At 66.2% G+C, this 57671-nt stretch carries 46 protein-coding genes; 31 read left to right on the top strand and 15 right to left on the bottom strand.

Features of this window, described 5'->3' with window-relative positions; all coding sequences use genetic code 11:
- Nucleotides 1-92: 92 nt before the first annotated feature.
- A complete protein-coding gene (locus tag CKO23_RS09500; RefSeq protein ID WP_200330399.1) occupies nucleotides 93-296 on the bottom strand; it encodes a cold-shock protein in 204 nt (67 codons plus the stop codon).
- Between the two features lie 342 nt (nucleotides 297-638).
- Nucleotides 639-3464 (bottom strand): excinuclease ABC subunit UvrA, encoded by a 2826-nt coding sequence (gene uvrA, locus CKO23_RS09495; protein ID WP_200330397.1) that lies wholly within the window; start codon nucleotides 3462-3464, stop codon nucleotides 639-641.
- Between the two features lie 115 nt (nucleotides 3465-3579).
- Between uvrA and CKO23_RS09490 the strand changes: the two genes are divergently transcribed.
- From CKO23_RS09490 to CKO23_RS09460, 7 genes are all read left to right on the top strand, one after another.
- Nucleotides 3580-5019, top strand: coding sequence for an MFS transporter (locus CKO23_RS09490; RefSeq protein WP_200330395.1), 1440 nt, complete (start codon nucleotides 3580-3582; stop codon nucleotides 5017-5019).
- Between the two features lie 76 nt (nucleotides 5020-5095).
- Nucleotides 5096-5605, top strand: a complete 510-nt coding sequence (gene ssb / locus CKO23_RS09485; RefSeq protein WP_200330393.1) for a single-stranded DNA-binding protein — start codon at nucleotides 5096-5098, stop codon at nucleotides 5603-5605.
- Nucleotides 5606-5627: 22 nt separating this feature from the next.
- Nucleotides 5628-6689 (top strand): dTDP-glucose 4,6-dehydratase, encoded by a 1062-nt coding sequence (rfbB, locus tag CKO23_RS09480; RefSeq protein ID WP_200330391.1) that lies wholly within the window; start codon nucleotides 5628-5630, stop codon nucleotides 6687-6689.
- 15 nt (nucleotides 6690-6704) lie between these two features.
- Nucleotides 6705-7586: a glucose-1-phosphate thymidylyltransferase RfbA gene (gene rfbA, locus CKO23_RS09475; protein ID WP_200330389.1), complete on the top strand. Its 882-nt coding sequence runs from the start codon at nucleotides 6705-6707 to the stop codon at nucleotides 7584-7586.
- On the top strand, nucleotides 7583-8149 hold the full coding sequence (rfbC, locus tag CKO23_RS09470) for a dTDP-4-dehydrorhamnose 3,5-epimerase (RefSeq protein ID WP_200330387.1): 567 nt from the start codon (nucleotides 7583-7585) through the stop codon (nucleotides 8147-8149). Before rfbA ends, rfbC begins: the two co-directional genes overlap by 4 nt.
- Nucleotides 8146-9060, top strand: a complete 915-nt coding sequence (gene rfbD, locus CKO23_RS09465) for a dTDP-4-dehydrorhamnose reductase (protein ID WP_200330385.1) — start codon at nucleotides 8146-8148, stop codon at nucleotides 9058-9060. The genes rfbC and rfbD overlap by 4 nt, the downstream gene beginning before the upstream one ends.
- A gap of 661 nt (nucleotides 9061-9721) precedes the next feature.
- The gene (locus tag CKO23_RS09460) at nucleotides 9722-10354 is read left to right on the top strand and encodes a VPLPA-CTERM sorting domain-containing protein (RefSeq protein ID WP_207168490.1); all 633 of its coding nucleotides are present in this window, start codon (nucleotides 9722-9724) and stop codon (nucleotides 10352-10354) included.
- Between the two features lie 63 nt (nucleotides 10355-10417).
- Here the strand turns inward: CKO23_RS09460 and lon are convergent, their stop codons facing one another.
- Both lon and rsmA read right to left on the bottom strand, forming a co-directional pair.
- Nucleotides 10418-12829, bottom strand: a complete 2412-nt coding sequence (gene lon, locus CKO23_RS09455) for an endopeptidase La (RefSeq protein WP_200330381.1) — start codon at nucleotides 12827-12829, stop codon at nucleotides 10418-10420.
- 138 nt (nucleotides 12830-12967) lie between these two features.
- Nucleotides 12968-13762, bottom strand: a complete 795-nt coding sequence (gene rsmA, locus CKO23_RS09450; protein WP_200330379.1) for a 16S rRNA (adenine(1518)-N(6)/adenine(1519)-N(6))-dimethyltransferase RsmA — start codon at nucleotides 13760-13762, stop codon at nucleotides 12968-12970.
- 269 nt (nucleotides 13763-14031) lie between these two features.
- Here rsmA and CKO23_RS09445 point away from each other — a divergent pair, with 269 nt between their 5' ends.
- The 7 genes from CKO23_RS09445 to CKO23_RS09415 all read left to right on the top strand — a co-directional run bounded on the left by CKO23_RS09445 (nucleotide 14032) and on the right by CKO23_RS09415 (nucleotide 21037).
- The gene (locus CKO23_RS09445; RefSeq protein WP_200330377.1) at nucleotides 14032-14610 is read left to right on the top strand and encodes a TerD family protein; all 579 of its coding nucleotides are present in this window, start codon (nucleotides 14032-14034) and stop codon (nucleotides 14608-14610) included.
- Between the two features lie 72 nt (nucleotides 14611-14682).
- Nucleotides 14683-15321 carry a vWA domain-containing protein gene (locus CKO23_RS09440; protein ID WP_200330375.1) on the top strand — a complete coding sequence of 213 codons (639 nt, stop codon included), beginning with the start codon at nucleotides 14683-14685 and terminating at the stop codon, nucleotides 15319-15321.
- Nucleotides 15322-15331: 10 nt separating this feature from the next.
- Nucleotides 15332-15973, top strand: a complete 642-nt coding sequence (locus tag CKO23_RS09435; protein WP_200330373.1) for a TerD family protein — start codon at nucleotides 15332-15334, stop codon at nucleotides 15971-15973.
- Nucleotides 15974-16040: 67 nt separating this feature from the next.
- A complete protein-coding gene (locus CKO23_RS09430) occupies nucleotides 16041-16682 on the top strand; it encodes a vWA domain-containing protein (RefSeq protein ID WP_200330371.1) in 642 nt (213 codons plus the stop codon).
- 82 nt (nucleotides 16683-16764) lie between these two features.
- Nucleotides 16765-17817, top strand: a complete 1053-nt coding sequence (locus tag CKO23_RS09425) for a TerY-C metal binding domain-containing protein (protein ID WP_200330369.1) — start codon at nucleotides 16765-16767, stop codon at nucleotides 17815-17817.
- Nucleotides 17818-17822: 5 nt separating this feature from the next.
- The gene (locus CKO23_RS09420) at nucleotides 17823-19469 is read left to right on the top strand and encodes a PP2C family serine/threonine-protein phosphatase (RefSeq protein ID WP_200330367.1); all 1647 of its coding nucleotides are present in this window, start codon (nucleotides 17823-17825) and stop codon (nucleotides 19467-19469) included.
- A 68-nt stretch (nucleotides 19470-19537) separates the two neighbouring features.
- A complete protein-coding gene (locus CKO23_RS09415) occupies nucleotides 19538-21037 on the top strand; it encodes a helix-hairpin-helix domain-containing protein (protein ID WP_200330365.1) in 1500 nt (499 codons plus the stop codon).
- Nucleotides 21038-21074: 37 nt separating this feature from the next.
- Here the strand turns inward: CKO23_RS09415 and CKO23_RS09410 are convergent, their stop codons facing one another.
- Both CKO23_RS09410 and argH read right to left on the bottom strand, forming a co-directional pair.
- On the bottom strand, nucleotides 21075-21431 hold the full coding sequence (locus CKO23_RS09410) for a nucleotide pyrophosphohydrolase (protein ID WP_200330363.1): 357 nt from the start codon (nucleotides 21429-21431) through the stop codon (nucleotides 21075-21077).
- Nucleotides 21421-22836: an argininosuccinate lyase gene (gene argH, locus CKO23_RS09405; protein ID WP_200330361.1), complete on the bottom strand. Its 1416-nt coding sequence runs from the start codon at nucleotides 22834-22836 to the stop codon at nucleotides 21421-21423. Before argH ends, CKO23_RS09410 begins: the two co-directional genes overlap by 11 nt.
- Before the next feature lie 532 nt (nucleotides 22837-23368).
- Between argH and CKO23_RS09400 the strand changes: the two genes are divergently transcribed.
- Nucleotides 23369-24136, top strand: a complete 768-nt coding sequence (locus CKO23_RS09400) for a LytR/AlgR family response regulator transcription factor (protein WP_200330359.1) — start codon at nucleotides 23369-23371, stop codon at nucleotides 24134-24136.
- Nucleotides 24137-24390: 254 nt separating this feature from the next.
- A complete protein-coding gene (locus CKO23_RS09395) occupies nucleotides 24391-26244 on the top strand; it encodes a cation:proton antiporter (RefSeq protein ID WP_200330357.1) in 1854 nt (617 codons plus the stop codon).
- On the opposite strand, the gene CKO23_RS09390 is transcribed toward CKO23_RS09395, so the two are convergent.
- Nucleotides 26211-27077, bottom strand: coding sequence for a CPBP family intramembrane glutamic endopeptidase (locus CKO23_RS09390; RefSeq protein ID WP_200330355.1), 867 nt, complete (start codon nucleotides 27075-27077; stop codon nucleotides 26211-26213). The genes CKO23_RS09395 and CKO23_RS09390 overlap by 34 nt on opposite strands.
- 199 nt (nucleotides 27078-27276) lie before the next feature.
- Here CKO23_RS09390 and CKO23_RS09385 point away from each other — a divergent pair, with 199 nt between their 5' ends.
- Nucleotides 27277-28071: a Cof-type HAD-IIB family hydrolase gene (locus CKO23_RS09385; RefSeq protein ID WP_200330353.1), complete on the top strand. Its 795-nt coding sequence runs from the start codon at nucleotides 27277-27279 to the stop codon at nucleotides 28069-28071.
- A gap of 139 nt (nucleotides 28072-28210) precedes the next feature.
- On the opposite strand, the gene CKO23_RS09380 is transcribed toward CKO23_RS09385, so the two are convergent.
- On the bottom strand, nucleotides 28211-28870 hold the full coding sequence (locus tag CKO23_RS09380; protein ID WP_346014593.1) for a GNAT family N-acetyltransferase: 660 nt from the start codon (nucleotides 28868-28870) through the stop codon (nucleotides 28211-28213).
- Between the two features lie 70 nt (nucleotides 28871-28940).
- Here CKO23_RS09380 and CKO23_RS09375 point away from each other — a divergent pair, with 70 nt between their 5' ends.
- Complete coding sequence (locus CKO23_RS09375) at nucleotides 28941-29660, top strand: DUF3592 domain-containing protein (protein WP_200330351.1); 720 nt, start codon at nucleotides 28941-28943, stop codon at nucleotides 29658-29660.
- Nucleotides 29661-29817: 157 nt separating this feature from the next.
- Here CKO23_RS09375 and CKO23_RS09370 read toward each other — a convergent pair whose 3' ends face one another.
- Nucleotides 29818-31047, bottom strand: coding sequence for an MFS transporter (locus CKO23_RS09370; protein WP_200330349.1), 1230 nt, complete (start codon nucleotides 31045-31047; stop codon nucleotides 29818-29820).
- A gap of 143 nt (nucleotides 31048-31190) precedes the next feature.
- On the opposite strand from CKO23_RS09370, the gene recD2 reads away from it, so the two are divergent.
- The 3 genes from recD2 to CKO23_RS09355 all read left to right on the top strand — a co-directional run bounded on the left by recD2 (nucleotide 31191) and on the right by CKO23_RS09355 (nucleotide 35134).
- Nucleotides 31191-33392: an SF1B family DNA helicase RecD2 gene (gene recD2 / locus CKO23_RS09365; RefSeq protein WP_200330347.1), complete on the top strand. Its 2202-nt coding sequence runs from the start codon at nucleotides 31191-31193 to the stop codon at nucleotides 33390-33392.
- Between the two features lie 107 nt (nucleotides 33393-33499).
- Nucleotides 33500-34264, top strand: a complete 765-nt coding sequence (locus CKO23_RS09360; protein ID WP_200330345.1) for a PEP-CTERM/exosortase system-associated acyltransferase — start codon at nucleotides 33500-33502, stop codon at nucleotides 34262-34264.
- Between the two features lie 78 nt (nucleotides 34265-34342).
- Nucleotides 34343-35134, top strand: a complete 792-nt coding sequence (locus CKO23_RS09355; protein WP_200330343.1) for a methyltransferase domain-containing protein — start codon at nucleotides 34343-34345, stop codon at nucleotides 35132-35134.
- 56 nt (nucleotides 35135-35190) lie between these two features.
- On the opposite strand, the gene CKO23_RS09350 is transcribed toward CKO23_RS09355, so the two are convergent.
- Nucleotides 35191-36378 (bottom strand): hypothetical protein, encoded by a 1188-nt coding sequence (locus CKO23_RS09350; RefSeq protein ID WP_200330341.1) that lies wholly within the window; start codon nucleotides 36376-36378, stop codon nucleotides 35191-35193.
- Nucleotides 36379-36889: 511 nt separating this feature from the next.
- Here CKO23_RS09350 and CKO23_RS09345 point away from each other — a divergent pair.
- Complete coding sequence (locus CKO23_RS09345) at nucleotides 36890-37687, top strand: hypothetical protein (protein WP_200330339.1); 798 nt, start codon at nucleotides 36890-36892, stop codon at nucleotides 37685-37687.
- A 230-nt stretch (nucleotides 37688-37917) separates the two neighbouring features.
- Here CKO23_RS09345 and CKO23_RS09340 read toward each other — a convergent pair whose 3' ends face one another.
- Nucleotides 37918-38859, bottom strand: a complete 942-nt coding sequence (locus tag CKO23_RS09340; protein ID WP_200330337.1) for an ADP-ribosylglycohydrolase family protein — start codon at nucleotides 38857-38859, stop codon at nucleotides 37918-37920.
- Nucleotides 38860-39473: 614 nt separating this feature from the next.
- Between CKO23_RS09340 and CKO23_RS09335 the strand changes: the two genes are divergently transcribed.
- The 5 genes from CKO23_RS09335 (at nucleotide 39474) to CKO23_RS09315 (ending at nucleotide 44971) form a co-directional block, all read left to right on the top strand.
- A complete protein-coding gene (locus CKO23_RS09335; protein ID WP_200330335.1) occupies nucleotides 39474-39734 on the top strand; it encodes an OadG family protein in 261 nt (86 codons plus the stop codon).
- 96 nt (nucleotides 39735-39830) lie between these two features.
- A complete protein-coding gene (gene oadA / locus CKO23_RS09330) occupies nucleotides 39831-41606 on the top strand; it encodes a sodium-extruding oxaloacetate decarboxylase subunit alpha (protein ID WP_200330333.1) in 1776 nt (591 codons plus the stop codon).
- 4 nt (nucleotides 41607-41610) lie between these two features.
- The gene (locus tag CKO23_RS09325) at nucleotides 41611-42744 is read left to right on the top strand and encodes a sodium ion-translocating decarboxylase subunit beta (RefSeq protein ID WP_200330331.1); all 1134 of its coding nucleotides are present in this window, start codon (nucleotides 41611-41613) and stop codon (nucleotides 42742-42744) included.
- 352 nt (nucleotides 42745-43096) lie between these two features.
- Nucleotides 43097-44032: a protein translocase subunit SecF gene (gene secF, locus CKO23_RS09320; protein ID WP_200330329.1), complete on the top strand. Its 936-nt coding sequence runs from the start codon at nucleotides 43097-43099 to the stop codon at nucleotides 44030-44032.
- A gap of 141 nt (nucleotides 44033-44173) precedes the next feature.
- On the top strand, nucleotides 44174-44971 hold the full coding sequence (locus CKO23_RS09315; protein WP_200330327.1) for a CAP domain-containing protein: 798 nt from the start codon (nucleotides 44174-44176) through the stop codon (nucleotides 44969-44971).
- Between the two features lie 59 nt (nucleotides 44972-45030).
- Here the strand turns inward: CKO23_RS09315 and CKO23_RS09310 are convergent, their stop codons facing one another.
- A complete protein-coding gene (locus CKO23_RS09310; protein ID WP_200330325.1) occupies nucleotides 45031-45678 on the bottom strand; it encodes a DUF4126 domain-containing protein in 648 nt (215 codons plus the stop codon).
- A 96-nt stretch (nucleotides 45679-45774) separates the two neighbouring features.
- On the opposite strand from CKO23_RS09310, the gene CKO23_RS09305 reads away from it, so the two are divergent.
- Nucleotides 45775-46311, top strand: a complete 537-nt coding sequence (locus tag CKO23_RS09305; RefSeq protein ID WP_200330323.1) for a DUF2939 domain-containing protein — start codon at nucleotides 45775-45777, stop codon at nucleotides 46309-46311.
- A gap of 165 nt (nucleotides 46312-46476) precedes the next feature.
- On the opposite strand, the gene CKO23_RS09300 is transcribed toward CKO23_RS09305, so the two are convergent.
- Nucleotides 46477-46983: a hypothetical protein gene (locus CKO23_RS09300; RefSeq protein WP_200330321.1), complete on the bottom strand. Its 507-nt coding sequence runs from the start codon at nucleotides 46981-46983 to the stop codon at nucleotides 46477-46479.
- Nucleotides 46984-47232: 249 nt separating this feature from the next.
- Between CKO23_RS09300 and CKO23_RS09295 the strand changes: the two genes are divergently transcribed.
- From CKO23_RS09295 to CKO23_RS09285, 3 genes are read left to right on the top strand one after another with little or no spacing between them, the layout of a single operon-like run.
- Nucleotides 47233-48324: a hypothetical protein gene (locus tag CKO23_RS09295; protein ID WP_200330319.1), complete on the top strand. Its 1092-nt coding sequence runs from the start codon at nucleotides 47233-47235 to the stop codon at nucleotides 48322-48324.
- A gap of 38 nt (nucleotides 48325-48362) precedes the next feature.
- Nucleotides 48363-49475, top strand: coding sequence for an AAA family ATPase (locus CKO23_RS09290; protein WP_346014592.1), 1113 nt, complete (start codon nucleotides 48363-48365; stop codon nucleotides 49473-49475).
- On the top strand, nucleotides 49456-50841 hold the full coding sequence (locus tag CKO23_RS09285) for a vWA domain-containing protein (protein WP_200330317.1): 1386 nt from the start codon (nucleotides 49456-49458) through the stop codon (nucleotides 50839-50841). The genes CKO23_RS09290 and CKO23_RS09285 overlap by 20 nt, the downstream gene beginning before the upstream one ends.
- A gap of 287 nt (nucleotides 50842-51128) precedes the next feature.
- On the opposite strand, the gene CKO23_RS26550 is transcribed toward CKO23_RS09285, so the two are convergent.
- A complete protein-coding gene (locus tag CKO23_RS26550) occupies nucleotides 51129-52889 on the bottom strand; it encodes a two-component system response regulator (protein WP_346014591.1) in 1761 nt (586 codons plus the stop codon).
- 87 nt (nucleotides 52890-52976) lie between these two features.
- Nucleotides 52977-56747, bottom strand: coding sequence for a PAS domain S-box protein (locus CKO23_RS26545; protein WP_200330313.1), 3771 nt, complete (start codon nucleotides 56745-56747; stop codon nucleotides 52977-52979).
- Nucleotides 56748-57671: the final 924 nt, after the last annotated feature.

Below are 57671 nucleotides of genomic sequence, written 5' to 3'. Positions count from 1 at the left end.
GCGGACCGCTCGAATTCGGCGGGCCAGAAACGCGAAAGCCCCGCCATGGGGCGGGGCTTTCTGGCCAGGTGACGAGCACCTGGCGACTTGCTTTACTGAGGTACGACGTTCGTCGCACTCGGGCCTTTCGGGCCTTGCTCAACGTCAAAAGTGACGGTTTGCCCCTCGGCCAGCGACTTGAAGCCGCTGCCTTGGACGGCGCTGTGATGGACGAAAACGTCCTTGGAGCCGTCGGACGGAGCGATAAAGCCGAAGCCTTTTTCGTCACTGAACCACTTAACTGTACCTGTCGCCATACCGGTTACCTCGGAATTGAATTGGGATGTATATTGATGCAGATAACTCGATAGATTACGGAAGGATCTGCCACGCACTGCTGAGAGGGAGGAACGACCGGAACACGACAAGTAAACACTGCAGCGCCGGTAGTGTGCCTAATAATGGAGGATTAGACAAGGTCTGTTGTCAGTAAGGCCCGCGAAAAACCTTGAACCGAGGATTGGGGACCAACCTCGGCCCTGGGTTACCTCGCCACTTGGCGCGTCCCCCCTCTCGGTGACAGGGTATCATGATGCGCTCATGTGTCGCCCTCAATGAAGCCCCGACCGACGCTCAGGCGGGCGCTGATACCAAGGTTCTCAGCGACGCCGCGCGAGCAAGGGGGCGAGAAAGGCCCCCGTCTGCGACCGCTGATGCGCGGCGACCGTCTCAGGGGTGCCCGTCACGAGGATCTCGCCGCCCTTGTCGCCGCCCTCCGGCCCCAAGTCGATGACCCAGTCGGCGGTCTTGATCACATCGAGATTGTGCTCGATGACGACGACGGTGTTGCCCTGATCGCGCAGCCGGTGCAGCACCTCGAGCAAGTGCTTGACGTCGTGAAAATGCAGCCCGGTCGTCGGCTCGTCCAGGATGTAGAGGGTGCGGCCGGTGTCGCGCTTGCTCAGCTCGCGGCTGAGCTTGACCCGCTGGGCCTCGCCGCCGGAGAGGGTGGTGGCGCTCTGGCCGAGCCTGACGTAGGCGAGCCCAACATCGGCCAGTGTTTGCAGCTTGCGCTTGATCGCGGGGACGGCCGCCAGGACGTCGAGGGCGTCCTCCACGGTCAGGTTGAGGACCTCATCGATGGTCTTGCCCTTGTAGCGGATCTCCAGCGTCTCCCGGTTGTAGCGCCGGCCCTTGCAGGTGTCGCACTGAACGTAGATGTCCGGCAGGAAGTGCATCTCGACCCGGATGAGTCCATCCCCCTTGCAGGCCTCGCAGCGCCCACCCTTGACGTTGAAGCTGAAACGCCCGGAGGTGTAGCCGCGCGAGCGCGCCTCGGGCACGGCCGCAAAGAGGTCGCGCACCAGGTTGAAGAGCCCGGTATAGGTCGCCGGGTTGGAGCGGGGCGTGCGGCCGATGGGGCTCTGGTCGATGTCGACGACCTTGTCGAAGTGCTCCAGTCCCTCGACGCTTCCATGCGGAGCCGGGCGCAAACTGGCCCCATTGAGGTGACGTGCGGCGACCGGATAGAGGGTGTCATTGATGAGCGTCGACTTGCCGGAGCCCGAGACCCCGGTGACGCAGCAGAAGGTCCCGACCGGGATGCTGACATCGACCCCGCGCAGGTTGTTGCCGCGGGCGCCTAGCACGCGGAGCTGGCGCTCGGCATCCACGGGCGTGCGCTCCAGCGGGATCTCGATGCGCAGATCCCCCGAGAGGTAGCGTCCGGTGAGCGACGCGGCGTTGCCGGCGATCTCCTCGGCGCTGCCCCGCGCGACGATCTCGCCGCCATGGACCCCGGCCCCGGGGCCGACATCCACCACCAGATCGGCGGCGCGGATGGCCTCCTCGTCGTGCTCGACCACGATCACGGTGTTGCCGATGTCGCGCAGGTGGGTGAGCGTCTTGAGCAGGCGGGCGTTGTCGCGCTGATGCAGGCCGATCGATGGCTCGTCCAGGATGTACATGACGCCGACCAGGCCGGCGCCGATCTGGCTCGCGAGCCGAATGCGCTGGGCCTCGCCGCCGGAAAGGGTCTCGGCGCTGCGCTCCAGCGTCAGGTAGTCCAGCCCGACGTCGACCAGGAAGCGCAGCCGGGCCGCGATCTCCTTGGTGACCTTGGCGGCGATCTCGCCGCGCGTGCCCGGCAGCTCCAGCCGCTCGAAATAGCGCAGCGATTCGCCGACCGGCATGCGCGAGACCGCGGGCAGATCGATCTCCCCGACGAAGACATGGCGCGCGGCCTCGTTCAGGCGCGAACCCAGACAGCCGGGACAGGGCTGATGGGAGAGGTAGCGCGCCAGCTCTTCGCGCACCGTGCCGGACTCGGTCTCGCGGTAGCGCCGCTCCATGTTGCGGATGATGCCCTCGAAGGGACGGACCTTGGCGCTGCCCTTCTCGTGGGGCAGCTTCAGCTTGAGCTTCTCCTTGCCGCTGCCGTACAGGATGACCGACTGGATGTCCTCGGGCAGCGCGACCCAGGCGGTCTCGACGTCGAAGCCATAGTGCTCGCCGAGGGCGCGGATCACCTGGAAATAGTAGGCGTTGCGCCGGTCCCAGCCGCGCACGGCGCCAGCGGCCAGGCTCAGCGCCGGATGCACGACCACCTTGGCCGGGTCGAAGAACGGCTCGACGCCCAGACCGTCGCAGCTTGGGCAGGCACCGGCCGGGTTGTTGAAGGAAAAGAGGCGCGGCTCCAGCTCGGGGATGCTGTAGCCGCAGACCGGACAGGCAAACCGCGCGGAAAAGGTCAGCTCGGGCCGCTCCGGGGCGTCGATCCAGCCCACCCGGGCGATGCCGTCGGAGAGGTTGAGGGCCGTCTCGAAGGACTCCGCCAGGCGCAGGCTCAGGTCCGGGCGGACGCGAAAGCGGTCGATGATGACCTCGATGTCGTGCTTCTTCTTGAGGTCCAGCTCGGGCGGGGCGTCCAGCTCGCACAGCTGCCCGTCGATGCGGGCGCGGATGAATCCCTGGGCGTGCAGTTCGCCGAGCAGACGCTGATACTCGCCCTTGCGCGCCGAAACCACGGGCGCGAGCAGCATCAGCTTCTCGCCCTCCGGCTGACTCAGCACCTGATCGACCATCTGGCTGATGGTCTGGGCCTCCAGAGGCTCCCCGTGGGTCGGGCAGCGGGGTTGACCGGCGCGCGCGAAGAGCAGGCGCAGGTGGTCGTAGATCTCCGTGATGGTCCCGACCGTCGAGCGCGGGTTGTGCGAGGTGGTCTTCTGCTCGATGGAGATGGCCGGCGAGAGTCCCTCGATGTGATCGACGTCCGGCTTCTCCATGATCGCGAGGAACTGCCGCGCATAGGCGGAGAGCGACTCGACGTAGCGGCGCTGCCCCTCGGCATAGATGGTGTCGAAGGCGAGCGAGGATTTGCCGGAGCCGGACAGGCCGGTGAAGACGATGAGCCGGTTGCGCGGCAGATCGAGATCGACGCCCTTGAGGTTGTGCGTGCGTGCGCCGCGGATGCGGATGGTGTCCATGATGCTGCCGGGGTCTGCGGGGCTGGAGGCGACGGCCTGAGAATGGATGCGGAACAGCCTTGGCGAAGGTCGCGAGAAGAGTGGGCGCTGCTGCCGCTCGGGCCAAGCTGCTATTATGCGAAGCTTCGCCTTCAAGACGCAAAGGCCGTTGGCCGTGACACAGACAGACAGACCCCAGCCAGAGATTCCCCGCATTCCGCTGCTGCCGAGCGAGCGCCGTGCCGCGGCCGGGCTCGCGGTCATCTTCTCCACGCGCATGCTCGGGCTCTTCATGGTGCTTCCGGTGCTTGCGATCTATGCGCACAATTTGCCCGGATCGACCCCCATTCTGGTCGGTCTGGCCATCGGTGCTTACGGACTCACGCAGGCCTTGTTCCAGATTCCGCTTGGACTCCTGTCCGATCGCATTGGACGCAAGCCGGTCATCTACGGCGGGCTGGTGCTCTTCATGCTCGGGAGCTGCGTCGCAGCCATGGCGGACAGCATCCAGGGGGTCATTCTCGGTCGCGTGCTGCAGGGCAGCGGGGCGATCGCGGCCGCCATCATCGCCTTGACAGCCGATCTAACGCGCGACGAGGTGCGCACCAAAGGGATGGCCGCGATCGGCATCAGCGTCGCGCTCTCCTTCGCCGCGGCACTGGTGCTCGGGCCGGCCCTGTCCCGCTGGATCGGCATCTCGGGCATCTTCTGGCTGACCGGGCTGCTGGCGGTCATCGGCATGCTGGTGCTGGCCTATGTGGTGCCGGACCCCGAGCGCTCGCGGATCCACCGCGATGCCCAGCCGGTGATGAGTCAGCTATCCGGCGTGGTGCGGAATCCGACCCTGCTGCGGCTCGATCTGGCGATCTTCATGCTGCATCTGACCATGGTCAGCCTCTTCGTGGTGCTGCCGCTGTCCATCCAGGATGCCGGGCTGCCGCTGGCCGATCACTGGATCATCTATCTACCGGCCGTGCTGCTGGCCATCGTCGCCATGGTGCCTTTCATCATCATGGCGGAGCGCCTTGGCAAGGTGCGGGAAGTCCTCACCGGGTCGGTGCTCGTGCTGGGTCTGTCCATGCTGGGCTTCTTCGCGCTGAACAGTTCGCTGTGGGGCGTCGGGATCCTGCTCATCGTCGTCTTCACGATCTTCAATCTGCTTGAGGCCGTGCTGCCTTCGCTGGTCTCCAAGGCCGCGAAGGCCGGCGCCAAGGGAACCGCGATGGGCGTGTTCTCAAGCTCGCAGTTCGTCGGGGCCTTTCTGGGCGGACTCCTGGGCGGCGTGGCGCATGAGAGTTTCGGCGCCGATGCGGTCTATCTGGTCGGGGCCTTGACTTGCGCGGTCTGGGTTGGGCTCGTGATGACGATGACCATCCCCGAGAACCTGACGCGGCATGTGCTCTCCCTGGGGGACGCGCCGGAGGGCGACGTCTACGGGCTGGAGCAGCGTCTGCTTGCGGTGCCCGGCGTCAAGGAGGCGGTGATCGCGATCGATGAAGGCGTGGCCTACCTCAAAGTGGACAGTCGTCAGCTCGATTGGGCAAGATTGCAGACCTTTTCTTCGGCCAATGCCTGACAGGAAGTGCGGCGCGGCTAGCGTTTTTTCAGTGAGCGATTGATCGTCCCAGCATGGCGTGGGGCGGGAGGAAGATATGGCGGGAGTGAACAAGGTGATTCTGATCGGCAATCTCGGGGCCGATCCCGAAGTGCGTTACATGCCGAGCGGCGATGCGGTGGCCAATATCCGAATCGCGACCAGTGAGACCTGGAAGGATCGCAACACCGGCGAGAAGCAGGAGCGCACGGAGTGGCACAACGTCGTCTTCTTCGGGAAGATCGCGGAGATCGTCAAGCAGTACCTGCGTAAGGGCTCCAAGATCTACGTCGAGGGCAAGCTGCGCACGCGCAAGTGGCAGACCCAGGACGGCCAGGACCGCTACAGCACGGAAGTGGTCGTCGACATCAATGGCACCATGCAGATGCTCGACAGCCGCCAGGGCGGCGGCATGGGGTCTTCAGTGCCCTTCGATGACGCACCTGCTCCGCAGTCCCGCGGCGGCGGTCAGCGTCCGGCGCCCAGCGGCGGCGTCAATGAGGCTCCACCGGCGCAGTCGGGCGGCTTCGGCGGGTCTGCCGATTTCGACGACGATATTCCCTTCTGAGACAAGGATCCTCGAGGACGCGATGCGCACCTTACTCGTCACTGGCGGCGCCGGCTTCATCGGCGGCAACTTCGTCCATTACGTCCTGGACGCCGCCGATGTCCGCGTGGTCAACCTGGATCTCCTGACCTACGCCGGCAACCTGGACACCCTGGCCGATCTGCGGGACAACCCGCGTCATGTCTTCGTCCAGGGAGACATCGCCGACCGCGCGCTGGTGAGCCAGTTGCTCGCCGAGCATGAGGTCGATGCCGTCGTCAACTTCGCCGCCGAGAGTCATGTCGACCGCTCGATCGACGGGCCAGGTGAGTTCATTCAGACCAATGTGGTCGGGACCTTCAACCTGCTCGACTGCGCCCGTGAGCATTGGGCAAAGCGCTCGGGCGGCGCGCGGGATCGCTTTCGCTTCCTGCATGTCTCGACCGATGAGGTGTACGGCTCGCTCGGTCCGACCGGACTCTTCACAGAGACCACGGCCTACGCCCCCAACTCCCCGTACTCCGCCTCGAAGGCGGCATCGGATCACCTGGTGCGTGCCTGGTTTCATACCTACGGTCTGCCGGTGGTCACCACGAACTGCTCGAACAACTACGGCCCTTACCAGTTCCCCGAGAAGCTGATCCCGCTGATGATCCTCAAGGCGCAGCGCGGCGAGCCGCTGCCGATTTACGGTGACGGCGGCAACATTCGCGACTGGCTCTACGTCATGGATCACTGCCGGGCCATCTGGCGGGTGCTGGAAGCCGGCGCGCCGGGCGAGGTCTACAACGTCGGCGGCAACAGCGAGCGGACCAACCTTGAGGTCGTGGATACGCTCTGCGCCCTGCTTGACGAGCTGCTGCCCGACGCCTTGCATCGCCCCCACACCGAACTCAAGAGCTTCGTGCCCGATCGACCGGGGCATGATCGACGCTATGCCATCGACGCAACCAAGCTCAAGCGCGAGCTGGGTTGGGAGCCTCGGGAGACCTTCGAGTCGGGGATGCGTCGCACGGTGACTTGGTATCTTGAGAATCCAGCCTGGTGCCAGCGCGTCATGGACGGCAGCTATCTGGGCGAGCGACTGGGCGCGGCAGCGTCCTGAGGGAAGGAGACCGGAATGAATCGAAAAGGCATCATCCTGGCGGGCGGCTCCGGCACGCGGCTCTACCCGCTGACCCGGTCGATCAGCAAGCAGCTGCTCCCGGTCTACGACAAGCCGATGATCTACTATCCGCTGTCCACGCTCATGCTGGCGGGGATTCGCGAGATCCTGATCATCTCGACACCGCAGGATCTGCCGATGTTTCAGTCCTTGCTGGGGGACGGCGCTCAATGGGGCCTGTCCCTGAGCTACGCCGAGCAGCCGCATCCGGGCGGGCTGGCGCAGGCCTTCCTCATCGGCGCGGACTTTGTCGGCGACTCACCCTCCTGTCTCGTCCTGGGCGACAACATCTTCTACGGTCATGGCCTGGTGACGCAGCTCAAGGCCGCGAGTGCGCGCGCGCACGGCGCGACCGTGTTCGGCTATTACGTGTCCGATCCGCAGCGTTACGGCGTCGCGGAATTCGATGCCGCCGGCAAGGTGGTCAGCATTGAGGAGAAGCCCACCGCGCCGAAATCGAACTGGGCAGTGACCGGCATCTATTTTTACGACGGCAAGGCCTGTGAGCTCGCCGAGACGCTCACGCCCTCCCCGCGCGGCGAGCTGGAGATCACCGACCTGAACAATTGCTATCTCCATCGAGGCGAGCTGGTGCTGGAGCGCATCGGTCGCGGCACGGCCTGGCTGGACACCGGGACTCACGAGTCCCTGATGCAGGCCGGCCAGTTCATCGAGACCATCGAGAAACGCCAGGGCCTGAAGATCTGCTGCCCGGAGGAGGTCGCCTTCTTCAATGGCTGGATCGACGAGGCGCAGCTGCGGGCCATGGCGACAGAGCTGCGGAAGAGCGGCTATGGCGACTATCTGCTCGGCCTGCTGCGGCGGGGATCGCTATGAGGGTGATCGAGACCGCGATCCCTGGCGTGCTCATCATCGAGCCCAAGGTCTGGGGCGACGAGCGCGGCTACTTCCTGGAAAGCTTCCGCTCCAGCAGCTACGCCGAGCTGGGCATTCCCCAGCCCATGGTGCAGGACAATCAATCCTTCTCGCGCAAGGGCGTCCTGCGTGGGCTGCACATCCAACATCCGCGCGCGCAGGGTAAGCTGGTGCAGGTTCTGACCGGCGAGGTCTTCGACGTCGCCGTCGACATCCGACGCGGCTCGCCCCACTTCGGACGCTGGGTCGGCGTGACCCTGTCCGGCGAGAATAAGCGCCAGCTCTGGGTCCCGCCAGGCTTCGCGCACGGCTTTCTGGTCACGGCCGAGACCGCCCTCTTCGTCTACAAGAACACCGACTACTACAGCCCGGAGAACGAATTCAGCGTGCGCTGGGACGACCCCGACATCGGCATCGACTGGCCGCTCGACGGCACGCCGGAGCTCTCCCAGAAAGACAGCGGCGCACGCTGCCTCAAAGACATCCCGGTGGAGCGACTCCCCGGCCTCGAGGATTACTCATGAGTCAACGAATGGCGGCCGGCGCCCGGCCACGTCTCTTGCTGATCGGCTCCAACGGCCAGGTGGGCTGGGAGCTGCGCCGCACGCTTGCCTGCCTGGGCGACGTGGTCGCCGCCTCACTGGAGGGCGAATGCGGTCCGGTCATCGACCTCATGAATGCCGATTCGCTCGCCCGTCTGGTCAAGGACACGGAGCCGGACGCCATCATCAACGCGGCCGCCTACACCGCGGTCGACAAGGCGGAAAAGGACCTGGAGACGGCGCGCCGCATCAACGCCGATGCGCTCGGCGAGCTCGGCGCGCTGGCGGCCCAGTCCGGCGTGCCGGTGATCCACTACTCCACGGACTTCGTCTTCTCCGGCACGCTCGGTCGCGCCTACACGGAAAACGACACCCCGGACCCCTTGAACGTCTACGGCGAGACCAAGCTCGGCGGCGAGCGCGCGCTGCTGGAATCCGGCGCCAAGGCGCTCATCTTCCGCACCAGCTGGGTCTATGGCGCGCGCGGCGCCAACTTCCTGCTGACCATGCGGCGGCTCTTTCAGGAGCGCGAAGAGCTGCGGGTGGTCGACGACCAGATCGGCTCGCCGACCTGGAGCCGGATGCTCGCGGAGGTCACCGCGCAGGTGCTCTATCGCGTCATGCGCGGCGATCTCGATCTCGACCAGGTCGGTGGCCTCTATCATCTGACCGGATCGGGTGAAGTCAGCTGGTATGGTTTTGCCCGCGCCATCCTGGAGGCGAGCGGGAGCCCCGCGAAGCTGATCCCGATCCCCTCGTCGGAGTATCAGGCGCCGGCCAAGCGGCCGATGTTCTCGGTGCTCAACAATCGGCGTTTCCAAGAGACCTTCGGCCTGAGCATGCCGGACTGGAGAGTGTCGCTCGCGGACTGTCTTGAAGAGCTCAAGTGCTGATCAGGATCTGAAACCACTGGGGTCTCGCATCCGCGAGCCCCAGAGCTGACCGCTGCCGCTCCGCCGAGCTGGCGGACAGCCAAGCCATCCCCCCAGACCGGGGAAGCCGCCACTCTGGCATATCCGGCGACCCTGACAGCCTGTTGCGGTCGGGTCGCTGAACTCTCGAACAGGATCTACCGACCTTCCGGCGCAATCGGCCACGCGATCGCGCCCACCCGCCGAGATCACTGACCGCCGAGTCCTGGGTCAGGCGCCGCTCGCCTGAGAAGCACTGATCGCCTGAGAAGCACTGAGGCTCTGGCGTGAACGGGTGATCGGCTCCAGGCTGTGACTCTGTCTCTAAAGTGCGACGCCCCCAAGCCAGCTGGAGCCAAGGATTCTTGCTGACCCAGCGCGGCGACCCGCATGCAGAAAGATTGCAATTCGCTGATAAAAATCATTTTTCAGCCGCACGGAGCGTACCCGAGCCGAAAACCCCATCTCCGGCATCAACTTTGCATTAAACTGGCAAACCACCTGCTCATCACCGTCACGCCAAGGCAGGGTCAACCGACCCGGCGGAAGCGGACAACTCCTGGAGAAGCCCATGGCAACGATACGCAACCAATTCCTCAAGAGCGGCCTGGCAGGGCTGCTGTTGCTCGGGATGGGCAACGCCTTGGCGGCGACCATCGATTTCGCGGGGCTCCCGACGAAAACGAGCATCACCAGCATCACCACTGCGGTGACCAACGTCTCGATTTCCGCAACTGGCGGGAAGGGCGAAGCCTGGGTGTTCAACACGAATTCGCCGACCGGCAACGACACCGATTTGGGGGCGCCATTCGACAGAATCGGCACCACTGCAATCGAGTCCTATCGCCCTGGCAATGTGCTCATCATTCAGGACTCGAGAGCGACCGTACCCAACGACTTTGCGGGAGGTGGCATCTTAAGCATCGTCTTCGGCGAAAAGGTGACTCTCGAAAGCCTGAATGTCTTCGACATGAACGCCGGCAGTATCATCAAGCTCTTCGATGAGACTGGCTTGCTCAGGACCGTCTCCTTAGGTAATTCGGAAGATGTCAGTTGCGGCTCGGGTTGCAGGCGGAATCGGTATGAGCATTTGGTGTTCACGGATGCTCGCGTCACTTCCTTCGAGCTCCATCTGGCCGGCTCCGGCGCCATCGGTGACATCCAGTTCTCGGCCGTGCCCATCCCGGCCGCCGTCTGGCTGTTCGGCTCAGCACTCCTCGGACTGGCAGGCGTCGGCTACCGCCGACAAGGGGCTCGCGTCGAGGGATTGGCCTGAGGCTTGCGCGCCCGCCGAGCCTGGCGGTGCGCGGCACGTGACAGAATCTCCCGCGGAGGCCGCTCAGCGCTGAAAGAGCAGCGGCAGCACATCCTCGTAACGCGACGCGAAGTGCACCTTCAGACCCTTGCGGACATGCTCGGGTACTTCGTCGAAATCGCCCCGATTGTCCTCCGGCAGGATGATCTCCTTGATACCGGCGCGCCGCGCGGCGATGAGCTTCTCGCGGATGCCGCCGACCGGGAAGACCTCCCCTGTCAGCGTGATCTCGCCTGTCATGGCGATGCGCCGCACCGGCTCGTTGCGGGCAAGCGAAAGCAGCGCCGAGGTGATGGTGACACCCGCGGACGGGCCATCCTTGGGTGTCGCCCCGGCCGGAACATGGACGTGGATGAATGACTTCTCGAAGAAGGCCGGATCCGCGCCGAACTCGGTCGCGTGACTGACCAGATAACCGTAGGCGATCTCGGCCGATTCCTTCATGACGTCGCCGAGCTGCCCGGTCAGCTTGAAGCCGCGGTTAAAGCTGTGGGTGCGGGCCGCCTCGATCGAGAGCGTGGCGCCGCCCATGGCGGTCCAGGCGAGGCCCGTGACAACGCCAGGGCCCGAGAGCTTGCGCTCGTCGCGGAACACCGGGCTGCCGAGGTAGTCCTTGAGATCGGCGCCGGTCACGGTGATGGGCGTCTCTTCGCCCTCCAGCATGCGCACCGCGATCTTGCGGACGATCTTGCCGAGCTGCTTCTCCAGTCGGCGCACACCGGCATCCCGCGCGTAGCCTTCGATGAGGGCGCGCAGCGTCTTGGTGTCCAGCTTGACCGCCTTCTTGCCGAGCCCCGCCCTGTCGATCTGGCGGGGCAGCAGGTATTTCTTAGCGATCTGCAGCTTCTCTTCGGCGATGTATCCCGACAGCTTGATGACCTCCATGCGGTCGAGCAGCGGTCCGGGAATGCTGTCGAGCTGGTTTGCCGTGCAGACGAAGAGCACCTTCGAGAGGTCGAAGCGCAGATCCAGGTAGTGATCGAGGAAGTCGGCGTTCTGCTCCGGGTCAAGCACTTCGAGCAGGGCCGAGGCCGGATCGCCGTGGTAGGAGGCGCCGATCTTGTCGATCTCGTCGAGCATGAGGACCGGATTGGCGGTGCCGGCATCCTTCATGGACTGCAGGAACTTGCCGGGCATGGCGCCGATATAGGTGCGGCGGTGGCCCTTGATCTCCGCCTCGTCGCGGATGCCGCCCACCGAGAAGCGGTAGAAGCGGCGACCCAGGGCGTCGGCGATCGAGTGACCGATGGAGGTCTTGCCGACACCGGGAGGGCCGACGAGCAGGATGATGGAGCCGGCGATCTCGCCCTTGTGAATGCCGACGGCGAGGAACTCCAGGATGCGCTTCTTGACGTCCTCCAGGCCGTAGTGGTCGCGATCCAGGACGCGGCGGGCGCGCTTGAGATCGAGCTTGTCCTCGGAGTGCTTGCCCCAGGGCAAGAGGGTGATCCAGTCGAGATAGTTGCGCGTCACCGAGTATTCCGGAGACCCCGTCTCCAGGATCCCCATCTTCTCCAGCTCTTCCTCCACCCGCTTGAGCGCCTGCTCGCTCAGGGTCAGCGTCTCGATTCGCGCGCGGAACTTGTCGATCTCGGCGGTGCGGTCGTCCTTGGCGATCCCGAGCTCTTTCTGGATGGCCTTCAGCTGCTCGCGCAAGAAGAACTCGCGCTGCTGCTTGTGCATCTTCTCCTCGACGGTGCGACGGATCTTCTGCTGGGCGCGGGCGAGCTCCAGCTCATTGTTCAGCAGCACCAGCACCTTTTCCATGCGCTGCAGCAGCGGCAGAATCTCCAGGACCTCTTGCAGCTGTTCCTTGGAGGAGGTCGTGAGGCTGGCCGCGAAATCGGCCAGATGCGAGGGATCATCGGGACCGAAGCGATCCAGGAAGACGCGTAGCTCCTCGACATAGAGGGGATTGAGCGGCAGCAGCTCCTTGATGGTATTGATGACCGCCATGGCATAGGCCTTGACGCCGCTGTCGGGCGAGGCGTCGGGCTCCGGCAGGTAGGAGACGCACGCGCGGAAAGGCACCGCCTTGCTGACCCAGCTGCTGAGGCGGAAACGCTGCAGACATTCCACCAGAACTTGGAGGTGGCCGTCCTGCTGGTGGATGCGATGCACGCGACAGGCGGTGCCGATCGGATAGAAGTTCTCGGTCGTCGCCTCTTCGGAGGTCTCGCTATCGACCAGGATGACACCCAGGATCTTGTGATCGGTCTCCGCGACCGCTTTCATCGTTGACGCCCAGTGCTCGGCGTCCATCATGAGGGGCACGGCCTGGCCTGGAAAGAACGGGCGGGACGCGACGGGCAGGATGTGGATATCCGTGGGCAGTACGTCGTTCGCCCGGGCGAGCTGGATCAGTTCGCCCTCCTCGCGCGCGTTCTCTTCGCCCGCATTCTCGCTTTCGTTCTCCACTCGATCCTCATCCGTCATGCTAAGCCTCGCTCTAACAACCTCAGAGTCAATGTTGAATGAGTGCGGCGATGGAACCAATCGCCGCCGGGTCGAGTCCGCGGGTCGCGTCCCCCTGGCGATGGGCGCGGCATGCGACTCGGGGTCAAGGCCGCCGATTCAGATCGCGACCGTGTTTCTGCACGCCAGATTCGCCAGGCGGGCGAAGGCGGAGACATCGAGAGTTTCCGCGCGCAGCGAAGGATCGATGCCGGCCTCCTCGAACAACGGCAAGTCGATGAGCCCGGACAGACTGTTGCGCAGCGTCTTGCGGCGCTGCCCGAATGCCGCCGCAACGATGCGGGCGTGCATGCCAGGGCTCAGGATCTCATGGGGAAGCGGTCGCAGGGGCCTCAGCCGCATGAAGGCGGATTCGACCTTGGGGGCTGGCGTGAAGGCGCCGGGGCCGATCCGAAACAGACGTTGGGCATCGCAAAAGGTTTGGATCATGACCGAGAGTCGGCCATAGATCTTGTCTCCAGGGTCGGCGACGATGCGGTCGACCACCTCTCGCTGCAGCATCAGGTGCAGGTCGAGGAGACAGTCGGCCTGATCGATGAAGTGAAACAGCAGCGGGGTGGAGATATTGTAAGGCAGGTTGCCGACCAGCCTGAGTCCGCCCCCATCGCTCGCAAGCGCCTTGAAATCGAAGCGCAAGGCGTCGGCGTTGTGGATGCGCAGATCGCCGAGCGCGCCGAGACGCGCTTGCAGCGGACCGACGAGGTCGCGATCGAGCTCGATGACATCCAGCGTCCCCAATGCGCGCAGCAGGCCTTCGGTGATCGCGCCCTGCCCAGGACCGATCTCGACCAGGCGTTGGCCGGGTTGCGGGGCGATCGCCGAGTGGATGCGCTCGATGACCGCGGGGTCGCGCAGGAAGTTCTGGCCGAAACGTTTGCGGGGTTGATGCTCCATCCCGCTAGGGTACTCGAAAGCCTGATATCGGCCACCTGTTTTGGGCTGGAGCGGCACCAGACTGGCAGCGCTGGTTGGCGGCGATTGACGATCCCGTCACAGTTGCGAGCGTCGGGATCGGCGAGCATGTGACCATTTTTCGGGTCGTGTCACCATCGGGAGCTGATGCTGGGCGGTTGATGCCGGGCGTCTGAAGGCCGCGGCGGAACTGCGCACCTGGGGCACGCGTGACTGCCGGCCACCGGCAGGCATCCATCAGGAGACTGAACATGGCTGTGAACCTCATCAAAGGGGGCAATCTCTCCCTCTCCAAGACCGCGCCGAGCCTCACGCGCATCCTCGTCGGGCTCGGCTGGGAGGCCAGGGCGACCGAGGGCAGTGATTTCGATCTGGACGCCAGCGCCTTTCTGCTCGGAGAGAACGCCAAGGTGCGCCGCGACGAGGATTTCATCTTCTACAATCAGCTCACGTCCTTGTGCGGCTCCGTCGAGCACACCGGGGACAATCTCACCGGCGCGGGCGAGGGTGACGACGAGGCGCTGAAGATCGACCTTGAGAAGGTCCCGGAGTCCATCAAGCGCATCGTCGTGTGCGTCACCATTCACGATGCGGAGATTCGCAGGCAGAATTTCGGGCAGGTATCGGGCGCCTTCATGCGCATCGCCAATCTCGACGACGATCACGAGATCGCCCGCTTCGACCTGACGGAGGACTACAGCACGGAGACTGCCATGATCTTCGGCGAGGTGTATCGGCACCGCGACGAATGGAAGTTCAAGGCCGTCGGCCAAGGCTTCGCCGGCGGGCTTGAAGCGCTCTGCCACCAGTTCGGCGTCGTCGTCGCCTGAGACGCCGGCCAAGACACTCCGAGAGACAAGACACTCCGAGAGCCAACACACTCCGAGAGAAGGGAGACACCCATGAGAAGGTTGCCCGTCTATCTGCTGCTCGATACCTCCGGCTCCATGACCGGCGAGCCCATCGAGGCGGTGAAGAACGGCGTTCAGATCCTCGTCTCGACCCTGCGCCAGGATCCCTATGCGCTCGAGACCGCGTTCCTGTCCGTCATCACCTTCGATAGCACCGCGCGGCAGGTCGTGCCGCTGACCGAGCTTGCCAGCTTTCAGGCGCCGTCGCTCAACGCCACCGGCGTCACGGCCCTGGGAGAGGCGCTGGGACTGCTCGCCGAGCGCATCGACGCCGAGGTCGCGCGGACCACCGCCGACGCCAAGGGCGACTGGAAGCCGCTCGTCTTCATCATGACCGACGGCGCGCCGACGGATGACTGGCGCCAGGGGCTCGACAGGCTCAAGCAGGCGCGCACCGGCATCATCGTCGCCTGCGCCGCCGGCCAAGGCGTCGACACGGCCGTGCTGAAGCAGATCACCGAGGTCGTCGTCGCCCTCGACACGGCGGACGCCAGCACCATCAAGGCCTTCTTCAAGTGGGTCTCGGCCTCCGTCTCCACCGGGAGTCAGAAGGTCGATCAGGGGCAGAAGGAGGTGACGGGTCTGAGCGACCTGCCGCCGCCACCGCCCGAAGTCAACGTGGTTCTCTGAGGGCAGACGCATGGGTATCTCACTGAAGAAGGGACAGGGCGTCAGCCTCAAGAAGAGCGAGCACGATCTCTCCATGGTGACCATCGGCCTCGGCTGGGACATCAACGACGCCAAGAAGGGCCTGCTCGGCGGGCTCATGGGCAAGAAGGAGGCGGACTACGACCTCGACGTCGTCGCCTTCCTCTGCGGCGCCAACGGCAAGGTGCGGGACCTGGGGCGGGACGAGAAAGGCCAGGCGACGCTGGTGAACAGCGACGTCATCTTCTTCAACAACCAGCGCCATCGCTCCGGCTGCATCTGGCTGACGGGCGACAACCGCACCGGCTCGGGCAACGGCGACGACGAACAGATCATCGTCAAGCTCAACGACCTGCCGGAGGCCTATGCCAAGGTCGTCTTCGTGGTGCAGATCTACCAGGGCGCGCAGAACGGACAGAGCTTCGGCCAGGTCCGCAATGCCTTCATCCGCGCGGAAGATGCCAAGGGGCGCGAAATGGCCCGTTTCGACCTGTCCGGCGGGGCGCAGTACGAGGATTGCCGCTCGCTGCTCTTCGCCGAACTCGAGCGCGAGGCCGGCGGCTGGGCGCTCAAGGCCATCGGCGCGCCCTCGCCATCGGACTCCTTCGTGGAATGGCTCAAGCGCTACGCTTGAGGCTAGTGCGTCCCTCCTCGGCTACCTGGAGGCGACGGTCGACCACTCCCCAACGACGAGGAGCAGCATGAGCGCCCGCAGACTTCCCGTTTACATCCTGCTCGACACGTCCGGCTCCATGCGTGGCGAGCCCATCCACTCGGTCAACGTCGGCATGCAGGCGATGCTCAGTGCCCTGCGCCAGGATCCCTATGCGCTTGAGAGCGTCCACCTCTGCATCATCACCTTCGACATCCAGGCGCGCGAATACCTTCCGCTGACGCCCCTGGACGCGGTGAAGCTCGCTGAGATCCAGGTGCCCGAGGCGGGCGCGACCTTCCTCGGCGCCGCCCTGGAACTGCTCATCCAGTGCGTCGACCGGGACCTGCGCAAGAGCACGCCGGACGCCAAGGGCGACTGGCGCCCGCTGCTCTTCGTCATGACGGACGGCAGCCCCTCGGACCTGCACGCCTATCGTCAGGCCATCCCGGAGATCGGCAAGCGCGGCTTCGGCGCCATCGTCGCCTGTGCCGCCGGCCCCAAGGCCAAGCAGGAGATGCTGCGCGAACTCACCGACCGCGTCGTCACCCTGGACACCATGGATTCGGCGGCCTTCTCGGGCTTCTTCAAATGGGTCTCGGCGAGCGTCGCCGTCGGATCGAGCAGCGCTGGCGTGGCCGGCTCGGTCTCCCTGCCGCCGCCGCCCCCGGAGGTCCAGCTCGTCCTCTGATCACGCGGATCCGACACCGAGGATCGGCCGACGGCATCGCCGCCATTCGCCCGAGTCCCGCCACCAGAAAAGGAGTGAGCGCATGCGCAGGCTACCCGTGTTCTTCGTCCTCGACTGCTCCGAGTCGATGGTCGGCGAGAACCTTCAGAAGATGGAGGATGGACTCCAGGCCGTGATTCGCGCCCTGCGCACCGACCCCCATGCGCTCGAGACCGTCTACGTCTCCGTCATTGCCTTCGCCGGGCTGGCCCAGACCATCGTCCCGCTCGTCGAGGTGGTCTCCTTCTACCCCCCGCGCCTGCCGCTCGGTGGCGGGACGCGGCTCGGGGCGGCCCTGGACACGCTCATGGCGACCATCGACAGCGCCGTGATCCGCTCGACGCCGGACCGCAAGGGCGACTGGAAGCCCATCGTCTATCTCTTCACCGACGGCCGACCGACCGATGATCCCGGCCCCGCCATCGAGCGCTGGAACGCCCAGTACGCGAAGCGCGCGACCCTCATCGCCGTGGGTCTCGGCCGGGAGACGGATTTCAGCGTACTCAAACGCCTGACCGAGCAGGTGATCCTCTTCGAGGAGTCGCAGCCACGGGACTTCCAGACCTTCGTCAACTGGATCAGCGCCTCGGTGGTTGCCCAGAGCCGCAGTCTCGGGGAAACGGGAGAGGCGCCCGCGCTGCCAACCCTGGACGAACGTGTCATGCGAATCGTCAAGGAGCCGCCCTCGAATCAGGTGGACGCATCCTGCGTCACCCTCACGGGCCGCTGCCAAAAGACGCGTAAGCCCTACATCATGAAGTACGAGCACGAGCTGCAGGACCTCGGCACCCAGGAATTCAGCCTGCAGGTGCCGCTCTTCCGACTCAGCGGCTGCTACCCGCTCGACGAGTCCTATTTCGATTGGTCCGACGGTGTCGCGCTGGAGGCCAAGGTCAGCACCTCGGAGCTGCTCGGCTCGCCCGGCTGCCCGCACTGCGGAGCCGCCACGGCCTTCGCGATGTGCCGCTGCGGAAAGCTCATGTGTGTCAATGGTCCAGGAGAGGTGATCTGCCCATGGTGCGAAGAACGGGTGGCCTTCGCCCCGGGTCCCTCGCCGGACGAGGGCGGGTTCGACGTCGGACGCGGTCGAGGCTGATCGGGATGGCCAGGTTGCGCCGCAGGCCGACACCGGAAGAGCGCGCCAAGCTCGCGCCGTACCTGGAGGCTTTGGTGCGGCGTCTGTTCGAGCCCGGCGATCAGTGCTTCTTCGAGCGTCCCCAGGTGTCCCCCGAGCGGCTGGAGGCATTCCTGACATCCGATGAGGTGTTGGAGGCCACCTTCGACTATGTCGAAGAGCTCGTCGCCTTATGGCAGACGCGGCGATACGGCAAGCCGATCAGGGTCATGGCGCGCAAGCCGGGCGCCGGCCCGATCGTCGAGAAGGCCGTGATGCCGGACTTCTCGGACGAGGCGGGTGCCCAACCGAAGACCCCGGAATCGCCCCGAGCCGAGGCGGCCCCGCCGCCTTTCACCAACAGCGAGGCGTCAGCGATGCCCAAGACCGATCCAGCCGAGCATCCGGCCGCCTTGCGGCCAGGACAGATCCCTCCCGCGGCGGCTGACCGCACGCCGCCCGAGGTGACGGCATCCTTCGCGCTTGCGAACGCCAAGGCGGGCGTCGCCTACGACCAGAAGATCCAGGGCCACGACGCCCAGGGGAGACCCGTCCGGGTGCTGGAGATGCGCATCCCGAACGCGCTCGGGCTGACCTTCGATGCCGAGAGCGGCGAGCTGCGGGGCACCCCGGCCGTGGATGGGGATCACCGGATCCCGCTGCGCTGGACGCTGGACGGCGCCAGCGTCTATTCGGGCGACTGCCTGCTCATCGTCAACCCGGACCCCAAGAGCCTCTGGAAGGTCATCGAGCCGCCGGATGACGCGCCCTACCCCAAGTCGCATGTGGATGCGACGCTGCTCTCAGGCGAGGGTCTCAAGATCGCCGCCGCCAGCCGGCGCGGGCGCTCTCACGAGCATGCCGGCAGTTTCCGCGACGACGACTTCTACGTCCGTCACGACCCTGAGACCGGCTGGAGCCTGATGCTGGTCGCGGACGGCGCCGGCAGCGCGCGCTTCTCGCGCCAAGGTTCCAGGATCGCCGTCGCGGCGGCTGGCGAACATCTGCTCGCGAGCCTGACGGGCGATTTCGGCGAGCGGATGACGGCGGCCCTCAATGGCTGGGACGCCGATCCCGCCAACACCGGCCAGGCCATGGGCGGGGAGTTCCACTACCTCTTCCACAAGGCGGGCCAGCTCGCGGTCCAGGCGATCGAGCAGGAGGCCCAAGCCCAGGGCGCGGCGGCGCGGGACTATGCGACCACCCTGCTGGCCGCGGCGGTCAAGCGGCAGGCGGGGGCGACCTTTCTCGCGACCTTCTGGATGGGTGACGGCGCCATCGCCGCCTATGGGCCGCGCGGCAAGGTGCGCCTCATGGGGACACCGGACGGCGGCGAGTTCGCCGGTCAGACGCGCTTTCTGGACCGCGCCGCGCTCTCCGATCAGGGCTTCGCCAAACGCATCGGGATTGGCCGCTACCTGGATCTCAGCGCAGTCCTGCTGATGACGGACGGCGTCTCCGATCCGCGCTTCGAGACCGACAACGGGCTGAACGATCCGACCAAGTGGGACAGCCTCTGGGACGAGATCGCACCGCGGCTCGAAACGCCGGATCCGGCGCAGCGACTGGCGGATTGGCTGGATTTCTTCTCGCCGGGACACCATGACGACCGCACCATCGCACTGTTATGGTGAAGGGCCGATGCTGAGATGGCCTTCCCTTCCCATGTCCCGGACGCCGGATTGATGCGCAGGAGTCGCCGATGACGCGAGTCGTCACTTGCAGGACCCTGGATGGCCAGGTGGTCGAGTTCGTCGATGAGGTCATCGGCTCGGGCGCGATGAAGGAGGTGCACTTCTCGCCCGACCGTTCCTACGTCGTGGCCTTCTACAAGACCGCGCAGGACTTCCAGGCCAAGGAGCGCCTGCAGATGATCGCCGGCAAGTACCGCGAGAGCATCTTCGATCAGGTCGGTGGGGACTACTGGCAGAACCTCTTCTGCTGGCCGACGGCGGTGCTGGAGCACGAAGGCCGGCTCGGGCTGGTGGCGCCGACCTATCCGCGTCACTTCTTCTTCGAGCACGGCTCGAAGAACGGCGACATGCTCGGCATCAAGGGCAAGGAGAAGGAGGGCAAGTGGTTCGCCGCCGCCAATCTGCGCAACCGCTTCGTCGATCCGCGCGAGCTGGGCACCTGGCTCAATCACCTCAAGGTCTGTCTGCTCCTCGCCCGCGCCGTGCGCCGCATGCACATGGCCGGCCTGGCGCATTCCGACCTCTCGTACAAGAACGTGCTGGTGGACCCCTCGCAGGGGCTCGCCTGCGTCATCGACGTCGACGGCCTGGTGGTCCCCGGCAAGTACCCGCCGGACGTCGTGGGGACGCCCGACTTCATCGCCCCGGAGGTCGTCAGCACCAGCCACCTGGCGAAGGACGACCCCAATCGTCGCCTGCCCAGACGCGAGACCGACCTCCATGCGCTCAGCGTCCTCATCTACATGTATCTGCTCTACCGACACCCGCTGCGTGGCGCCAAGGTGCATGACCTGGATGACGAGCAGCGTGACGAGCTGTTGTCCATGGGCGAGAAGGCGCTCTTCGTCGAGCACCCGACGGACACCAGCAACCGGATCCGGGTCGCCAACGTCAAACCGACCGAACTCCCCTGGGCGGACACCGGCAAGCTCCCGTTCGCCATCACGGGCCCCTATCTCTCCCAGCTTTTCCTGCAGGCGTTCGTCGCCGGGCTGCATGATCCGTCCCTGCGGCCTTCGGCCAATGACTGGGAGACCGCGCTGGTCAAGACGGTCGACCTCATCCAGCCCTGCCTCAATCCCAAGTGCGCGCAGAAGTGGTACGTCTTCGACAACTCGACCAAGCCCGTCTGCCCCTTCTGCGGAACCCCCTTCCGGGGCAAGCTCCCGGTCCTCAACCTCTACTCATCCCGCAAAGAGGGGCAGTACAGACCGGACAACCACCGCCTCATGGTCTGGACCGGGCAGTCGCTCTTCCTCTGGCACGCCAACAACCTCATCGCCCCCAACGAAAAGCTCGGCGAGGCGCAGAAGAAGCGGATCGGCTATTTCGTCTTCCACCAGAACGCCTGGTGGCTGGTCAACGAGAACCTGCCCGATCTGATGGACGTCTCGACCAGGACGGCGATCCCCATCGGCGGCCAGCTCGAACTCAAGGACGGCCAGCAGATCCTGCTCGCCAAGGGCGATGGCGGGCGGCTGGTCGTCGTTCAGATGGTCGATGCCTGAGATCCTTTCCGGGAGACACCAGGACGGCCGCGCGGACTCAGTCCGGATACTCACTCGCCCGGCGCGCGTCGCCGCGCACCTTCTCGGCCGGATAGCGCTGCTCGTTGATGGCGATCTTCTCCTCGGCCGCGGCGATGAGGTCGATGTCGAGCCGCTCGGAGAGCCGAAGCAGGTAGCTGAGGATGTCCGCCAGCTCGTGGGCGACCTCGCGCTTCTTAGCATCATCGAGGGCGGCGCTTTGGGCCTCGCTCAGCCACTGGAAGTGCTCCAGCAGCTCGCCGGCCTCGCCGGCCAGGGCCATGGCGAGGTTCTTGGGGGAATGGAACTGCTCCCAGTCGCGCTCGCGCGCGAAACGCAGCAGCCGCGCGTTGAGCTGGGCGAGGCTATCGGACATCGTCATGCGCCTCCGCGCTCAGGCGCTCGCGCGCGCGCTCGATGGCGGCACGCACCTGCGCCGGTGCCGTCCCGCCGATGTGATCGCGGGCCGCGACCGAGCCCTCCAACGTCAGCACGGCGAAGACGTCCTCGCCGATCGCCGCGGAGAACGACCGCAGCTCCGCGAGCGTCAGCTCCGACAGATCACGTCCCTCACGCACCCCAAGGGCGACGGCTTTGCCGACGACCTCATGGGCGTCGCGGAAGGGGATGCCCTTGCGCACCAGGTAATCCGCCAGATCGGTGGCGGTGCTGAAGCCTTGCTTGGCGGCGGCACGCATGCGCGCGTGGTTGCAGGTGACATTCCCCATCATGTCCGCATAGACCTTGAGCGAGCCCTTGAGGTTGTCGACGGTGTCGAAGAGCGGCTCCTTGTCTTCCTGGTTGTCCTTGTTGTACGCCAACGGCTGGGACTTCATGAGCGTCAGCAGCCCCATCAAATGGCCGAAGATGCGCCCGCTCTTGCCGCGCACCAGCTCGGGCACGTCCGGATTCTTCTTCTGCGGCATGATGGAGGAGCCGGTGCAGAAGCTGTCCGAGAGCTCGACGAAGCCGAATTGGGCCGACGACCAAAGGATCAGCTCTTCGGAGAACCGCGACAGGTGCATCATGAGGATGGCCGCGTCGGCGGTGAATTCGATCGCGAAGTCACGGTCCGAGACGGCGTCCAGCGAGTTCTCGGCCGGACGGTCGAAGCCCAGAAGTTCGGCGGTGTAGTGGCGGTCGATCGGATAGGTGGTCCCGGCCAGCGCCGCCGCGCCGAGCGGCATCACGTTCATGCGTCGGCGGCAATCGGCCAGGCGCGCGCGGTCGCGCTCGAGCATCTCCAGCCAGGCCAGCATGTGGTGCCCGAAGGTGATTGGCTGGGCGACCTGCAGATGGGTGAAGCCGGGCAGGATGGTCTCGGCCTCGCGCTCGGCCAGGTCGAGCAACGCCTGCTGCAGCCGCCGGATCTCGCCACGGATGCCGTCGATCTCATCGCGCAGCCAGAGGCGCACGTCCGTGGCGACCTGATCGTTGCGCGAACGCCCGGTGTGCAGCTTCTTGCCCGCCTCACCGATATCCGCCGTCAGCGCGGATTCCAGGTTCATGTGCACATCTTCCAACGGGATCGACCAGGCGAATTCGCCCGCCTCGATGCGCGCCCTCACGGCCTCGAGCCCTTGCACGATGGCAGCGCGCTCGGCCTCGGTCAGGATGCCCTGGCGGGCGAGCATGGTGGCATGCGCGATCGAGCCCTGGATGTCATAGCGGTAGAGGCGTTGGTCGAAATCGACCGAGGCGGTGAAGGCCTCGACGAAGGCGTCGGTCGGCGCGTTGAAGCGGCCAGCCCAGGGCTTGGCGGAGGAGGTGGTCTCGTGCATCGAAAGGTCCGGCGGATGTCAAAGGCGCAATTCTACACAGCGGGGCCACCGGTCTCGATCAGAGTTGCGGCGCGCAGAGGGCGGCGCGCCGCCATCGGCAAGCGGCGCGCAGCCGCCACCCAAGCGCCTCAGCCACGTTCGGTGCAAAGACCAGAGGTGCACGGTCTTTGCAGTGCATCGGCAAAACCTGGGATGCAAATCTCATCCGCTTGTTTTGGCAAACCTTATAGTGAGGACGTCGCGAATGCGGGTGAGCGGATACGAACGAGAAATGGCAGTTCGTGACACTCGTTGACAACGCCTGACCGACAGCACCGGTTGCCTGGCGCAGGTCGCCCAGCGACCGCGCCCGAGACCCGCGGGAGCTGTGCTCGCGTTCTCACCTGTGTCGTGCACCGAGAGAAAAGGATCAGACGGGGTTCTACGCCATGCCCATTCCAAGCCGACGTGACGTCCATGACATCGGGCGACGCCCGATCCATCCATGCCCGCTCTGGTGCATGCTCCTTCATCCATGGAAGCGGGGATCACGATGAGGATTCTGCTTGTTGACGACGAATTCCCGACACGGGAATGCCTGCGGCGGCTGCTCGCCGATACGGACGGCGGCCACGAACTCGCGGGCGAGGCGTCGGACGTCTGGGAAGCCATCGAGCACTGCCGGACGGAGCCGATCGATCTCGTGCTGCTGGACAGCCAGATTTCGGGCATGTCCGGCGCCGAAGCCGCGCGGCAGCTGGCCACGCTCGAACGGCCGCCGACCGTCGTCTTTCTCACCGCCAACGGCGAGTCGAGCCCGGCCATGGTTGAGCGCCGGGTCGCCGGCAGCCTCTTGAAACCCATCCGCAGAGAGCGGTTGCAGGAAATCCTGCGTCTCGCGCGCATCCTGAGCGCTTCAGGGGACGATAGGCATGACGGCGCGGTGGATGCCACGCTCAAGGCCACGCGTCGCAGCAAGGTCAGCGCCCGCTATCGCGGCAAGGTGTGCACGGTGGCGATTCCCGACATCATCTACCTGCAGGCGGATCAGAAGTATGTGAATGTCCGCCACCTGGGCGGCGAACTCCTGGTCGACGATTCGCTGCGTTCCTTCGAGCAGGAGTTCCCCGATCTCTTCCTGCGCATCCATCGCAATGCGCTGGTCGCCCGCGCGCGCCTGTCCGGGCTGAACAGGCAGCCGGACGGCTCGATCCTGGCCGAACTCCTGGATTGCGAAGAGCGCCTGCCCGTCAGTCGCCGTCACCTCGCGGAGGTCCGCCGCTGGCTCCAGCAGCGCGACGATCGCAGACGCCTCTGTTGAGTCCTCGCGGCCAAGACAGACCGCAAGACAAAGACCCGAGCGGCGTTCATCCGAGACCCTGACAGACCCCGCTCTCGCCCCGAGCGGGCGCCCCTTGCCCCGCCAGCGCCGAGGCCCGGCCTCACGCAGGCACCGGGATCCGCGAACAGCGAGACCGCGCAGACAGCTCGGGTGTCTTCGCGCCGCGGCACTGGGTAAGATGCACGCCCGCGCACCCCCGCGCATCATCGGCCATCGCCCAGATCCGGAGCACCATGCCCCACCTGACCGAGACACTCGCCCTCATCGCCGCGCTCGGCATCGCCGCGCAGTGGCTGGGCTGGCGCCTGAAGATCCCCACCATCGTCCTGCTGGTCGCCTTCGGCATCCTCATCGGCCCGGTCTTCGGGCTGATTCGCCCAAGCGAGGCGCTCGGCCCGGCCTACCCGTCCCTGATCTCGCTCGGCGTCGCCGTCATCCTCTTCGAGGGCGGGCTGAGTTTGCGCTGGCACGAACTCAAGCAGACGGCGACGGGGGTCAAGCGCCTGATCAGCCTCGGCGTGGTGTTCAGCCTGGGGCTTGGCACCCTGGCCGCGCACTGGATCGGCGCGCTCTCCTGGCCGGTCGCGCTCATCTTCGCCGCCATCGCGGTCGTCACCGGGCCGACCGTCATCCTGCCGCTGCTGCGCCAGGCGCGACTGCGCCGCCGCCCGGCGTCCTTCCTCAAATGGGAGGGCATCGTCAACGACCCCACGGGCGCACTGCTCGCCGTGCTGCTCTACGAATACTTCGTCTCGCCAGGCGCCCCGGACATCAGCCACACGCTGGTGGAGTTGGCCTTGGGCCTGGTCAGCGCGGGCCTGCTCGGCGGGCTCGGCGGCTGGCTGCTGGGCCGCGCCTACCTGGCCGGCCAGGTGCCCGAGTATCTCAAGGGCCCCGTCGCCCTCGGCGCCGCGCTGGCCGCGTTCGGGCTCGCCAACCTGGTCATGGACGAGGCGGGACTGGTCGCGGCGACGGCGCTCGGCGTCGTGCTCGGCAACATGGGGCTGCCGAGCATCGAGGAGGTGCGTCGCTTCAAGGAGTCGGTCGCCATGCTCCTGGTCGCGGGCCTCTTCCTCCTGCTCACGGCGGATCTGGATCCCGACATCCTGCGCGCGCTCGACTGGCACAGTGCGCTGCTCATCCTGGCGATGCTGGTGCTGGTGCGCCCGCTCACCATCGGTCTCGCGACCATGGGCGCGGGCATGAGCTGGCAAGAGCGCGTGCTCATCGGCTGGATCGCGCCGCGCGGGATCGTCGCCGCCGCGGTGGCCGGCGTGCTCGGCCCCGGGCTCGTGGCGCGCGGCTATGCGGATGGCGATCTGCTGCTACCGCTCGTCTTCGCCCTCATCCTCACCACGGTGCTGCTTCACGGGTTCAGTCTCGGCTGGCTCGCCCGCAAGCTCGACCTCAGCGCCTCGCCGCGTCAGGGCTTGCTGATCAGCGGCGCCAATCCCTGGAGCACCGGGCTGGCTCAGGCCGTGCACGCGTACAAGGTGCCCGTCCTCATCACGGACCGCGCCTGGCACCGCCTGCGCCGCGCCCGCCACGCCGGCCTGCCGGTGTACTTCGGCGAGCTGCTCTCCGAGCACGCCGAGAGCGAGCTGGAGCTGAGCGACTATGGCAGCCTGCTGGCGCTCAGCAGCAACGATGCCTACAACTCCCTGGTGTGCGCCCAATACACGCCGGCCTTCGACCGCTGGCACGTCTATCAGCTCGCGACCGAGCCCTCGCATGCCAGCCGCAAGCCCGGTGCCAGCCTGCGCGGGCGCATCTTTCTCAGCGCGGAGGTGCAGTACGAAGACCTCCAACGCGGCTGGTATCGCGGCTGGACCTTCCAGGCGACCTCCATCACCAAGGAGTTCGGTGTCGAGCAGCTCCTTGAGATGCTGCCGGAAGGCGCCCTGCCCGTCCTCGTCATCAGCAAGGATGCCGGCGTGCGTCTGCTCGCGGCCGACGCGGGGATCAAGGCGGAGGCTGGTGATCGCGTCCTCTGGTTTGGCGCCAAGCTCGAGCGCCTCAAGACCAATGGCGAGACCCCTGAGACGCGTCCCGATCAGCCCGAGCGCCTGCCCGACAGCCGCCAGTAGGCCAGCGCCAGCAGCCCGATCCAGGCGGCGGCGAGCCATCCGATGGTGCCGTCGTAGTCGCCCGCCAGAAAGGCCAGCGCCGAGCCCTCGTTGCCGTCCGTGACCTTGCGCCCGACCTGGATCACCAGGACCCACCCGGCATGCAGTCCGATGCACCAGCCGAGGTGCCCGGTGCGCTCGCGCACCAGCGCCAGGAAGACGCCCACCAGGACGAGCGCGACCAAGGAATCCAGATGACGCCACTGGAAGAGATCCGCCAGGGCATGGGCGAGCATCCAGAGGGCGCCGGTCCAGTCGAACGCCATGCCCGCCGGCAGCGCGCCCGGCTTCATGAAATGCACCGCCGCGTAGAGCAAGGCGCTCCACACGACCGCGGATCGCATCCCCTCTACTCGGCGAATCGCCGAGTAGAGCGCGCCACGGAAAAAGGTCTCTTCCAGCAGACCCACGACGAGACCGCCGACCAGTGCCTGCAGCGTCTTCCCCAAAATGCTCGACCAAGCCGGTGGCGTCGGATCCGGCACGCGGATCTCCAGCGCCAGCAAAACGGCGAGCAAGACGGACAGGATGATCACACCCGCCACCCAGCCCCCGCCGATGCACCGCCAGAGCGTCCCAGCCGGCAAGCCGAAACCGATCGAGCTTCGGTCAGCGACCCGCAAGGCCAGGAGCAGCGGCCAGAGACCGATGAGCATGAAGGCCTGGGCGAGCCGGCTCACCACCCGATGCGGTTCCAGATCGAGCCAGCCCGTCTCCATCAAGGGGACGGAGGCGAGTGCCGCAAGGCTCAAGCAGGCGAGGAGGTAGAGAAAAACGAGGGCGGTGACACGCATCGAAGAGGAGATCGGCTGAGAGCATGCGGGCATTCTCGCGAGAAGTGCCGCTGCCTGCAAAGGCACGTCCCGGCTGACCGGCTCGCCGGATCGGCTCCAGGTGTCCCCTGACGGGGAGGAGGTCGGAGTGTCGCTGCCCAAGGGCGACTTGTAGAATCGGACGGAAAGGATTCACCCTCCGCCACTGACCCGCCCACGGATGTACAAACTCCTCGTTTCCGACCTCGACGGCACCCTACTCAACGCCGAGCATCGGCTTGGCGACGACACACGCGAGGTTCTGCTCGCACTGATCGAGCGAGGGATCGGGGTCATCCTCGCCTCGGGGCGCCACGTCAGGGACATTCGCAGCTTTTCCCGCCTCCTGGGCGGGCGCATCGGCCTCATCTCCAGCAACGGCGCCGCCGTGCATGACCCACGGGGGCGACTCACGGACACTCACCCCGTCGACCCGAGCTGCCTCCAATTCCTCCTCCGCGATCCGCTCTTCGATGGCGTCCATACCAGCGTCTATCGCGCGGATGATTGGCTGGTCGATACACCCGAGCCGCGGCTCTTGCGGTATCACCAAGCATCCGGCTTCGCCTATCGGGTCCTGGACTTCGCGGCCATGGGCGACGAGCCCGTTCTCAAGGTCTTCTACTACCATGAGGATGTCGCCCACCTGCGGACCCTTGAGACGGAAATCCTGGAGCGGCACGCAGAGCAGCTCACGACGACCTATGCGCTGCCGGTCGTTCTGGAGGTCATGGCCCGCGGCGTCTCCAAGGGGGCGGCACTCGCCCGCATCGCCGCGCGGCTGGGTATTCAGCCAGAGGAGATCATCGCCTTCGGCGACGGCCGCAATGATCTGGAGATGCTGAGCTACGCCGGGCGGAGCCTGCTGATGGCGAACGCCGACCCCTGGCTCAAGGCCGCCCTACCCGACGTCGAACGCATTGCCTCCAACGCCGAGGAGGCGGTCGCGCATTACCTGGCGGCACGCCTGCTCTAGGTACGAGGCCGTAAGGCGGAACGCGATAGCGGTTCCGCCATGTTCGCTGGTTGGAGGTGATGACGGATCGCCCTGCGGGCATCCGTCCTACGCGGACTCGAAAGCGCATGCTCTAACCCCACGGCTCGGCTCCCTTGCCTCAGTCCCGGAGCACTGCCGCCCAGCGCCGCCGAGAGAGGCGAAACAGACAGTGCTCGCGCAGCGGGCTTTCCAGTGAGAGTTCCGGGTGCTGAAAGGTGCGATCGTCCTCCCGCATGCCCAGCCGCTTCATCACCGCCCGCGACCGCAGGTTCCGAACCGCGGTGAAGGCCAGAATCTCCTCGAGCCCGAGATCCTCGAAGCCGACGCGCAGCGCGCCGCGCGCCGCCTCGGTCGCCAACCCCCGACCCCAATAGGGACGTGCCAGGCGCCAGCCGATCTCGACGCAGGGGACGAACGGCAGACCGGCACGCGGCTGGTGGAGGCCGACGAATCCAATGAAGTCGCGAGTCTCCTTGAGTTCGGCCGCCCAGAAGCCCCAGCCGCGGCAGGCGATCAAGGCCTCGCAGCGATCCGCCATGGCATCGCTCGTCGCCCGGTCGAGGTAACGGGGAAAGAACTCCATGACGCTGGGATCCGAATTGAGCCGCGCGAAGGGCGCACGATCCCCGGGCAGCCATTGGCGCAGGTACAGGCGATCGGTCTCGAAACTGATGAGTGCCGCCGGCTGCTGCGCATCCAGACCACCGCCGGCCCGGCCAGATCGGTCATAGCGACGACCGACATCCTCAGAAGTGCGTGGGTCCAAAATAGCGCTCACCTTGACAAAAACCCTCCAGAAACCAAGCTCACAGCCAGACGATCACCTCAAACCTGGGCATCCGACACCGATGAAGAGCACTTTTCCGACGACACTCATCACCGGGATCTTCGGCCTGATCGGCATCGCGCTGATGCTCGGCGCCTATTCAGCCTTCCAGCATACACAAGACTTCGCGGCCAAGGCGACTCGGACGCAAGGCGTGGTCAAGGAGCTGATTCTGTCCCACTCGGGCGCTGGCACCAAGCGTTCATCCAGCTACAGACCCCTGGTGACGTTCGAAACCGCACGGGGCGAGCGCATCGAGATGGTCGGCAAGGTCGGCAGCAATCCGCCCGCCTACCGGCCGGGCGAGCGGGTGACCGTGCTCTACCTGCCGGACGCCCCTCACAACGCCAGCATCGACGACTTCTGGCAGCAATGGTTTCTGGTGGTCCTTCTCACCGGAATGGGCAGCGTCTTCGCCTTCATCGGCTTCGCCCCCATCGTCGTCGAACGGCGCACCCGCAAACGCAATGCCCGGCTCATGCGCGAGGGCCGGATTGTCCATGCGCTGTACAAGGGTGTCGAGCCGTCGGGGCACGTCCGCGCGCGGCGCCGGCGCGCCTACCAGATCGTCGCCCACTGGCAGGATCCCATGAGCGGCAAGCTCCACGTCTTCAGGAGCCAGCCGATCGGGTTCGACCCGACCGACTACGTCGACCGGGACCTCATCGACGTCCACATCGACCCTGAGCATCCCAAACACTTTGTGATGGACCTGAGCTTCCTGCCCGAGCTTGCGGACTGAGTCATCCGGCCCGACGCAGCCCCCTCAGCGCAGCGGGCCGCGACCACTCTGACGCCGAGCCTGGCCTGGCGTGTCGGCGCCCCACTGATTCTGCTGCGGCTCTACGCCGGCTTCGCCCTGACCACGCCGAGCCAGCGACCGCCTGGATGCCTCTGGATCAACCGCTTGGCGGAGGTCCGGCAACGGCCTCCGCAACGTCCTGATCGGCCGCGCGCCGCTCCAGCACCCACAGGCGTAGCGACACGCCCAAGCCGACCCCGAGCATGAGAATCGCCCCGAGCACGACGCCGGGCCAGGCCAGCCAGTGCCAGAAGGGTCCGAGATAGAAGCTGCCGATGCTCGCGCCGCCGTAATAGCTCATGAGATAGAGCGACGAGGCACTGGCCCGCGCCCCGCGTGCGTTCCTGTTCACCCAGCCCGCGGCTTGCGCGTGCGTGAAGAAGAAGCCGACGGCATTGATCAGCATGCCGGCGATGATCGCCTCCAACCTGGGCACCAGGGTCAGGAGGGTTCCAGCCATGAGGACGAGGATGCCCGCGGCCATGGCGAGCGGCTGGGACCCAGCGCCGACAACGCGACCGGAGAAGGCCGCCGCGAGGGTGCCGGACAGATAGGTGAGAAAGAGCAGACCCAGGGCCGCGGGAGAGAGAAAGTACGGCGGGGCGCTCAACAGATAGGTGATGTAGCTATAGAGGTTGATGAAGACCAGGAAGTTGAGGCCGCCGACCAGGCAGGCGAGCGAGATCATGGGGTTGGCTGCGTGACCGCCCAGCCCCCGCATCAGCGCGACCGGATGCAGCGGCTTGGGCATGAAATGCCGGGGCGGCGGCAGCATCCAGGCGAAGGCGATCAGAATGACGAGGCTCAGGCAGCCGGTCACCAGGAAGCTCGCCTCCCAGCCCCAGGAGGCGGCGACCGCGCCGCTGATGAGCCGCCCGGAGATCCCGCCCAGCGAGTTGCCGCTGATATAGAGCCCGATCGCCAGGATCATCGCCTTGCGCTCGAATTCATCGCCCATGTAGGCCATGGCCACGGCCAGGAGTCCGCCGATGAAGAGCCCCTGAAACGCCCGTAGCGCCAGCAGGGTGCCGAAGTCGGGCGCGAAGGCCATGGCCAGCGAGCAGAGAGTCGTCAGCGTCATGGTCACCAGCATGATGCCGCGACGCCCGATGGCGTCCGACAGCGGACCGTAGATCAGCAGCGACAGACTCAAGGTCAGGGTCGTGAGGGAGACCGTGAGACTGGCGTCGACCGGCGAGACGCCCCAGGTCTGACTGAAGAGCGGCAGCAGCGGTTGCGGCGTATAGAGATTGGCGAAGGTCAGGAGCGAACCCAGGCTCAGTGCCAGGGTCGCCCGCCAGAAGGCCGGGGTATGGGCAGCGATCATCGGGATGGGGTGCGCGGATCAATCGCGTAGTTTAGAGGCAGCGGTCGCCGCATGCGCCCGAATCATCCGGCGAATCCTGGGATATGCTGTTCCCCATCCCTTCACCCTCGGCAGAACCACGCGCCCGACGGCGCCGAGCCAGCATGCGAGAGCCACAAGCACCCACCGAGCGCCTGAGCGGTTCCGTCGAGCGGGTCACCTTCCACAGCCCGGAAAGCGGCTTCTGCGTGCTGCGGGTGAAGGTGCGCGGGGAGCGCGAGCTGATCACCGTGATCGGCTCGGCGGCCAGCGTCACCCCAGGCGAGTATCTGGAGGCCGAGGGCTGGTGGGTGAACGACCGCCAGCATGGGCTGCAGTTCAAGTCCGTCAACCTGCGCGTCATCCAGCCGCGGACGCTCGACGGGATCGAGCGCTATCTGGGCTCCGGCATGGTCAAGGGCATCGGGCCGCACTTCGCGAAGAAACTGGTGCGGGCCTTCGGCGAGCAGGTGTTCGACGTCATCGAGGACAGCCCGGATCGGCTGCTGGAACTGGAGGGCATCGGCCCGAAACGCAGGAAGCGGGTCACGGACGCCTGGGCGGAGCAGAAGGTGATCCGCGAGATCATGGTCTTCCTCCAGTCCCACGGGGTCGGCACCGCGCGCGCCGTGCGCATCTACAAGACCTACGGCGACCGGGCCGTCGAGCAGGTGCGCGAGAACCCCTATCGGCTGGCGCTCGACATCCATGGCATCGGCTTCAAGACCGCGGACACCATCGCCGGGCGGCTCGGCATCCCGCGCGACTCGCTCATCCGCGCACAGGCGGGCGTGCGGCACGTCCTGCAGGAGATCGCGGGCGAAGGCCACTGCGCCGCCTGGCACGAGCACCTGGTCGAGCAGTCCCGCACCCTGCTGGAGATCCCGACCCCCATCATCGAGGAGGCCATCCAGGTCGAATTGACCGAAGAGCGCCTGGTCGCCGAGCCCATCGAGGAGCGGCCCGCGCTCTTCCTGACGCCCTTGCAGCGCGCCGAGTTGGGCATCGCCCGCAACCTGGAACGCCTGAAGCTCGCCCCGCCGCCCTGGGGCGCCATCGACATCGGGAAGGCATTGCCCTGGGCCGAGACCCAGACCGGGCTCGCCCTATCCGACTCCCAGCGCGCCGCCATCGCCGCCGCCGTCTCCGGCAAGGTCACCATCATCACCGGCGGGCCGGGCGTGGGGAAGACCACCGTGGTCAACAGCATCCTGCGCATCCTGCGGGCCAAGGGCGTCGAGGTGCTGCTGTGCGCCCCGACCGGGCGCGCCGCCAAGCGCCTGTCCGAATCCACCGGCGGCGAGGCCAGGACCATCCATCGGCTGCTGGAATTCGATCCGCAGATCATGGGCTTCCGCCGCGACCAGTACAGCCAGCTCGAAACCGACCTGCTGGTGGTGGACGAGGTCTCCATGGTCGACGTGGTGCTGATGAATCAGCTCCTGCGCGCCGTGCCGACCCGGGCCGCCGTGCTGCTGGTCGGCGACGTCGACCAGCTCCCCTCGGTCGGACCGGGCGCCGTGCTCGCGGACCTCATCGGCTCGGGCGCCGTGCCGACTGTGCGCCTCACCGAGATCTTCCGCCAGGCCGCCGCCTCCCGCATCATCGTCAACGCCCACCGCATCAACGCCGGCAAGATGCCCGAGATCCCGGATGCCGACCGAGCGGACAGCGACTTCTACCTGATCCGCTGCGACACCCCGGAGGCGATCCACGACAAGCTGATGCGCGTCGTCACCGAGCGCATCCCCAGCCGCTTCGGCCTGGACCCCGTCCGGGACGTTCAAGTTCTGACCCCGATGAACCGGGGCGGGCTCGGATCGCGCGCACTCAACGTCGCGCTCCAGACCGCCCTCAACCCCGACGCCCAGCCGCGCATCGAGCGCTTCGGCTGGACCTACGCCCCGGGCGACAAGGTCATCCAGCTGGTCAACGACTACGACAAGGAGGTCTTCAACGGCGACATCGGCCGCATCCAGTCGATCGACGCCGAGGAGGGGCTGCTGACCATCGACTTCGAGGGACGCGCCGTCGTCTACGAGAGCGGCGAGCTGGACGAGGTCGCCCTCGCCTACGCCACCAGCGTCCACAAGGCTCAGGGCTCTGAGTACCCAGCCGTCGTCATCCCGCTCGCCATGCAGCACTACACGCTCTTGCAGCGGAACCTGCTCTACACGGCCGTGACGCGCGGCAAGCGCCTGGTCGTGCTGATCGCTCAGCCAAAGGCGCTCGGAATGGCGATCAAGAAGGTCGAATCGAGCCAGCGGCTGACGAAGCTGCGCTGGCGGCTGATGGAGGGGCAAGTCGAACCGATGCGCGATGTGTAAGCGGTCCCTCGCCTTTTGCGCGCGCTTGATGGTAGCTTCCCCCTTGAGCGAGCCCTGCCGCCAGGGCGCAGTACGCGTACTGTCACCACACGACGAGGAACGCCATCGTGGTTCAAGCCAGCATCGCCGCAAACTTCGGCACTTATTTCGAGCTCAAGCTCGCCACGACTCCGGAGCTGCTCGCGCAGGTCTACCAAGTCCGCTACGAGGTCTACTGCAAGGAATTCGGTTACCTCGCGGAAGAGCAATGTCCAGGTCAGATGGAGCAGGATGAATACGACGAGCGCGCCCAACATGCCCTGATGATCCATCGTCAAACGCAGCTCCCGGTGGGCTGCATTCGTCTGGTCCGTCCAGAGAAAGACGGCCGGATCTGCTTGCTGCCTTTCGAGACCTTCTGCGCGACCTTCCCTGAGTATTCCCTCAGCTCGAACCATCTGCCGCGGCAAAGCGTCGGCGAAATGTCCCGACTCGCTGTCGTCGAGCGATTTCGACGTCGCAAGAAGGATGACAAGAAGCCCATCAGCATGCCGGATGATCAGGAGTCGGAAGGAAACGAGCGCCGCAGCAATTTCCCGATGATTCCCGTTGGGCTGTTCACGGCCGGCATGTCCATGTTCCTGAGAAGTTCGACCGACCTCGCCTTCGCGCTGATGGAACCGCGGCTTGCGCGATTGCTGCAGCGCTTCGGGATCATGTTTACGCAGGCAGGCGAGGCGGTCGATCACTTCGGCCTTCGAGCACCCTTCGCACTGCCGCGAAAGCGAGCCCTTGGCGTGCTGCTCCCAGAGATCGAGGAGCTGTTCACACACATCGACGCACAACTATTCGGGACAGGCAATGGTTTGGGCGCTGACTTCAATGCAACCTAGGCTGCGTTGGCAATGCTCGATCGCCGGTGACGGACCCGTTCACCACGGATTCAGATTTACCCCCAGGAGGCGAGCGCGATGAAACCAGATCGATCAGCCGGCTATGTCGATGCCGAATACCTGAAGGCCGCAGCCCAGCTGCTGCTTCCGACCAAGACCCGCAGCTACTCTCTGATGCGGTTGGAACAAGGAAGTCAAGCTCTGGACGTTGGCTGCGGGATTGGCATCGACACCCTGGCAATCGCGGAGGCGATGGGGCCTGAAGGAAGCGTGCTCGGGGTGGATGCTGACGCGTCCATGGTGGCAACGGCCAATGAGCGCGCGGAGCAGGCCGGCTTGGCGGATCGCGTATCGCATCGGGTCGGCAATGCCTGCACCCTGCCCTTGGAGTCGCTCAGCGTCGATGCCTGCCGCAGCGAGCGGCTATTCATGCATCTCACTGACCCCGCGCTAGCGCTCGGCGAAATGATACGGGTAACGCGACAAGGAGGCTGGGTTGTGGTGGTGGATCCGGATTGGGGAGCGCTATCGATCGACACGACCCAGACCGACACCGAGCGCAAGCTGGTGCGTTTCCACGCCGAGCGCCTTCTGACGAACGGCTACTCCGGCCGGCAGTTGTTTCGCCTCTTCGCCGAGGCCGGCCTCAAAGATGTCCAGATCGAGGTCCAGCCGATCGCGATCACCGGCAATGCCGCCCAAATCCGATACCTGGCGAGGCTGGATGAGGTCGAGCAGGGCGCCCTTGACGCAGGCTTGGTGGAGGCGGAAGCGCTCGACGCCTGGCGGTCTGAGCTCGCGCTAAGAGGCGAGCGGGGAACCTTGTTCGGCAGCACAAACATGGTTCTGGCCGCTGGACGCAAGCCCTGAATCGACTCAGTCCGGCCCTCGTCGGCAGCCCCTTCCGGCAGCGACGTGGGTCGCGTTCAGAACCGATAGGAGCCGAGGACAGCGAAGAGCGTCCAGTAGCGCTCGGTTGCGGACGGCACCGGATTCTCCAGCTCAGACAGCCAACCCGTGCCATCGATGTAATGGAATTCCGTTCTCAGCATGAAGGAGGGGGTGACATCCCAGCGCAACCCGACCATGAGGTCCTTCGCGAAACGGCGATGCGCTGGCAGCCCAGTTAGCGCCGCGAACGCCGAGCCGTCGCGGTCCTCCCGATCCCAATAGAGCCTGTCGTAGCGGACGACGGTCTCCCACTGTGGGGCAAAACGGTAAGCGGCTTGAAGGTAGTAGCTCTCGCCAACGTAGCTGGTATCCGGAAGCAGGGGTCCATAGTCGCGAAAGCGATTGGAACGCAGCGCGTATTCCGCGGTGAGATCCCAGCGGCGCGCGTTGTACTGGGCCGAGAGGATGAGCACATCGAACTGAAAACCACCCGCCAGATAGGGATCGTCCGATCCCCCAGGATCGTATCCCACGTTGACCTGACCACCGGACAGCATCAAGCGAAGACCGCCGCTATCGCTCTCGTAGGCGAGGCGCCCCATCCACGACGGCTCCGGGGCGAGCCGGCCTGGGGCCGGCTGCACGAAGAAGATGGCCCGCTCGAAATCCGGATCCTCCACGCGCGGAAGCGCGAGCGCGAGCTGAAGCGTGAGATTGCCGATCTCCGATTGCCGCTCGGCGTAGAGCTGAGCACCATCCGAGGACAGCGATAGATTGCGGTTTACATCGAAGTAGATGGATTGGGGCAGAAGAATGCTCGGACGAATGAAGGCCACATCCCGGGTATCGTTGTAGAAACCGAAGGGATTCAGGATACGGCCGAGCCGCAAGCCCCACCGATCGTCGGCACTCGTGAAGAAGCCGTAATCGATGAACCCGTAATCCAGCCGCAAGGCCCCGTCATCCGTTTCGCCCGCGTTGCGCGAGAGGGCTTGCAGCGAGACCTGCACAGTCGGCGTGATCCGCCAGGAGCCATTGAGCCCCAGCTCGCGAAAGTCGAAGGCGCCGCCGTCGATGGTCTCGCCGAAGAAGTTGTTCCCGGTGGTCAGGATGTAGCCCTGACTCGCAAATCCGTGGATCTGGACACCGTCAGGCAGGTCGCAGAGCGCGTCCCTAGCCAGGCCGAGCCCAGCCGCCAGTACGATGCAGCAGCAAAGCCTCATACCTCTCGCCGTCGATCGAAAACGCGATTGCAACGTCGCTACTCCTTGGCACGTCCCTGCGGCCTTACGAATCTGATCGGGCGCCCTGGCAGCTTGAGGGACCATCCCGACGGGGAGTCAGGGGCCGGCATCTGTCTAGAGTAGCCCTTCATAGCTCGACTGGCACCTCGAACGAAGATCCGCGTCATGCCCTGCATCAAGGCGTGCGCTCGCCGGCCTGAGGATCGCCCACCGCAACCACGCGGGGAACATTAGACTCATCCAGGTGACGAGCGGCATCCGATACTGCGAAGGCGTCCGCATCGCTTGGACGGCGACCGCCAAATCAACAGCATGCCAACCTCGCACTGTGCAGCCGATCCCAGTCCGCCGTAACGCCCTCAGCTAGCATTTCCACCGAACGAACGAGCCGGAAAGCGCGCGTGCAGACCTCTCGGCCCCGCCGATCGGTCTTCTCACCTTTGCCGCCACCCCCCCCATGCCGGCTCGTTCACTCTCACAGGAGATTCGGATGGAGCTTCTCTTCGCCGTCCTCGGCGTCATCGCGCTGGCCGCCTTCGTCTGGCTGCTCGTGGTCGCCTTTCAGACCGACATCCTCTGGGGACTGGCCTGTCTCTTTCTTCCCTTCGCCACACTCATCTTTGGCATCCTGCACTGGGACCGCGCCGCCAAGCCGTTCCTGGCGCACCTGGGGAGTTCCTTTCTGGCGCTCATCCTCACCTGGGTCTTCGTTGGGAGCATGGTGCAGTCGATGGATTCCGGGGCGATGCAACTGCAGACGGCTGAGATCCAGGCGCTGCAGCAGGATCTCCTTCACCGCGTACAGACTGGGCAGATGACGCGGGGGGAGGCGGAGGACGAGATGCGCCGGGGGCTCAAGGGCATCATGGCCGCACAGCCCGTTCAACCCGCCGCGGTGTCGCAAACGGCGCCGGACAGGGGTCGAGGCATCGCCAGCGAGGCGGTTGCCGACCTCGATCCCGCGGCGGCGCTGAACGCCAAGATCGAGGATGCGGTAGCGCTGGAGGATGCCCATCGCGCACAAGAGGAGGCCGAGAAGAGGACGCCCGCCCAGCCGAGATTGGTCCGGTCCTATGTCGCGAAGGACCCGCGCGGGGCCAATGCGGACATCGGCAAAACCGTGCGCCTCAGGATGCGCAATGGCCTGGAGCGCAGCGGAGGCCTGATCGATGTCAGTCGCGCAGGCGAGCTGCTCGTCGAGCGGCGCCTGCATGGCGGCAAGGTCGTGCATACGATCGACCCGGCGATCGTCGCCGAGTACAAGGTTCTGGAGTGGGTGCAACGCTGAGACCGATCGGCAAGTCGGTAGGATGGGCAACGTCCGCGCTCGGGGCTTGAACCTGCCCTCGGCGCTGGACGGACGTGCCCATCCTGCAAGGCGCGGAGCTGGGATGATGGGCACGCCCTTTGACCATCAGCACGCCGAACGAAGCGCATCGCAGGGGCTTTGCCCATCCTACACGCTCACTGCTGTCGGTCTGCTGTTTCCCGGAAGGCACCGAAGACGCATTCCCAAGGCTAGCGATCGGCAAGGTCGAGCAGGCCGTCGGCCAATTCGAGGATGGTCTCGGCCATCGTAATACGGCCGCGCCACGGCTCTGGAATGGCGGAGACACCATAGTAGGCACCGGCGAGCTGGCCGAAGATGGCGCCCGTGGTGTCGGCGTCTTCGCCGAGATTCACCGCCTTGAGCACCCCCTCACGGAAGCTCGTCGTGGTGTCGAAGGCCCACAGCGCCGCCTCCAATGCCTGGGCGACATAGCCGGTGCCCCGGATGACCGGCGGCTGACGCACCTTGAAACGCCCGCCGGCGATGAGACCGATCTGATGACTGAGCAGGTGCGCCCGCCAGTCCACCTCCCCAGGCGCGAACAGCGGCGCCAGCAGCACATCCTTCCCCCGCCCCTGCAGCGCACCCACCATGAGACCCGCCATGTAGCGACAGGCATCGACGGCCTCCGGCGCGCCATGGGTCGTCCTGGACATGCAGCCAGCGCAGCGCACGGCCTCGACGGGATCCCGCATGAAGGCCAGCGGAACTGGCGCGAGCCGCATCAGCGACCCATTGCCCGCGGTGTGAGGATCGGTCGAGCCGGCGTAGGGGTCGTCGCTCGCCTCGAAGCGCTCGAGGGCCGCGACGACGGTCGTGCCGATATCGAAGCAGCGGCCCGTGCTGCTCCAGTGTCCCTCGTCGCGCCAGCGCAGGTAGCGGCGCATCTGGTCCTCCGCGTCGAACCCGCGGCGCTCGATCAGGCTCTCGGCCAGACAGAGCGCCATCGAGGTGTCGTCCGTCCATTGCCCGGGTGCGAGCCGAAACGGCCCACCGCCGACCATGTCATCGATCGGCGCGAAGGCGCCCGGCCGCGTGAATTCGAGCGTGGTACCCAGTGCATCGCCGACGGCCAGGCCCATCAAGGCGCCTCGATAGCGGTCGCGGAGGGTCGGAGCGGATTCGGGCATGACGACAAACCTCGCAAGTCGGTGCCTGGCCGGGCCAGAGGCTGGAGATCATGCCTCCTGGAGAGGCCCGGCGTAAATGCCAAAGGCACGCCGGGGGATGTCGGGACGGCGGACAAGGCCATCATTGAAATGGGCGATACTCTGACCCGCGCCGTATCAATGGATCGGGGACGCGGACAGCGATTGAGCCGAGACTCGAGATCCGCCGACTTCATCGCCCATGCACCCCTCGATGGATGGATGGGCGACGCAACGCTCGACAGCGACACCCGATCGCTCGAACGCCTCGACACGCACGCACTTCCCTTTGAATTCATGATCTTGAACCGTCCAGCATACGCAACCCGAGGCATCGTCAGGCCCCGAGCAGAGGGCTGCCCCGAACGGCTTCCGGAGGACTGAGCGTCATACTGGAAGACCTCTAGTCGCTTGATCGAGATGACCAAAATCTTGCCCATCAAGGGCATCGCGGTTACGCTGCCAGCCCAACGAAGGGTCCGGGCCGCCCGACCCGCTGAAACGCCAAGACTGGCCCGCGGGGCGCCGATCGGCGCGGACATCCGCCGGGACGCCCTCGGGAACGACCCAGACGAGACGGTGGAGCCGAGACTGAAATGAGCGAGACAGATCTGTTACTGGAGAGCCTGCGCCTGCTCGTGGTCGGCATGGGCATCGTGTTCGGTTTTCTGCTGATGCTCGTCGGCATCCTGCGCGGCATGTCGGCCATCGTGCTCAAGTTCCCACACCTCGAGGCACAGCCCACTGGAGCCGGCTCAGCGGGAACCGGCCCAGCTCAGGCCACCGGGTCTGAATCATCCGAGGAGCTGCTCGCCGTCATCACGGCGGCCGTCGCTCGCTACCGCGGACATCACTGAGGGTTTCGCCCCAACACCCCACCCCAGATTCCCATCGACAACGCCCGGCCCGCGTGAGCGGCGCTCCCGGTCGGCGTGAACACGCAGACACTCGCCATGAATCAGAACACTACACTCGGTATCACCGAAGTCGTCCTGCGCGACGCGCACCAATCCCTGCTGGCGACGCGCATGCGCATCGAGGACATGCTCCCGATCGCTGGCAAGCTGGATCAAGTCGGTTACTGGTCCATGGAATCCTGGGGCGGCGCCACCTTCGACGCCTGCATCCGCTATCTCGGCGAAGACCCCTGGGAACGCCTGCGCCAGATCAAGGCAGCCATGCCAAATACGCCGCAGCAGATGTTGCTGCGCGGCCAGAACCTGCTGGGCTACCGCCACTATGCGGACGACGTGGTGGATAAGTTCGTCGAGCGCGCCGCCGTCAACGGCATCGGTGTCTTCCGCATCTTCGACGCCATGAACGATCTGCGGAACCTGGAGCAGGCCGTCCATGCCGCGCTGACGACGGACGCCCACGCGCAGGGCACCATGTCCTATACCGTCAGCCCGGTCCACGACGTGCAGTACTGGGTCGACATGGGCCGGCGCCTGGAGGACATGGGCTGCCATTCCATCTGCATCAAGGACATGGCGGGCCTGCTGCGCCCCTATGTCGCGGAGGAACTGGTCACCAAGCTCAAGTCGTCCTGCTCCATCCCGATTGGCATGCAGTGCCACGCCACGACGGGCATGAGCACGGCATCCATCCTCAAGGCCGCGGAAGCTGGCATCGACATGGTCGACACCGCCATCTCCTCCATGAGCATGACCTACGGGCACTCGCCGACGGAATCGGTGGTGGCCATCATGCAAGGCACGCCGCGCGACACCGGCCTGGACCTGAACCTGCTGGAGGAGATCGCCGCCTACTTCCGCGAGGTGCGCAAGAAGTACGCGCGCTTCGAGGGTTCGCTCAAGGGCGTCGACTCGCGCATCCTGGTCGCCCAGGTGCCGGGTGGCATGTTGACCAACATGGAGAACCAGCTGCGCGAGCAGGGCGCCGAGGATCGGCTGGACGAGGTGCTGGCGGAGATCCCGCGCGTGCGCGAGGAGCTCGGCTTCCTGCCGCTGGTGACCCCGACCTCGCAGATCGTCGGCAGCCAGGCCGTGCTCAACGTGCTCATGGGCGAGCGCTACAAGAGCATTACCAACGAAACCGCGGGCGTGCTCAGAGGCGGCTATGGCGCGACACCCGCCCCCGTGGACGCGGAACTGCAATCGCGGGTGCTGCAATCGGGCGAGGAGCCCATCACCTGCCGCCCGGCGGACGACCTCAAGGCCGAGATGGACAAACTCTTCGAAGAGCTGGAGAACATCGCCCGCGAGCGCAAGCTCAAGCTCAAGCTCTGCGACGACAACATCGATGACGTGCTCATCTACGCCATGTTCCCCCAGGTCGGCCTCAAGTTCCTCGAAAACCGCGGCAACCCGACCGCCTTCGAGACACCGCCCTGGCTGATCGAGGACAAGCCCGCCGTCTCCGCGGCAGCCGCCCCAGGCAGCTCCGAGCGCTATCGCATCGACGTCAACGGCAAGAGCTATGACGTCGTCGTCTCGCCCATGGGCACGGTCGACTCGATCGCCCCGGCTGCGGCAACGCCAGCCGCTCCCGCGCAGGCGCGGATGGTCGAATCCCCGCTCGCCGGCAACATCGTCAAGATCACCGTCGCGGTCGGACAGCCAGTCGCCGCGGGGGATGTCATCGTCGTACTCGAGGCCATGAAGATGGAGACCGAGGTCCGGGCACCCTCCGCGGGCACCGTCACCGAAATCCGCGTCAAAGAAGGCGATGCCGTCGCGCACGGCTCGCCGCTGATCGGACTGGGCTAAGCCCATGGACCAACTCGACAAGCTCTGGCTCTCCATGGGCATCGCCAACCTGGAGTGGGGCCAGGCCCTGATGATGACGGTGGGCTGCCTGCTCATCTACCTGGCGATCGCCAAGAAATTCGAGCCGCTCCTGCTGGTCCCCATCGGCTTCGGCGCGCTGCTCAGCAACATCCCGGTCGCCGGCATCGGCGGGCCGGACGGCATGATCGGCATGATCTACCACGTCGGCGTCGAGACCGGCGTCTTTCCGCTGCTGATCTTCATGGGCGTGGGCGCACTGACCGACTTCGGTGCCTTGATCGCGCGACCCTCCACGCTCCTGCTCGGCGCCGCGGCCCAGTTCGGCATCTTCGCCACCCTGATCGGGGCGGTCGCGCTCAACTACGTGCCGGGCTTCAACTTCACGCTGCAGGATGCCTCGGCCATCGCCATCATCGGCGGTGCCGACGGTCCGACCGCCATCTTCCTGGCATCGCGGCTCGCGCCGGACCTGCTTGGCGCCATCGCCGTCGCGGCTTACTCCTACATGGCGCTGGTGCCCATCATACAGCCGCCGATCATGCGGGCGCTGACCACCAAGGAAGAGCGCGCCGTCGTCATGCAGCAGCTGCGTCCGGTGTCACGGCTGGAGCGCATCCTCTTCCCCTTCGTGGTGTTGATCCTCTGCGCCTTGCTGCTGCCCTCGGCGGCACCGCTGATCGGCATGCTGATGTTCGGCAACCTGCTGCGCGAGGCGGGCGTGGTCGAGCGCCTCAGCCGCGCGGCCCAGAACGAGATCATCAACATCGTCACCATCATGCTCGGCCTGGCCGTCGGCTCGAAGCTCTCGTCCGAGAAGTTCCTTGCCATGGAGACGCTCGGCATCCTGCTGCTCGGGGCGCTGGCCTTCTGCATCGGCACGGCGGCCGGCGTCATCATGGGCAAGATCATGTACCGGGTGACCGGCGGCAAGGTCAATCCGCTGATCGGCGCGGCCGGCGTCTCCGCCGTGCCCATGGCGGCCCGCGTCGTCAACAAGGTCGGCCTGGAGGAGGACCACCACAACTTCCTCCTGATGCACGCCATGGGTCCGAACGTGGCCGGCGTCATCGGCTCGGCGGTCGCCGCCGGCATCCTGCTGGCGCTGGTCGGAAATTAGCGCAGCACGCCCAAGGGCGCGCCGGCTGATCCGGCGCGCCCCTGCCCGGCGCAGTCCTGGGTTCCAACTCTGAACCACGCAGACCCGCGCGGGGTCATCGAGGCCATTGCCAGATGTGGATCCGCGCTCGTATGATCGGCGCGCCAGGCAACTAGCGTCGGACTGGACCTCCATCGGTGTGACGCGCCGTAGCTAACCCCACCCCTCCTCGTTCCGCAGCTCTCCGGCACCCCCTCGCCGCCTCCAGAGCCGGGCACGGAAGCGCTCAAGGTTTCGACAACGTCGCATCCCGCCGGTCGTCCCGTGCGCACGCCTCGCCGCCATTCCAACCTGCGTCAGGACCGCCAAGATCATGCTGTCAATCAACCTGCGGAATATCGACTTCGTCTCCAGGCGGAAGTTCGCCTATGCACTGTCCGTTGCCGCCATCGCGCTCTCATTGCTGTCGCTTGGGTTCAAGGGGATGAATCTGGGGCTCGACTTCACGGGAGGCACCCAGATGGAGCTGGGGTTCTCCGACGCGATCGAGCTGGCGCAAGTCACCAAGGCCATCGAAGCGGCCGGCTTGCCCGACCCGACCGTCCAGTATTTCGGGACCAACCGCGATGTGCTGGTGCGCCTGCCGCCCTCCGAGGAAAGCAACGACCCGCAACTCAACACCAGGCTGACCGCCTCCTTCAAGGCCACGGGTGGACCCACACCGGATATTCGTCGGATCGAGTTCCTCGGCGCACAGGTCGGCAACGAACTGGTCGAGGATGGCGGACTCGCGGTGCTCATCGCCCTGGGCTGCATCGCGCTCTACGTCTGGCTGAGGTTCGAGCAGCGCTTTGCCGTGGGCGCGCTCGTCGCCACCATGCATGACCCCATTCTCACGCTCGGCTATTTCTCGCTGAGCGGAACCAGCTTCGATCTCACGGTGCTCGCCGCCATCCTGGCGGTGGTGGGCTACTCCGTGAACGACACCATCGTGGTCTTCGACCGGATTCGCGAGAACTTCAGGAGAATGCGCAAGGCGACTCCGGCCGAGGTGGTCAACGCCTCGATCAACCAGACCATGTCGCGCTCCCTGATCACCTCGGGAACCACCCTCGTGGTGGTGATCGCCATGTTCTTCTTCGGCGGCCCCATGCTGCACGGCTTCGCGCTGGCGCTCATCATCGGCATCCTGGTCGGCACCTATTCCTCCATCTTCGTCGCGAGTACGGTCGCGCTGGAGCTGGGCGCCAGCCGCAAGGATCTGATGAAGATCGACAAGGAGACGGGGCGGCCCATCGAGGAGGCCTGATCAAGTAGGCTGACGCATCCAGCCGCGAGCGGCGTGTTCACGCGAGGCCCGGCGACCTGCCGGGTTCGCGACCTGCATCAACGCAATGCGAACGGCACTGGCTGAGAATACTGTCTCGCGCACGCTGGAGACGAGGTCGAGATGCCACGCACCTGGATCCCACGAACAAGCCTGCTGCCCTGTCTGATCCTGGCCTGTGCGTCATGCGCGCCGACGCCCGACAGACACATCCTCCCGACGGCAGACCCCGTCGTCGAGCCCCACGCCCAAGAAGACGCACCGGCGGACACCACCGCGGCGCGGGAAATCATCGATCGCAACAACACTCTGCGTCATGAGAACGGCCTGAGGCCGGTCGTGGTCGATCAGAGTCTTCAACGAGCCGCCCTCGATTTCGCGGCATTCATGGCCAGCTCCGGGCGCTACGGACATGAGGCCGATGGCGGCAACCCGGCCGCGCGCGCCAACCGCCATGGCTATGATCACTGCATCCTCGCCGAGAACATCGCCTACCTGTTCAGCGCGAAGGGCCTCGGGACCGAAGCCGTCGTCGAGACTGCCTTCCAAGGGTGGTGCGATTCGCCCGGACACCGAAAGAACATGCTCGACCCGGACGTCACCCAGACCGGCGTCGCCGTCGCACGCAACCGCCGGGGCGACGCCGTCTACGCCGTTCAGCTCTTCGGTCGCCCCAGGTCCGAGCGGCGCCGTTTCCAGGTCAGGAACGGCTCGGACACCACCATCCATTACCGCCTGGGGGCAGAGCGCTATCCGCTAGGCCCAGGCGTGACGCGAACGCATCATGTCTGCCGCTCGGAGCCGCTGAGCCTGACGGAGCAGGGCCACCAGTCGGATGTCGCGCTGACGCCAGGGGATGGGGATCGCCTCGCGATCTTCCGGCTCGCCTCGGGAAGCATTCAGCTCAAGACCGAACGATGAGAGCGGCTGACCGGGTCTTGGTGCTCGTCAGAGGCGCCGTGGACGCGCGATCCGCGCCATCAGGCCGCCCCACTGTCGGGCGGAGGGCCTTCGTCCCTCGGCTCATCCCGCCCACCGCCGAACAGACGCAAGACGAAGCGGAAGACCCGCTTGATTCCGCGCCACACCTTGGGCAGCAGCCAGACCAGCAGGAGCAGGAAGAGCGCGAGCAGGCCGAGGAAGACCGCCGGGTGATTGACGGCGATCAGCAGCCCACCGACGACGCCGACATCCTCGGTCACCGAGGCCGCCCAGTTGCTGAAGGGCTCGGGCGAGGTATTGATCAGAACCCGGGTGCCGGACTTGGCCGCATGGGAGGCGGCCGCCAAGCCGCCGCCCAGGAGCGCGGCCGCCAGGTCCACCCCAGGGCCGGCGTCGCCGACCGCGCCCGCGGCCAGCAGGGCGCCCGCGGGGATGCGGATGAAGGTATGGAGCGTATCCCAGGCGGTATCGACCCCAGGCACCTTGTCCGCGACGAACTCGACCAGGTACATGACGCCAGCGGCCATGATGACCAGCGGGTCGCTGAGGATCTCGAGACCCGGCGGCAAGGCCATGGTCCCGGTCAGGCCAAGCAGGCCGATGACCAGGATGGCGGCGTAGAGATTGATGCCGCTGGCCCAGCCGGCACCGAGTGACAGGGCCAGGGTCTGTGTCAAATCGTCCATGCGCGTGCCTCGCTCGATGAAAACGCCAGGGGATTATAATCAGGTCATGTCGTCGGCATCGCCGATCCGCAAGACCCACGCCTCAGGACGCCCATCATGGCCCGGATTCTCGCCTTCCTCATCAGCTTCATCGTGATCCTCTACGGCGTCTGGCCCTACTACGGCCTCTATCGCCTGGATCAGGCCCTGAGCGAGCCGGACGCCGCCGCCATCGCCCCCTTCGTCGATCTCCCGGCCATTCAGGCCCACTACCAGCAGCGCCTGGGCGCGGGCGTCGCCCAGATCATCCCCGAGTCGGACAGGGGCAAGGTCCCCATGCTCGACTGGCTGGCGGACGGACTGCGCCAGCTCGGGGACAAGGCACTGACTCAGGTCATCTCCATCGACCTCGTCCGCGGCATCCTGAGAGAGGCCGCAGTACGCTCGACCGACAAACGCCCCGCCTATTTCCTGGCCGGGATCGACTACGCCTTCTTCACCTCATGGAATGGGTTCGAGGTCCGGCTCGGCGAGTCGCCCGACGCAACGCGGGTTCTGATGCGGCGCGATGGACTGGACTGGCGGATCACGGATATCACCCAAGCCTCCACCGAGGTCACCGCCCCGCGGGAGCCCGGGGCAACCCAGGAGTGACCCGTCTCTTGCGCGACGACGAAACGCGGGATGGAGCGCGCCTCAAAGGCCGCGGCGCACCACGCTGAGCGTCGACCACGCCCGCTCGGCCATCAGCTGGAACGACTCGCCGGACGTCCCGTTCGACCGCTCGGTCAATCCTTACCGGAGCTGCCACCTGCCCCCTCACAACGCCAGATTGTCGATCCGATCGCAGGTCGGGGTGCTGGCGAGACATTGCCGGATGAGCCGATCCCAACGCTGCTGCTGGGCGCTGATCTGGCTATGGCCGGTATCCAGGTCGTACTTGTGCTGAATCGGGGCCATGAGCGTCTGCCGGTGCCGATTGAAGCAGTTGGTGATCGCCGTCGTCAGTTCGCCGACGGTCGCCGCCTCGAGCGCCATGAAATCGCGCGCCATGGCATGCCCGACCAGGATGCCGATGTCGTAGTGCCCCTGCTCGTGCGAGAGCAAGGCGCCGGTCTGCGAGGCGCCGCGACGCACGGTCGCGACGGGCGAAATGCCGATCTGAAAGGTCTCCGCCATCCTGAATCGCCCATCGACCGAGCGGAAGGGCCGATTGGGGACCGAGAAGTTGATATCGATATGGGCGTCTTCGTCCGGCAGGCTCGGAACCTCCCGGAAGTTGCTCCATTGCAGGGTACGCGGGTTGGGTGAGACTGTGATTGCCATCTTCGCTGTCCTCCTCGCTGCGGCGCCAGCAGGGCCGGGACTGGCGCACCGGGCCTGTCGATCACGGCCCTCTCACTACAAGTGTAGATCCCAGCGCGCCCGAGCCCAATCCGGCCCCAACGGGCTGTCGCATTGGATTCCCGCGCGACTCGCCTCATCTGAAAGCGATCCGAGACCTCAAGGCGATGCGGGTCCGCGCCCAGGTTCGGGCAGCGGATCACGCATGGCGAGAGACAGCGAGGGCCGATCATGCACATCCGTATCCAGCACCACCCGTCCGCACCACCCCCGGCGACCGATGACGATGACAAGCCCCAGATGAAGCCGCTGACGCATCACGAGATCCTTGGTTTGATGGCGCCCTTCACGGCCGCCGGGCTGCATGCGGATCTCGCCGCGAGCCAGCGTGGCGAACGCAAGCTGGCCTTCAAACCCCGTGCGCTCGAGCCGACCCAGGAGCTGCCGATCCCACTGGAGGAACGCCTTGTGCTCGAAGTCCCGGAATCCGGCGATCCGAGACTCGTGCGCACCCTGAGCCACGCCTCGGGCTTGACCTCCCAGGCGGTCGCCGTCGGCGCGGATCCAGCCGTACTCTGGGAGCGGATCCAAGCGGTCCCGTCGCGCCGGCAGTTCCGCGTCTATGCGGACGTCCCGGTTGCGCGCAGCTACCTGATCGAAGCGGTCGCCGGGGACGAGACGGCCGCCGAACCCGCCATCCGAGTGCTGATCACGCAGGCACGGGCGCGGGTGCGGGGCATCAATATCGAGATGAAGGCCGACCGCTTCGTCGGTCATGCGGTCGAACTCAGGCTGACCGCCGACGCCGGCACCACGCTGAAGATCCCCGAGGATCTGACCGCCGTGATCGGCTGGAACTGGCGCCCGCTGCGGGAATTCATCAGTCTCTGGCGCGGCAGCATCCGCGTGCAGCCCAAAGAGCCGCGACGCACCGCCGACATCGAACACAAGATCGGCCAGACCATCACCCATCTGGCGGACACCCTGGACAGGCCGCCCGCCGACTTCCATCCGCGCTTTCATCGCGCACGCTGGCGCGTGAGCTTCCAGCGCGGCGTCCCGCTGGGCATCGGGCTGCTCATCATCGCGCTTACGCCGGCCATCCAATGGCTCGACATGGCGGACGACTCCATCCTCCGCATGCTGATCTTCCATGCGCCGCCCTTGATGCTCGCGGGCATGTTCATCATGCGCGAGATGCCGCGCATCGAGATCCCGCCCATCCCCAGACCGCTCACCCAGGCGCGCTGGCTGGATCGGGTCGAGGACAAGGGACGCCGCGCCCGGCTGGAGCCGGCATCCGCCGAGGCAGCTGATTCCTGAACCCAGAGCGGTGCGACCGCGCGCATGAGGAGCCGACCGTGCAGGGCAATCCCATGAACATCCCACCCGTCTCGATCGCAGCGGTCAAACAGGCCCTCATCGAGCAATACCAGCATCCCATCCTGCGCCAGCGCGCCTCCATGCTCTGGGGCACCCGCGGGGTCGGCAAGTCGTCCATCGTCCGCCAGGTGGCGGACCACTTCCAGGCGCCCCTGGTGGACCTGCGGCTGACGACCATCGAGCCGGTCGACATCCGCGGCGCCATCTACGCCGACGACCAGCGTCGCCAGACGGTCTGGTTCCCGCCGGAATTCCTCCCCGCGCCGGATCAGCCCGCGGGCATCCTCTTCCTGGACGAGTTGACGGCCGCGGACCAGCGTCTGCAGATCTCGGCCTACTCGCTCATCCTCGACCGCCGGGTCGGCAACTACCAGCTGCCGGATGGCTGGCAGGTCATCGCCGCCGGCAATGCCGCCTTCCACGGCGCGGTCAGCCACGACATGGGCACGGCGCTGGCGGACCGCATGTTCCACTTCAACGTCCAGACCGTGATCGACGCCTTTCTCGACTACGCCCTGACCAACGACTTCGCCCCCGAGGTCATGGCCTACCTCAAGGTCCGCCCGGACAAGCTCGACGACACCCAGAGCCAGCTCGCCAACGACCACCTGGTCGGCGCCAGCCCGCGCGGCTGGGAGGATCTCTCCAACGTGCTCAAGTCAGGGCTCTCCGAGACCGGCAAGCGCCTCTTCGTCCAGGGACGCATCGGCGCGGCCAATGCCGCCGAATTCTTCGGCGTGCTGCGTGAGATCCGCGCCGGCACCGACGTGGTCGCCCTGCTCGCGGCGCCCGCGGGCGCGGAGACCGTCGCACTGCTGCCCAAGACGCTGGACGGGCTCTACGGCATGATCTACGCCCTGCTCGCCGCCGCGACCGACGCGGCACGCATGGCCCGCGCGCTGGAGATCGTCGACCAGCTTCCGGAGACCGACACGCGCGAGCCCCTACCGATCCGCGAGTCCCAAACGCTCGCGATGGAGCTGCTCTTCCAGAAGGCACTGGAGCGCGGCCTGGAGGGCGCCGTGCTGGCCAGCCCGGTCTATCGGACCTATGCCGAGCAGCGTGCCGCGGATGAGCAACGAGCCGCCTAGCACCCGCCGACGGGGTGGCGTCTACTGCCACCGTGGGACGCGCGCCATTCAGCGCATGGTGGAGTTCGCGCCATCCAGCGGCGGGCTCGCGCTCTGGGTCCATCACCTGGATGTGGAGACGGACCCCGATCAGGGACCGCTCATCGCCGCCAACGATGGCGCGACCATCTACTACGGCCCCGCGTTCGAGCGCCTGCCCCTGCCGATACAGGTGGGACTGGTGGCGCACCAGGTGCTGCACATCGCGCTACGCCACCCGCAGAGGATGGTCGCGCTACGCCGCCTGATCGGCGATGTGGATCCCGAGCTCTACAACCTCTGCGCCGACGCCATCGTCAACAGCGCACTCGGCCATCTGAGCTGGCTTGAGCTGCCAGACCGCTCGGTGCGGCTCGAAGAGCTGCTCTCGGACGCCTTGGGCATCCGCCAGGGCGCCGAAACGGCACTGCTAGAATGGGATCTGGAGCGGCTCTACCGCGCGATCGACGACCGTCGCTCGCAGGGCTCCCAGCGAGGCTCCAGACGCGGTACCGGGGAGCGCCAGGAGTCCGAGACGGGAGGCGGCCCCGGCGGCCAGCAACAGGGCGAGGCGGGGCGAGCGGTGCCGCGCGAGGATGGTCCCCGCGCCGCCCAGGCGCGCGCCCTCGGCTGGGGCATGCTGCGCGACCTGCTCCCGGCCGCCGATGCCGAGCACCCGGAGCTGGAGACCGAGCAGTCGCGCGAGTGGCGCGAGCGCATCACCCGCGCCCATGCCGGCGATGGCGCCCACTCCATGCTGCGCACCCTGCTGGCGGACCTGCCCAAGGTGCGCACGCCCTGGGAGCAGCTCCTGCGCACCCAGCTGACCCGCGGTCTGGCCCACACACCAGACCTCTCCTGGTCACGGCCCGCGCGCTCCTACATCGCCAATCAGGGGCGCGTCGGCCGGGGAGCCCGGCGCCTGCGGATGCCCTGGGAGCCCGGCCATGCCTCGACGCGCGCCGTGACCCGGCTGGCCGTCATGGTCGATGTCTCGGGCTCGATCGACGCGGCGCTGCTGGAGCGCTTCGCGCGTGAGATCGAGGCCATCACCCGGCGCCTGGAGTCGAGGATCGTCGTCATCATCGGCGATGATCGGGTCAGGGATGTCCAGGTCTTCGAGCCCGGCCGATCGAATCTGCGCGGCATCCGCTTCGAGGGCGGCGGCGGGACCGACTTCACGCCCCTGCTGCGCGAGGCCGAGCGGTTCGCCCCGGACATGGGCGTCTTCCTCACCGACCTGGACGGCCGCGCCGATGCCTGTCCGAGCTACCCGGTGCTCTGGGCCGTGCCCGCGAGGCATGCGGACATGGAGGCGCCCTTCGGACGCAAGCTGGTGCTGGACTAGGACAGCGGCGCTCGAATCCCGCTCAGGAGCATCCTGGTCAGCCAGCGCGCGTCCTGAACCGCGCGATGAAGCGCCAGCGTCATGGGGCCGATCGCTCGGTCGTGGTAGGAGCGGCGCGGTCGGGGGCGCGGGGTTCGTCGCGCCGGGGCGGCGCTCCCACGAAGACTTGCCCAGTCGCGGGAACTCCGTCCGCAGCGGCGCGGCGGACTGGCGCCATCGAGACTGGCGATGGCCGCGATCACTGCCCGCGTGCCCTGGCCGGTCGATTCGCCGGCATGGAGCAAGCGTCACTCGTCGGAGCGGGCCAAGAGCAGGTCGGTCCGATGCGCTGATCCCCGCCAGTCTGCCAGCCAACCGCTGACCGCATGTGCGGGCATCGGATAGGCGATGCCGTAGCCCTGTGCCAGCTCGCAGCCGAGATGCAGCAGCATCTCGCCCTGCTCCGGGGTCTCCATCCCGGTGGCGATGACCTGGAACCGGAAGGCCCTGGACAGCGTCAGGATGCGCTCGACGATCGCCCGATCATGCGGGTTGTCGAGCATGTCACCGATGACGCTTCGGTCGATCTTGAGCTGCATGACCGCCAGGTGTTGCAGATCCTGGGGCGAGAGATCGGCGGCACCACAGTCATCCAGGGTGAAGTTCACCCCGATCTCGCGACAGTCCGCCACGACCTGGGAGACACGGGCCAGGTCATCCAATGCGCTGGCTTCCAGCACCTCGAGTCTCAGACTGGACGGTTTGATCGCCGCATGCGCCGCCAGCAGGGCGCGCAAACGCGCAACGAAGTTCGCCTGCCGCAACTGCCGGGCGCCGACATTGACGCTCACCGCGAGGTCGAGTCCGTCGGCCTGCCAGTCTTCGAGCTGAGTCAGGGCCGTGTCGATCACCCATTCCCCGAGGTCGACCGCGAGGGGAAGATGTTCGATCACGGGCAGGAAGTGTCGCGGGGCGAGCAGCCCGTGCTCCGGGTGCTGCCAGCGGATCAGGGCCTCGACGCTGACCACCATCCCGGTGCGCAGGTTGACCTTGGGCTGGTAGTAGAGCACGAATTCATTCCCCTTCAGCCCCCGACGGATCGGCTCCAGCAGATCATGACGACCGCGGGCAAGACGATCGTCCTCGTGGTCGAAGAGGTGGTAACGATTCTTGCCGGTCAGCTTGGCCTGATACATGGCCCGGTCGGCCTGGCGCAACAGTTGATCCGCGTCCACATCATCCGGCTGCGGATAGAAGGCAACGCCGAGACTGGCCGAGACCTGCATGACGAGATCGCCGAGCGTCACCGCTGCCGCCGCGGCGGCGAGCAAACGTTCGAGCAGCGGCACAGAGGCATCCTTGTCTTGAAGATCGAGCAGCAAGGCCACGAACTCGTCGCCACCCAGCCGGGCGAGGGTATCGCCTTTGCGCACGACCTGCTTCATGCGCTCAGCCACGGCCTTCAACAGCTCATCGCCGACGGCGTGTCCGTGGCTGTCATTGACGCGCTTGAAGCCATCCAGATCGAGATAGACCACCGCCAGGTGTTGTTTGCGTCGTTGGATCTGCACCATGGCCTGGTGCAGCCGGTCGGCCAGCAGCAGGCGGTTGGGCAGCCCGGTCAGTGCGTCATAATGGGCGAGCCGTTCAAAGCGCGCCTCGCTCTCACGCAGCGCCTGCTCGCGTTCGCGCAACTGCAGCTGCAGTCCGACCCGAAGACGCAGCACCGGCGGATTGATGGGTTTGGGGATGAAGTCCGCTGCGCCAGCCTGCAAGGCTTGAGCCTCGCTCTCGAGGTCCTGGCTGGCGGTGACGCAGATCACCGGAATATCCCGCCATCGCGGGTCGCCGCGAAGCAATCGGCACAGGGCGTAACCGTCCATTTCCGGCATGTTGAGGTCGAGGAGGATGAGCGCTGGCGGCGCCTCTGCGCTCAGCCGGTCGAGCGCCCGCGCCCCGGACAAGGAGAATTCGCAGTGGTAGTCGGGCATCAGCGCCGCGCCCATGAGCTGGACGCTGGCGGGGTCATCGTCGACGATCAGGATCCTCGTCTTCGCGTTTTTGGTCATCCTAAACCTCATCACGCCTGGCATGCGTTGTCGCGAGCAGTCGATCAGTCGCGAGCGGTCGATCGGATTGGCATCACACAGCAAACGTCACCCTGGATGCGGCTCGGGCGCCAGCAGCGCCAGCGCCTCCTCAAAGCGCAGCGAGCGGATCCTCTCGGCCACAGCCGCGGTCGCGGCGTGGCCGTCGCGCCGCACCAGGGCCGGCTCCAGTCTCTCGAACAGCCCCAGTGCCGCCAAGTCGCAGCTGACAAGCGCGGCATGCAGCGCCGCCAGTTGCCTTGGATCGAGCACCGCATCCCCGTCCGCCACCGAGGGCTTGGGTTGCGCCAGCCAGGGCGTAAGCGCGGCCAGGAGCGCGGCGAGCTGGCCCTCGAAAGCGTCCATGACGTCCTGGAGATCGGTGCGCCCTTCCAGCAGGCCCTGCTCCAAGGTCTGGGAGGTCCGGACCAGATCCCGCGCGCCAAGATACCCCGCTCGCCCCTGCAAGGAATGCAGCCGCCGGGCGGCATCGGAACAGGCGCCACGCGCCAGGTCATCGCGCGTGCGCTGCGCCGCATCGAGAAAGTCCCCGGTCAGCTGGGGCAGCAATTTCACAAAGAGCGACCAATCGTTGCCGAGGAGTCGCGCCGCCTGACGGGTATCGAGCCCCGGAATATCGGGAAAGTCCGTGCCAGCCGTCTCGCCCGAAGCTCGCGCCAGGATGGCGTTGGGCGCTGATGCGTCCGACGCGGGCGCTGCGCGCCAACGCTGGAGCATCGCGACGAGATCCTCCAAGTCCACGGGCTTGGTCAGGAAGTCATTGACGCCGGCCTCCTGCGCTCGCTGGCGCTGCTCCGCTAGCACGCTGGCGGAGAAGGCGATCACCGGCAGCTCGGTCAGGCCGAGCTCCTGGCGGATCGCGCGGGTCGCCGTGAGCCCGTCCATGACCGGCATCTGGATGTCCATCAGAACGGCATCGACATCCTCAGGCTTGGCGCGCAGCCAGTCCAGCGCTTGCCGACCATCGGCGACCAGCGTCGCGCGGGCGCCCTCGCGTCTCAATGCGCGTTCGACCACCTCTCGATTCAGGGGACAGTCATCCGCCACCAGACAATGCACGGCGCTCAGGCGTGGTCCGCTCGGCCGCGCGGGGGGCGCAACTGCGTCCGATGGGGTGGCGTCCGCGCTGGCCCGCGCGAAGGGCAGTTCGCACCAGAAGGTGCTGCCGACCCCGAGTGTGCTGTCGATGCCGAAGGTGCCATCCATCCGCTCCACCAACTCTTTGCTGATGGCCAGGCCCAGCCCGGTGCCGCCGAAACGGCGGGTGATGCTCCCATCGACCTGGGTAAAGGCGGTGCCCAGGTGGGCCAGGTGCTCAGGGGCGATCCCGATCCCGGTGTCGCGGACCTCCAAGCGCAACCGTACCGCCGCGGTGTCGATGTCCTCTTGGCTGATCTGGATGCGCACCTCGCCACGCTCGGTGAATTTCACCGCGTTGCCGACCAGGTTGATGAGGATCTGCTCCAGGCGCAAGGAGTCGCCGCGCAGCCAGGCGGCGAGATCCACCGGCGTGTCGAGCTGGAAGGCGAGCCCCTTGGAGCGGGCCTCTTGACCCAGGAGGCTCGCGACCTGCGCCAGCACGGCCGCTGGTGCGAAGGTCCGCGCGGTCAGGCGCAACTGGCCGGCGGCGAGCTTGGAGAGATCGAGGATGTCGTTGACGAGCGCGAGCAGGGAGCGGCCGGCCGTGCGCAGCCGTTGGAGCAAATGGCGTTGATCCGCGGACAGCGCCTCGCTTTCCAGCAGTTGCGCCAGGCCCAGCATGGCATTCAGCGGGGTGCGGATCTCATGGCTCATGTTGGCCAGGAACTCGGCCTTGACGCGCGCCGCCTGCTCGGCCTGTTCCTGGGCCTGTTTGAGGTCGGTGATGTCGTAGAGACTGACGAGGTGCAGGTCCTCGAAAGATCGGCCCAGCGCCGACGCCCGTGCCACGACGGTGCGGACCTGACCGTTCTTGCAGCGGATCACCGCTTCCAGTGGCTCGAAGCGTCCGCCTTCGCGCCGAGCGCGCGCCATACCCTCCCACCAGTTGGCGATGATCGCTTGGCGATAGTCAGGATCGGGATAGGCCCGCGACCACCAGTCCGCCAGGGTGGGAATATCCGCCAACGTATAGCCGAACAGCTCAATGAAGGCCGAGTTCAAATAGTTGATGTTCTGCTGTGTATCGTTCAGGGCAAAGGGCACCGGCGAGGCGTCGATGATGGCGCGGGCGCGCGCCTCGCTGGATTGCAAGTCCGCCTTGATCTGTTTGTCCTCCGTGATGTCGACCGTCATGGCCAGAATGTGGTGCTTGCCCTGCATCATGATCGTACTCAGGTGCACCCACTCCCAAATCCTTTCGCCGTTGGCACAGCGATAGTGCCATTCGAACTGCTGCGGACCTTCCCGCAGCGTCTTGGCCGCCCATCTCACCGCGTCGTCGACGGAGTAAGGCGGTTCGAGCCAGAGCTCGGGGGACGCCGACTTGAGCGCTTCGACCGAGTCGTAACCGTAAAGCGCGCAGGCGGCTGGGTTGGCATCCAGCATCTCGCCGGTGTCCGCGTCGTGGATCAGGATGTTGAGCGGCGCGTTGATGAACATTGCGTGGAAGAGTTCCTCGCTGTCCCGCAGGGCGCGATCGGCCGCGCGGCGCTCGGTGATGTCCTGAACGAATCCAAAGAGGCGGATGACACGCCCCTGCCTGTCGATATCCGCATGGCCAACGGTTCTCGAGACCTGGAGCGCGCCGTCCTCAAGGCGGGTGCTCAGTTCCAGTTCGTACGACCTACCCTCGGTGAGTGCGGCCTGCATCGCGTCGCTCAGTCGCGCTCGATCTTCGGGGGAATACCGCCGCAGGTGATCGGCAAAGGCTGGCGGCCCCTCGGCCGGGTCGCGCTGAAAGAGGCGGAACAACTCGTCCGACCAGGTCAGGGTGTCCGTCGCCAGATCCCAGTCCCAGCTGCCGACGTGCGCGATGGCCTCCGTGCGCGCGAGCAGGGACTGACTGCGCCGCAGCGCCTCCTCCGTCAGCTTGAGATCGGTGATGTCGCGCCCGCTCGCTCGGGTGCCGAGCGGCTTGCCCTGGGCATCGACCACCGGCTTCCAGTCGACACTGATCCAGCGTTTCATACCGTCCTTGCGGACATAGCGAATCTCGAAACCCGTGCCATGGCTGCCGCGAATGGCATCCCCGAAGGTCTCGGCGAAGATGGGCCAGTCTTCCTCCGCGATCAGCACCGAGACCCAGTCAGGCATCGCCATGACTTCCTCTGGCGTATACCCGGTCAGCTGCTCCACCGCGGGATTGACCCAGAGGTAGCGGCCATCGAGGTCAAACCATGACTGCCAGTCCAGGGTGTCCTCGAGGATGCTCTTGTAGTGATCCAGACTGACCTGCAACGCCTCGACCTGCTGGCTCGGGGTGACGTCGCTGAGTGTGACGCGACCAATGGGCGACCCCTCGGCATCGCTGGCGGCGATGGCTTCGAGCCGCGCCCAGAGATTGGCGCCGTCGGGTTGGCGCAGCCGCACTGTGCAGACCGCTGGTCCGCCGGCCGATCCGAAGTCGGCCGCGGAGTGCGTCGGGGCCTCGAAGAGCGCTTGGAGGAACCGGTCGAAGACCTCCTGGTCCTCCCCGAGGATGCACCGGGAGAGCGGCTGACCGATCAGCTCGCCTCGGGCCAGACCTAGCAGCTTGGTCGCCGCGCCATTCGCCTCACGGATCCCACCTGATGCGCAGAGGGTGCAATAGCCGACCGGCGCCCGCTCGTAGAAGTCGAGGTAAGGCGCTTGCGCACGTCGCAGCGCCTCGTTCTGCAGCTCCAGCTCAATCTGCCGCACGCGCAGCTCATGGAGGGTCCGCCGGATGTCTTGCGGTGACAGCGCCGCGATCGCGTCCAGCGATGGGGCCGGAGTGTCGCGCGCAATCTGCTCGGCCCGCTGCAGCAGCTGTTGCGAACCCGGTCCCGAATCCCCCCGAAGGTCTGTCGAGGGGGTGGCTCCTTTGGGTCGGTCACCCCTGTCTGTCATGCATCACCCCAAGCGTTGCCATCGACTGGCGCATCCTAAACCCTGTCAATCCTGGCATGCAGAGTGTGATAGCACGCGGAGCGTTTCTGAAGCAGGATCGCTTTGGTTTAACGGAATTTCCTAAGTCGACCAATGAGGCGCGGTTCAAGATGAGGCAAGGCTCAAACAGGGTGCATGACCGCCTCGATCGCCGCTAACGCGCATGCAGGCGTGGCGGCACCCCGGAAAAGAAAGGCTAGCGGTCGCTCGCTCGGTGCCTCGGGGCCGGCGCAACCCGCCGGAGCAGCTGGGCGCGCGCGTGGCACCGCGGAGCGGATGCCACGAGAGGTTTGCTGTTTCACGGTAACCATGCGGTGCCGAGAACGGGTTTCGCCAGATCGGCCGCGGCGCCCCGTCGCAAGCCTTCATCGCGCCAACCTGCGGGAAAGATCTGCTCGCGCTGCCTGATCCTTCCGAACGCGGGCTCGTGTTTGCGCGAGCCCAAGATGACGGAAACGGGCCTTGGTCATCGGTTGGACCGGTAGGGTGGACGAGCGAGAGCGAAGTCCACCGAACCCCGCGCCGTTGTTGGTGGACTGCGCCGCGCTTGTCCACCGAAGACGACTGGTACCGGGTGGCCACGGGTGCTTACGCACCCGCGGCTCCCACAGATCCGGACGTGCGGGACTACCGCATCCGGCTCCTCGGTTGAGCACACGCTACGCGACATAATTGCCGTCACGCACCCGCTGGTCG

Origin of the sequence: Thiocystis violacea, assembly GCF_016583565.1 — a bacterium.
Classification (GTDB): domain Bacteria; phylum Pseudomonadota; class Gammaproteobacteria; order Chromatiales; family Chromatiaceae; genus Thiorhodococcus; species Thiorhodococcus violaceus_A.
The sequence above is the reverse complement of the archived record's forward strand: the minus strand, read 5'-3'. Positions and strand labels throughout refer to the sequence as shown.

Coding starts and splice junctions, on each gene's coding strand:
- CKO23_RS09410 (WP_200330363.1), bottom strand. CDS start 21,431: ATGTCCGATAGCCTCGCCCAGCTCAACGCGCGGCTGCTGCGTTTCGCG.
- CKO23_RS09500 (WP_200330399.1), bottom strand. CDS start 296: ATGGCGACAGGTACAGTTAAGTGGTTCAGTGACGAAAAAGGCTTCGGC.
- secF (WP_200330329.1), top strand. CDS start 43,097: ATGCTGTCAATCAACCTGCGGAATATCGACTTCGTCTCCAGGCGGAAG.
- CKO23_RS09395 (WP_200330357.1), top strand. CDS start 24,391: ATGCCCCACCTGACCGAGACACTCGCCCTCATCGCCGCGCTCGGCATC.
- CKO23_RS09285 (WP_200330317.1), top strand. CDS start 49,456: ATGAGCAACGAGCCGCCTAGCACCCGCCGACGGGGTGGCGTCTACTGC.
- CKO23_RS09435 (WP_200330373.1), top strand. CDS start 15,332: ATGGGTATCTCACTGAAGAAGGGACAGGGCGTCAGCCTCAAGAAGAGC.
- CKO23_RS09375 (WP_200330351.1), top strand. CDS start 28,941: ATGAAGAGCACTTTTCCGACGACACTCATCACCGGGATCTTCGGCCTG.
- CKO23_RS09325 (WP_200330331.1), top strand. CDS start 41,611: ATGGACCAACTCGACAAGCTCTGGCTCTCCATGGGCATCGCCAACCTG.
- CKO23_RS09430 (WP_200330371.1), top strand. CDS start 16,041: ATGAGCGCCCGCAGACTTCCCGTTTACATCCTGCTCGACACGTCCGGC.
- rsmA (WP_200330379.1), bottom strand. CDS start 13,762: ATGGAGCATCAACCCCGCAAACGTTTCGGCCAGAACTTCCTGCGCGAC.
- CKO23_RS09390 (WP_200330355.1), bottom strand. CDS start 27,077: ATGCGTGTCACCGCCCTCGTTTTTCTCTACCTCCTCGCCTGCTTGAGC.
- CKO23_RS09400 (WP_200330359.1), top strand. CDS start 23,369: ATGAGGATTCTGCTTGTTGACGACGAATTCCCGACACGGGAATGCCTG.
- CKO23_RS09490 (WP_200330395.1), top strand. CDS start 3,580: ATGCGAAGCTTCGCCTTCAAGACGCAAAGGCCGTTGGCCGTGACACAG.
- rfbA (WP_200330389.1), top strand. CDS start 6,705: ATGAATCGAAAAGGCATCATCCTGGCGGGCGGCTCCGGCACGCGGCTC.
- CKO23_RS09370 (WP_200330349.1), bottom strand. CDS start 31,047: ATGATCGCTGCCCATACCCCGGCCTTCTGGCGGGCGACCCTGGCACTG.
- argH (WP_200330361.1), bottom strand. CDS start 22,836: ATGCACGAGACCACCTCCTCCGCCAAGCCCTGGGCTGGCCGCTTCAAC.
- CKO23_RS09335 (WP_200330335.1), top strand. CDS start 39,474: ATGAGCGAGACAGATCTGTTACTGGAGAGCCTGCGCCTGCTCGTGGTC.
- lon (WP_200330381.1), bottom strand. CDS start 12,829: ATGACGGATGAGGATCGAGTGGAGAACGAAAGCGAGAATGCGGGCGAA.
- CKO23_RS09295 (WP_200330319.1), top strand. CDS start 47,233: ATGCACATCCGTATCCAGCACCACCCGTCCGCACCACCCCCGGCGACC.
- CKO23_RS09340 (WP_200330337.1), bottom strand. CDS start 38,859: ATGCCCGAATCCGCTCCGACCCTCCGCGACCGCTATCGAGGCGCCTTG.
- CKO23_RS09350 (WP_200330341.1), bottom strand. CDS start 36,378: ATGAGGCTTTGCTGCTGCATCGTACTGGCGGCTGGGCTCGGCCTGGCT.
- uvrA (WP_200330397.1), bottom strand. CDS start 3,464: ATGGACACCATCCGCATCCGCGGCGCACGCACGCACAACCTCAAGGGC.
- CKO23_RS09425 (WP_200330369.1), top strand. CDS start 16,765: ATGCGCAGGCTACCCGTGTTCTTCGTCCTCGACTGCTCCGAGTCGATG.
- CKO23_RS09415 (WP_200330365.1), top strand. CDS start 19,538: ATGACGCGAGTCGTCACTTGCAGGACCCTGGATGGCCAGGTGGTCGAG.
- CKO23_RS26550 (WP_346014591.1), bottom strand. CDS start 52,889: ATGACCAAAAACGCGAAGACGAGGATCCTGATCGTCGACGATGACCCC.
- rfbB (WP_200330391.1), top strand. CDS start 5,628: ATGCGCACCTTACTCGTCACTGGCGGCGCCGGCTTCATCGGCGGCAAC.
- CKO23_RS09385 (WP_200330353.1), top strand. CDS start 27,277: ATGTACAAACTCCTCGTTTCCGACCTCGACGGCACCCTACTCAACGCC.
- CKO23_RS09445 (WP_200330377.1), top strand. CDS start 14,032: ATGGCTGTGAACCTCATCAAAGGGGGCAATCTCTCCCTCTCCAAGACC.
- CKO23_RS09420 (WP_200330367.1), top strand. CDS start 17,823: ATGGCCAGGTTGCGCCGCAGGCCGACACCGGAAGAGCGCGCCAAGCTC.
- CKO23_RS09345 (WP_200330339.1), top strand. CDS start 36,890: ATGGAGCTTCTCTTCGCCGTCCTCGGCGTCATCGCGCTGGCCGCCTTC.
- ssb (WP_200330393.1), top strand. CDS start 5,096: ATGGCGGGAGTGAACAAGGTGATTCTGATCGGCAATCTCGGGGCCGAT.
- CKO23_RS09355 (WP_200330343.1), top strand. CDS start 34,343: ATGAAACCAGATCGATCAGCCGGCTATGTCGATGCCGAATACCTGAAG.
- CKO23_RS09300 (WP_200330321.1), bottom strand. CDS start 46,983: ATGGCAATCACAGTCTCACCCAACCCGCGTACCCTGCAATGGAGCAAC.
- oadA (WP_200330333.1), top strand. CDS start 39,831: ATGAATCAGAACACTACACTCGGTATCACCGAAGTCGTCCTGCGCGAC.
- CKO23_RS09305 (WP_200330323.1), top strand. CDS start 45,775: ATGGCCCGGATTCTCGCCTTCCTCATCAGCTTCATCGTGATCCTCTAC.
- CKO23_RS09440 (WP_200330375.1), top strand. CDS start 14,683: ATGAGAAGGTTGCCCGTCTATCTGCTGCTCGATACCTCCGGCTCCATG.
- rfbC (WP_200330387.1), top strand. CDS start 7,583: ATGAGGGTGATCGAGACCGCGATCCCTGGCGTGCTCATCATCGAGCCC.
- CKO23_RS09310 (WP_200330325.1), bottom strand. CDS start 45,678: ATGGACGATTTGACACAGACCCTGGCCCTGTCACTCGGTGCCGGCTGG.
- rfbD (WP_200330385.1), top strand. CDS start 8,146: ATGAGTCAACGAATGGCGGCCGGCGCCCGGCCACGTCTCTTGCTGATC.
- recD2 (WP_200330347.1), top strand. CDS start 31,191: ATGCGAGAGCCACAAGCACCCACCGAGCGCCTGAGCGGTTCCGTCGAG.
- CKO23_RS09315 (WP_200330327.1), top strand. CDS start 44,174: ATGCCACGCACCTGGATCCCACGAACAAGCCTGCTGCCCTGTCTGATC.